We start from the raw sequence: 57,671 nt of genomic DNA, 5'->3' as shown, positions 1-57,671 counted from the left end.
AGTATTTTTTATATCTGTACCGTCTGCGGTACCATTTGCTGTTACATTTATAACAGTTGCAGCAGTTGAATTACCTCTCGAGTCTTCTAGATCGATAAAATCAGAAGCTGTTGCTGTACCGAATGTACCTGCAAGCGCGTTATTGATAGTAGCTGTTGCACCACGACGTACTTTAATCAAGTCAGAGAAATCTACACTGTTCCCAGAAGTAGCAATTGTTATATTATTTACCGTGAACACCGACTGTGTATTATCTGATGGAGAGTTACCATCAAGGTTACCATCTGCCTCGATTCCTCTTGGGTCAGAAGTTACAGCAACATAACCTGCTTCACGTACTCCGTAAAGATTAGTTAATGTACCTCTATAACCCTGAGTTACGTCAAACATATCATCCTTTGCGTTTAGTACAAAGATGTTAGAAGCATCTACAGATCCACCAAAGAATTCAATAGCATCATCATCACCATTTGCAATCCAGATGTTAGAAAGCGTAGTACCTGAGCCTACACCGTTAAGCGTAAGACCATTGTGCTCTGCATCCCCATCGATACGTGCACCTGTATATTCAATGATGACGTAATCTAAGATTCCAGAATCTTCTGTATCATTATCACCACCGAAAAGAATACCTGTGTTTACCTCTGTACCGGCTTCATTTTGTCCCTGTGGATTCTGTCCTGATATAAAAGCATTTCCGTTGATAATAACCCCACCCCAAGCGGCTGGAGTTCTTGAAGAACTTGTAAATCTAATAGGTGCAGCAGCAGTTCCATCTGCTACGATGCGTCCACCTCTTTCTACTAATAAATAAACGTCAGTACCTCCAGCTTGTGCTGTAATAGTAGTACCAGGTTCAATAGTTAAAGTTGCACCATCTTTGATAAACATAGGTCCATTAAGCACATAAGCATTACCAGATGTAAGGGTTCTGTTTTCAAGTACGTTTCCTGCAAGATTTAAAGAATCTTGGTCTCCTCCACCATTTATAACGATATCATCAGTTTCACAAGATGTAATGGCGATAGCAGCTACTGCGATTACGGATAAGATTAATTTTTTCATTTTGTCGAATTTAAATTTTTTGAGTTTGTTTGTTGACACAAAGTAACATCGTAATAATGCGATTAAGGTTATCTAAAGATTACCAAACCTTTAAAACTTATAGCTGTATCCTAGGCTAATGTCAAGTCCTCGTTTGTAATTGCTTAACACAATGTTACCGTCATTACCTTCTCTTTCTAGTCTGTATTCTGGATTCAACAGGTTTCTAGCCTTTAAGGAAAGTTTTCCGTTTTCTCCTATACCTATAGAGCTTACAAAGTCTAGTGTAGGAACCCCTATTTCTTTTATGTTTTCAAAACCACGAGTACCTACTGAATAAACACGTTCTGTAAAATAGTTGAATACCAATGCCGTGTTTACATTGCTCTTATTGATAAACGTGTTGTAGTTGATATCTAGATTTACTAACAATGGAGCAGCACCTTGAAGCGCTGTACTCGTTTCTGTAAACTGTGCTAGAGGATCATTTAATTCTTGCTTGCTGTAGATATAAGAAGCATTAAAACCTAAAGCAAATTTAGTCTCGCGGTCCATTTCTAATCCTGCTTCTGGCATTTCTTTAGAGAAGATGTCTTTACGCAATTCAAACTCTGCTCCCAATACTGTCGCCTTATCTCCTACGTTTAAGTACGTAAGTGTATTCCCTCCACTAGGAATTTCTGTACGAGCGATTGGGTTTTCAATATTCTTATAAAAACCTGTTAATGAAAAGATCTCACCTTTTGAAGGATAATATTCATATGCTAAGTCAAAATTAGTCACATTAGAAATTTGTAAATCTGGATTACCTTGAGTAGCTGTTCCACCTGGATTAGCATATCTAAAAGGAGCAATCTCCTTAAATCTAGGCATGATGTAAGTTCGACTCGCCCCTAATCTGACGATATTATCATCGTTAAGTGAATATTTCATTCCTAAACTAGGAAGGAACAGACTCTCATCGATTTTTGAAGGACCATTTGTGGCACTTCTAGCAATGTTTGTATCGTATTCCACTTCTTGACTTACGTTTTCAAAACGCATACCTACATTAAGTAAGAATTTTTCAGTAAATCCTTTTACATAATTTCCTTGTCCAGCAAATATGATTTTATCACCTATGTAATAAAATGGATTGAATGCCTGAGGGTTTAATGCGCTTCCTCTCCCTGTTTCTAATCTAAAATTTCCTGCAGTTAAAGAGGGCTGACTGTAAATAGCATCTACATCATTAATATCTACAGCGATACGAGTGTCAAAAGTGTGGTTGAAGGTGGTTGCCTGAAAAATGTGGTGTGTCCATCTTACATCTCCTCCTACTGTAAAGTAGTTAGGTCGTTCATCTTCTTCATTAGTATTAAGGTCATACTTCAACAAAGCATTTGCATTGTAATCGTTCTCTTGTACCTTACTAAAGAATCGCTGGTTATTACCTCCTGAGTCTATGTTAGGAGAATAAAAACCATCTCTAAATAAATATTCAAAATTTCTACGGTCTGGCTCACTACCTCTTAATGCATTAAAAGATCCCTTTAAGTCAAGGTCCAGTCTATCGTTTAGCTGGAAATGAGACAATAATTGACTCACGTAAAGATTGTTGTCATTCGTTTGCTGTCTTCTCACAAACACACGGTCGCCTTCTTGTTCTGGATTATTGATACCTTCATATTCTTGAAAACTCTGAGTGTTTTTATGAATGTACATCGTTAAAAACTCAATATTATTATTCCCAAAACGGTAATCTAGATTGAACTGTCCTATTTGAGAAGTTTCATACTCATATTTATCAAAATCCTGATCTAAGTAGATGCTTCCGGCACTGTTCGTGTTTTTTACATTACCGTCGATAAAACGGTACCCATTGTCAAATGTCAAAAGTCCGTAGATATTTAAATAATTGTCTCCTATATCTATACGTTTCCCTCCATTGATAGAAAGACCTAAATTCACTAAATTGTTTTCTGAACTAGGAGCTAGTTGATTGTTGAAACTGTACACATTAAGATTAGTAACAGGCAACTCTGCATCACTAAAACCGAAGAAACCTTCTCCTGCAATACCTTTAAATTCAGCACCCAAGGTTTGCATGTTTGCCCCAGTAGAGAAACCTACTCCTAATTCCTCTCTGCCTGAAAGTCCTTTCAAATCAATATTGATATTTGCACCGGCATTATCTCCTGTAATCTCAGATCCAAAAACCTTATTGATATCGACGCTTTCAATTAAATCACTGCTAAAAAAATCTAAAGAGATATTTTTATACTCAGGATCATCAGATGGTAATGGTAGACCATTTAAAGAAGTAGAGTTGTAACGATCCCCTAGACCTCTTACAAATACATTCTTTACACCAGCTTGCTTAGAAACACCACTTACTTTAGTAACCGCACCTTCAGCATCGCTCACTCCTTTTTGTGAAAGTTCTTCAGCACCTATGGATTGTTTTATAGTTATAGAATTCTTTTTTTCAAGTATCAAAGCTTCTTGACTTTCTCTGCTTTTAGTCACTACGATCTCAATCGTATCCAAAACTCCAGCTTCTGCACTCATAGATACATTAACCCTTGTAGTAGAGCCTTCTTGTACTTTTACATTTGGGATTTCAACAGTTTGCATTCCTACAAATGTTATTACCAACGTGTAGGTTCCAACTGGAGCTGTAATAGAAAAATTTCCATCCATGTCAGACTGAGCACCCAAGGTCGTGCCTTTAAGTTGAACAGAGGCAAATGCGACTGGATCATCATCAAAATCTTTATCTGTAATCAATCCTGCAACTTTACCGTTTTGCGCTGTAGCAAAGGTAGTTAGCATTAAAAATAAAGCGAAAATTAACTTCTTCATTATGTGTAAATTAGATTTTGCAAATGAACGACCTAAATGCATGTACACAGGTTATGCTATGATTAATTCATCAATTCGTATTGTTAAGAAATAGTAAAGTAAAATCAGTAAGTCTATAGCTTGGAATGATTCTTATCTTGCACAAAAAATAATCTGTAAATGAACTGGCAGCAACTACTTTCCCTTAAAAGATATGGCGACTCACAACCTAGGCTTAGATCGCAACAAGATGAATTAAGACTGGGCTTTGAAGTAGATTATGACCGTGTCATTTTCTCTCAACACTTTAGATCCCTTCAAGATAAAACACAGGTAATTCCTCTAAGCCAAAGTGGATTTGTTCATACCCGACTTACGCACAGCCTAGAAGTAAGCGTTGTAGGTCGTTCTTTAGGAAGAATGGCTGGTCAGCGTATTCTAGAAAAGCATCCTGATTTGCAGGCAGCTGGCTATAAACAACAGGATTTTGGCGCTATAGTTGCCGCAGCGGCTTTGGCCCATGATATAGGAAATCCACCTTTCGGTCATAGTGGAGAAAAGGCTATAGGCAGTTATTTTAAAACAGAACTAGGAGCTGGGTTGATAAGCACGCTTTCGCCAAAGCAGCAACAAGACCTACTTTCTTACGAGGGAAATGCTAACGGATACCGATTATTAAATCTAGATAGTCCGGGAACCTCTGGAGGGTTAAGACTCTCCTATGCTACCCTTGGGGCTTTTATCAAATATCCTAAAGAATCGCTCCCGTACCGACCTACCAAACACATTTCGCAAAAAAAATACGGCATCTTTCAAGCAGATTTAGTTCATTTTAAAGATGTAGCAACCGAACTAGGACTCGTAAACAACGATAGTACAGAGGAGACTCATTACCGACATCCACTCACTTATCTGGTAGAAGCTGCAGATGATATTTGTTACACCATCATTGATTTTGAAGACGGTATAAATTTAGGCTGGATCAGTGAAGATCACGCGCTAGAACAATTAATCAAGCTGGTTAGAGATACGATTAGAACGGAGGTTTATACCCAGTTATCAACTACTTCAGAGCGATTGTCTTATCTGAGATCACTAGCTATAAACAACCTTATAACAGACTGTATCTCTATATTTATGGAACATGAAGAGGCTATATTAGCTGGTAATTTTCCTCATGCACTCACCGATAAGTCCAAATACAAAGCGCAAATTGAAGACATTCTCAGCATTACCGTTGATAAGGTTTATACTAATGAAGAAGTCGTTCAAAAAGAAATTGCTGGGTATAAAATTCTTCAAGATATTTTAAATGCCGTTATCAAAGCCAGTATCAACGATTTTGAGGAAATGACAAGTTCCTACGATCAATTAATTCTTAAATCTTGTAAAGGTCTTAGGTTAAGCGGGACTGATAAGTATGAACGTATATTAGACGTTTGTGGTTATGTCGCTTCTCTTACAGACAGTAAGTCCATTGCTTTATTTGAAGTGATCAATGGTAAAATTTAAAATAAAACCTCTCAATTGTCTTAACTTTAAGGCATTAATACCCATCAGATGAATAAAAAACTAATTGTTTCAAGTATTCTAGTCTTTACAGTTGCTGTAATTAGCTTATTTGTTTTTAATAAAGAAGAAAAAGGAATAGAAGAGGCTAGAGCGCTCCACAGGCAACTGTTAGAAAACAGTCCTTTTAGGGAAACTATAAAACTTTCAAGAGCCGAACGTAAAGCACTTTCATTACCACCTAACGCTTATAATGAGCGTATGTGGGAACTGACCATGAATCCTACGACAGGGATACCAACTCCATATAAGGTAAAAAGCATAGCTACCGATATAGTGAAAAGTGCCCCTGGTTCTAACTCGAGAGCGTGGGAAGAAAGAGGACCTTCTAATATAGGAGGAAGAACGAGAGTGGTATTTTACGATCCTAATGACCTAGGAGCAAATAACGGAGATGGCACAGATTACAACAGAGTATTTGCCGGCGGTGTAGGTGGCGGTTTATGGGTGAATAACGACATCACTGATATTAATTCTGTATGGACTATAATTCCTGGCCTTGCAGCAAATCTAAATGTAAGCGCTTATGCGATAGACCCTAATGATTCCATGACCTTTTATATAGGAACAGGTGAACAATATACTGCGGGTGCAGCTGTAGGGAATGGCCTTTATAAAACTATTGATGGAGGAAGCACTTGGGTCAACGTACCTATTACTCCTGCTGGACCAGGAAATTTAAGTGCTCCTGCTAATTTGTTTACCGCTGGGATTTTCTTTATTACCGATGTCATCGTATGGGATAACAATGGAACTAGTGAAGTCTTTGTAGGCGTAGGCTCTACCATTTATGGATCACCCAACTTCAACATATCTAATCCAAATAATATTTTAGGAGCTCAAAATGCAGGACTTTATAGAAGCCCAGACAATGGACCGAGCTGGTCGCGAGTAGAAAACACGTCTATGGAATATTTATTTGGTGGTCAGACATTTTATGTAGCTCCAAATGATTTTGAATTAAGTGCTAATAATCAACTTTATATGGGTACGATTTCAGTGCCCGGAACAAATAGTGGCGGCGGTCGTTTGTACCAATCTACAGATGGACTCAACTGGAATCTTCAAAGTACCATTACAGGTGGTGACCGTATTGAAATTGCTGCGTCTTCAACAAATCAAAATCTATTTTATATAGCAGCACAAGTAGCTGGTGAAGGAAACTTATATCAAAGCATCGATGCCTTAATGACCACTACCCCAATCAATGAACCTAATGATGCAGATAGCTCCATCCCTCCCACCGATTTTACAAGAGGACAAGCATTTTATGATTTAGTGATAGAAGTAGATCCTAGTAATGATCAAATCATTTATGCCGGAGGAATCGATTCCTTTAGATCTACAAATGGAGGTAACACCTGGAACCAAATCTCTAAATGGGTCAATGCATTTGGACTTGAAAATTTAAACATCCCTTTTGTACATGCTGATATCCACGCATTGACTTTCCACCCAACAGACCCCAATCAAGGCGTCATAGGAAGCGATGGTGGCGTTTCTTGGGCAAACTCTTTTAGCGCTGCTGACTTATCGACCACTGCAATTCTAACTAGAAATAACGGTTATAATGTGACACAATTCTACTATGGAAGCATAGCTTCCAATATTGGTGCAGGAGATGATCTCGTAGGCGGCTCACAAGACAATGGTACTTTGGCTATAGATAATGCATCAGCTGGAATGAATAATTTTATTACGGAGCTAGGCGGAGATGGCGGGCACGTGGCAATAGATGATGCAGGTGGGTATGCCATAATTACATCACAGTACAACAACCACAGATACGTGAGCTATCCTAATTATAACTTTAGTTATTGCATCGCTACTTTTAATTGTGGAGATGGTGGTAGCAATGCTGATGGCGACTTTATCAATGTAGCAGAACTGGATAGTAATTTAGACTACTTGTACTCGAATAGCAAAAACTTTAGCGGCAATAATGCCATAGACGCCTGTCAATTATTTGCTAACGCAGCAGCTTGTAACACCATAACAAATTTTCTAATAACTTCTAACCGACCCACGGCCATGAAAGTATCTCCTTACACACTCTCCAGCACAACGCTATTAGTAGGAACTGAATTATCTACTCTGGCAGTAGTTACTAATGCAAATACTACAAATCCGCAATGGACTGCTATTACAGGGCCTAACTTTCTTGGTAGTATTTCAGACGTCGAATTTGGAACTAGTGAGCAAGAAATATATGTTACTATGCACAATTACGGTGTACAAAACATATGGTATACTGCTGATGGAGGAACGACTTGGAGTGGAAAAGAAGGCAACTTGCCAGACCTACCCGTAAAAGCCATTCTCGCAAACCCGTTGTTACCTGGCGAGGTAATTATAGGTACAGAAGCAGGTATATATGCTACGAGCGATTTTAACAGTGTCAGTCCTACATGGCAACCGCTTATCAACGGAATGACTAATGTGAAAGTAGTGGACCTGGATCTCAGAACAGCCGATAATACCATACTTGCCACAACTCATGGTCGCGGAATGTTTACAGGAACTTTTGATACCTTGAGCATCTCTGAGTTTGACACAAATGATCTAGGGATTAAAATCTACCCTACTGTTTCTAATGGAGCGATAACTATTACTTCTAGTCAAGACCTAGCTAAAACTAGTATTCAGATATTTAATCTAAGCGGTCAGCAGGTGTTTGAAACGGAAAAAAACTTAAGTTCTAATGTGACAAGCTTGCAGCTTGACATACGTTCAGGTTTATACCTAATGAAACTGACCACAAATGGTCGTTCTCAAACAGAGAAGATTATTATTGAATAAGGCTTAATTTAATTTTTTGATCAATTTCAAAATAGCCTCATAATCGATTCCTGCCATTTTATGCAAGTCGGCTGTGGGGCCGTGTTCTATAAAAGCATCTGGAATGCCTCGTTTATGAATGGTTCCTTGGTACGCTTTCGCGAAAGCGAGATCGCAAACAACACTTCCCAAACCACCTACTACCGTGCCATCTTCTATAGTAATAATGTGATCATGACCTTTAAAAATAGCTTCTAAAGCTTTAGAATCAATAGGCTTTAAAAAACGAATATCTAAGTGAGTTACCTCTAGGTTTTCTTTTTCCAACAACTCTTCTATCATCGTCCCGATAGGACCAATACTGATAACAGCTATATTTTTACCCTTTCTAAGAAGCCTAGAAGAGCCTATTTCAAGATGTTTAAAAGTTTGTTGCCACCTCACGATCTTACCACGACCACGCGGGTACCTGATTGCTATAGGCAACTCCAATCCTTGAGAAGCAGTAAACATCATGTTTCTCATTTCTACAGCATCCATAGGTGCTGCAATAATCATGTCTGGAATACAATTCAAATAAGCGAGATCAAACACACCGTGATGGGTTGCCCCATCTTGACCTACTATTCCGGCCCTATCGAGACAAAAAATGACTGGCAATTTCTGTAGTGCCACATCGTGGATCACTTGGTCGTAAGCACGCTGTAAAAAAGTAGAGTATACGTTACAAAAAGGAACCAATCCTTGAGTGGCCATTCCTGCCGCAAGGGTTACCGCATGTTGCTCTGCAATACCTACATCAAATGCACGACCTGGAATCGCTTCCATCATGATTTTCATAGAACTCCCTGTTGGCATAGCTGGTGTTATCCCTACTATTTTCTCATTCTCACGAGCCAGCTCCACTATCGTATGGCCAAATACATCTTGGAATTTAGGCGGTAATTTACTGGTATCACTAGCTGGAATTTCTCCAGTAATTTTATCAAATTTTCCTGGTGCATGATAGCGTACTTGATCGATTTCAGCTTGTTTTAAGCCTTTACCTTTTACGGTTCTCACATGTAAAAGCCGCGGTCCTTTTAGGTCTTTTTGTCTTTCTAATTCTTTGAGTAAGGTCGGTAGATCGTGACCGTCTATAGGTCCTGAATAATCAAAGTTGAGCGATTCAAAGATATTATCGCTACCCGTTTCTTTTCCAGATTTAGTCTTAGTTAAATAATCTTTTAACGCACCCACACTAGGATCAATTCCTATAGCATTATCATTGAGAATAACCAAAAGATCTGCACCGCTCACTCCTGCGTGATTTAAAGCTTCAAATGCCATACCGCTGGCGATACTCGCATCGCCTACTACCGCAATGTGTTTTCTATCTTCTTTCTTTAAGGCGCTCGCCATTGCCATTCCAAGCGCAGCACTGATAGAAGTGGAGCTATGACCGGTTCCAAAGGTGTCGTACACGCTTTCTGAACGTTTAGGGAAACCCGAGATGCCGCCTAGGTCTCTATTGGTATGAAAAACCTCCCTACGACCTGTTAGAATTTTATGTCCATAAGCTTGATGACCAACGTCCCAAACCAATTGATCTACCGGAGTATGGAATACATAATGTAAGGCAATGGTCAATTCTACCACTCCTAAGCTTGCTCCTAAATGTCCTTCTTTTGCCGCCACTATATCAATTATAAAAGCTCTCAATTCTTGAGCAATTGCAGGCAGATCGCTTTTGGGCAAGCGTCTTAAATCGGCAGGATCGTTAATGGTAGCAAGTAAATTCTTAGACATATTCAAAGGTAAGATGATTTATCAATTTGTTGAATTAATGAATTGGTAATTTGTTGATGGACTATTGCTATAATTTGATCGGTTATTATTGATCAATTCAAAAACGGGAGTTTATTACTCCTTTTCAAAAATGATAGGCAACGCATACATGACAGCTACTTTATTGTCGTCATAATCTTTTCCAGGTCTAAAATTTGGCAAAGTTCTTAAAACTCTAAACGCCTCTATTTCTAAAACTTTATATTTTGCTTTAACTTTTATATCAACGATCTGACCAGTCGTATCAATTTTAAATTGAGTAGAAATTTTATGCCTTCCTAATATAGTTGTATCAAGAACCTTCTTATTAAAATTAATTTCTACAAATTCCTGAATGTTATCGCTAAAAGATTTTCTTCTTTCTTCTCTAGTTAAAGTTTTAGGAGTATTCGGGAATTGAGGTGGATGTTGAACTATAGCAAAAGGTACTTCATTTGAATAGTGATCTTCTAAAACCATTACTCCTTCTATTGAGACAATTTCTCCTGTTGTCATAACAATAACTGGCGGCGATGGTGGCGCATTTAATCTGCCAGTAATTGGGATTTCTTCATCGATATTATGATCAAGATTATCGTTGATAGATAATGGTTTATCCTTGGAGTTTTTTGCTGTAGAATCAATAATCTCTATCGCATCGATCTTTTGCTTCGTTCCATTATCTGAAACACAACTCAACAAAGTTGTACCCATGACTATTAATAATGCTAGGGCAAAAAACCGAGTTGAAAATCGCAGCTGATAAATCGTTGTTGCTGGGATTTTTAAAATAACTTGATCTAACTGTGATGTATTGACATGACCACAAACTCCATGGTGTAAGTTTTCTTTGAGATAATTACCGATTTCCAGAGTACTCTTATTAGTAAAATCAATCACTGTCTTCTCGCAAGAAGAACAAAATCTGCCTTTTGCAGAAGGCTTCATTTGATTCCAATTCTCGTGACAAGGTTCTGGAATCTTGAAGGGATAGTATTCTTTCATGGTTGGTGTTTTAAAGTTAAAAACCTAACATATCAAAAGTCTTGCCTTTAATTTATAGCCTTAGGAGTTTATAAACTCTAACTGATTTCCGTTCCCCAACCTTAAAGGATGTGTAACTAAAAGCATTGTGATTATTTCAAAAAAAAGCTGCTATTAATAGGTGGAGCATTAGTCAAAAGCTTTTTATAGAGCATAATTTTATTTCCAAAATCTCAACAATACCCTCCAAACAGGAACTTTTAGAAACCAACATGCAAAGTATTTCTTTTGGTATGTTTGGTCAATATCTATAAAGCTAGATGTTGATCTAAAGACCTAAATCGACATCAGATTTAGACAATGCCAACACAAATAGCTGGCATGTCAAATCTCACAGGCTTTCTCATTAATAATTAACTGAACGTTATAGTCTAAAGCTTTTTGGAGCACAATTTTCGTCCAGTTGTAAACGGCATCAGTTTAAGTTTACACTATGTTTACCGAAGTACTCCAACTTACTCTGTTTCTCTTATTCATTTATATTTTCTTATTACTTTTAGCTTTATTTTTACAAACATGATCGAACCATTTGACCACGAGTATTTCATGAGAAAGGCTTTGCAAGAAGCCGAAGCGGCCTTTGAGCGTAATGAAATTCCTGTTGGCGCTGTTATCGTAGCCCAAAACCGCATCATTGCAAAAGGCCATAATCTTACAGAAACCCTAACTGATGTTACTGCTCATGCAGAGATGCAGGCTATTACAGCAGCCTCTAGTTTTATAGGTGGTAAGTATTTAAAAGATTGCACTCTTTACGTCACTTTAGAGCCTTGCCAGATGTGTGCAGGTGCGCTGTACTGGTCACAAATAGGGACCATAGTATTTGCGGCGAGTGATGAACAGCGCGGTTATCAAAAAATGGGAACACAACTACATCCTAAAACAAAAGTGGTTTCTGGAATTCTCAAACAACCTTGTGCTGATTTGATGAAGGAGTTTTTTATTAGAAAGCGCGGTTTGAATTAGAGGTTTTAGATTTTTGGAGCAAAAGTCAGTTGAATTGAATTGTCATGCTGGAAAATTTGCGTAAAAGACTTTTGAAATGAGTAAAATTTGTATCGCAAATTTATTAAGCATCCAGCAGGGCGTTCTCTATTTGTAAAATGATCACGATCCATCATGCATTTCAGATAACTTTGGAGGCTAACTTTAATTTATGAATTTTCTACCAAATTTTCTGGAAACACAAAGATATAACTAGCTATCAAACCTTGCTTTTACACGGTCGGCTATATCTTGCATCGCTTCTTTACTAAGGTCGACTTTATTGATAAAACGCATATCTTCCATATCTCGTAAGGGAATCAAATGCACATGAACATGAGGTACTTCAAGACCGATTACTGACATTCCTATACGCTCGCAAGGAACTTCTTCCCTCAACGCGAGTGCCACTTCTCTAGAAAAATCCATCAAATCAAAATAGGTCTCGCTATCAAGGTCAAAGATTTTATTCACCTCTTTTTTAGGCACACAAAGGGTATGCCCAGGAGCGTTGGGATTGATATCTAAAAATGCTATGAAGTCTTCAGTTTCAGCTACTTTAAAACTCGGTATTTCTCCTGTGATGATTTTTGTAAAAATGCTCATGATGAATTTCTTGAAATTTCTATGATTTCTAATTTGATGGTTCCTACAGGAACAACGGCCTCAGCCACATCGCCTACCACTTTACCTAACAATGCTTTACCGATGGGTGATTCAACAGAGATGTGCCCTTTAGTTACATCGGCCTCGCTTTGTGCCACCAGCTTATAGTTCATGGTCATTTTATTGCCCAGATTCTTGATCTTAACCGTACTATGAATAAGAACTTTGGAAAGATCTAGCGTGTTTTCATCTACGATACGTGCGTTAGAAACAATAGCATCGAGCTTAGAAATACGCATTTCCAGCATCCCTTGTGCTTCTTTTGCCGCATCGTATTCGGCATTTTCACTTAAATCTCCTTTATCACGCGCCTCACCAATAGCCTGCGATGCCAATGGGCGTTCCACATCTTTAAGTTGCTTCAACTCGTCCTTTAACTTCTTTAATCCTTCTTCTGTATAATATGATACGTTACTCATGTCTTTTTTATTTTAATATGATAGTTTGCCTTCCGCTTTCTTTTTCTTAGAGAATTTGAAATTTATGTTGAACTTGATTCGGTAAGTAAGCAGTATAATCACCAGCCCCATTACTCACATCATGGCTCGTGATGACAAAAAACAAAATCCCTTCATTGCTGCGGGATTATAAAACAAATATAATAAATATCAATCAGTTCGTTATACTTTTACACCTTATTGATTTATAATGAAAATACGCAAAGCTTATCTTCTCGCTATTTTATTTGTCGTTTTCGCTTGTACCAGCGATGACGGCCGTAATAACAATCCGTTTTTAGTTGATATAGGTTTTCAAATAGACCTTAACACCAACTTACCTCAATATGGAAACCTCAATTTCCCGGGGAATTCTGTCCTTGTTCCTAATGTAGGCTTACGTGGTTTTGTGATATACAACTTAGACAACTCACAGTATTTTGTTTACGAATTAAGCGATCCTAATCATTCTCCTAACGGCTGTTCTCGCATGACCGTAAGTGGCATCGAGGCCACTTGTCCTTGCACTGACGACCAGAATAAATACAATATTATTACAGGGCAGCCCATTCAAGGTGAAGGACTTTACGGCTTAAAAGCATACCGCGCTCGAAGAAACGGAGCCATTATTAGGGTGACCAATTAGTGTTAAAAAAGTAGGCAGTGATTGATAATTTATATGAAGCTATACGAATTCATACCATCGACTGCCTACTTCTGTTTTATTATTGCAATGCAAAAATAAAATAAACTTCCCTGCTACCCACTAAAATGTCAACGTCACACCTGTCAAGAAATTAATTCCTGCTTGAGGATAAAACCCAGCACCTTCTACCGTAGCAATTGTACCTGGATTTGTAAAGTCATCATCAAACGTAAAGTAGTATCCATTAGACACGTACTTCTGATTAAATATATTATTCACTAGCCCAGTAAAAACTACCGTATCAAAAATTGAATTCGGCTTTATGGTATATATGAAATTAAGATCATTTGTAAAATAACTATCAAGTTTAGAATCTTGCGCCTCGGTATTGCTCATAAATTGCTCTCCGACAAACTTACTTAGTAAGGAGATTTGAAAGTTTTTTAATGGCTGGTATACTATAGCATTTGCAGCGACTACATTAGGGGAGAAAGCAATATCTGTAGATCCTAGGTTTTGTAATTCGCCATCAAAGGATCGTACTGTTTCTCTATTTTTATTACTACTTACCGCAAGATTAGGCTGTAAAGTAAGCTGATTTGTTACTGGGATAACCGCTTCTATTTCTAGTCCCAGACGGTAGCTTTCTCCACTATTGGTTCTCAAAGGGGCTCCTACATCATTGATCTGACCGCTCAAAACCAACTGCTCGTTGTACAACATCAAATAACTGTTTACATTAAGAGTGAAATTACCTTTCTTATGACGCCATCCTAATTCAAAGTCGTTGAGTTGCTCTGGTTTTATATCTGGATTGCTTTCAAAGTCATTCCTATTAGGTTCTCTATTAGCTCTTGCATAAGATAAATAAAGGTCATTAGTTTCATTGTACTCAAAAGTAACTCCAGCTTTAGGGTTGAAGAAAGTGAAATTTTTATCCACTAAAAACAAAGAAAGATCAGAGTTGATACCCGAAGTTTTATAGTTCACATTTCTAACTTGTAGATCTCCGTACAACTTTACACGATCATTCAATTTATAAGTAGCTTTTGAAAAAGCAGAAAGATCATTTTTCCTACCATTACCGTCATAATAACGCTCTCTAATATCGCTCTGACTGGCAAAACGCGCCCAAATCACTTCACCAAAATGATCACCATCATAATGACTGATGGATGTCCCAAAGATCAAATCAATTTCATTATCCTTATAATTAGCACTTGCATTAAAAACATAGTAATCGTTATCCAACCATCTGCGACGTACAAGATCTGTTTCATCAACGATCTGACCATCAACCACTAGCGGATTTAAACCGTATGTAGAAAAGTCATCATCTTCTCTAAATTGTTCAAAGAATCCGCGACCGTAGGTATAATTCAAACCTACGTTTGTAGACCAATTGTTGCTATAACGTTCATTCCAGTGCAATTGATAATGATCCTGACGGTAATCATCTACTTCATTATCATAAAACTGTTGATTGCCATTTTCATCTTCATAGGCTCCAGCCGGGTTAAAGGTTCTGTTTTCTCTTAGCGTTGTAGCATCGATACCGAACCAAGATTGGTAGGTTACATTATTACCACCAAATGTGATCGCTTTAATAAGTGTATTATCATCCACATAAGAACCTTGTAAAAAGTAAGATTTCAAACTAGTAGAAGCGCGATCTACATAACCATCTGATTCAATGTTAGATAATCGGCCAGCTATTTCAAAATGATCATTCATCAATCCAGTAGAGAATTTTACGGTATGTTTTCTACTATTAAAACTACCAAAGGAATTAGAAATTTCACCACTCGCTTCTCTAGAAAAGGCATCGGTTAAAATATTAATACTAGCACCAAATGCACTACTACCGTTGGTACTTGTACCTACCCCACGCTGCAATTGTAAATTTTCTACAGAGGACGAAAAGTCTCCTAAATTGACCCAAAAAGTCCCAAGTGATTCTGCATCAGAATAAGGGATTCCGTTAATGGTCACATTAGTAGATTGCGAGCTTACCCCACGCACCCTTAATCCCGTGTAACCTATTCCTGCTCCTGCGTCACTTGTTGTTACTACTGACGGTAAGAAATTGAGCAGCATAGGAATGTCTTGTCCTAAATTACGTTTGGCAATTTCTTTCTTAGATAAATTACTGTGTGTGATGGGTGATTTTGCATCAACACGTACTGCTTTTACTAGAACTTCGTCTAATTTTTCAGCTTTTGTGGAGTCTTGCTCCTGTTTGTTTTGCGCTATTGCGAGACCAGTTGTTGCCAGTGCAGCTGCAATTAAAACGCGACGTAAATGTTTCATTAGAACTTTGTTTAAAGTTCAAATAAAAGGGGCATTTATTCGGTTTGGATTAAAATAAATTGTGTGAAGGATTCTCTTGAAATAAAAATGTTAGGATGCACGCTTTCGCGAAAGCGAAAATAAAACACACATCAAAACCAGTTTACATCTTTTCCCTTAGCGACATTACTCGCCCAGGTTCCTTGGGTATTATCTCAGCCATTTGAACTACATTATTCCTGCAGTTCAAAAAGCACCCCTTGAGATTGGCGGCAAATGTAATGGTAAAATCAAAACGAAAATCAAAAAAAAATAGAAATTTTGAGAAATTTGAAATTGAAAAAATGAGAATTCCTTTTCATTTCGATAGAAATAGAACTCATGGTTTCCCTGTGAGGGAAATCTGCGCAGGATAAAGAGTATTTGCGCAAGATTACATATTAATGTGTGATCATAAACATGGCAAATACCCAGTTTTTCTTTTCGCTTGAGAGAAAATGATTAGTTGAGCTCTACATTTAATTATCTCTATAGCTAGTTGTTATAGGTTTCCGTTGAGGGAAATGTCCGATAGGTCAAAGGGTGTTTGCGATGCAAGAATTACAAAATGAGCTAAGAACTACTATGGCCTCAACAACTCACAAACTCAAAGACTAAGAAACTTACTCAAAACTCTATCTCTTTCTCCACCATTTTACCATCACGATCTACAGTAACCATAGTTTTATCGCCATTATCAAAAGTTGCTAACGTACGCATGTAACTCATCATATCTACAATCGTGCTGTCTCCTAATTTTACGACTATATCACCTTTCATAAGTCCTGCTTTTTGGGCTGGTTTATCTTCGCTTATACCGTCTATGCGCATTCCTTTACCCGTAAATAAATAATCAGGAACTACTCCAAGTCCTACTTTAAAACGCGGTACTTCTTCGCTTTCATTTTTAGTTTTTCTAAAGGCTAGTCTTCCCGCTTTATCGGTCTCGCCTACTATTCTGAGAATATAGTTGGAGATTTGTTGCATTCCAGCATAGTTCAGCTTCTCTGCATCATCGCCTGGTTTGTGATAATCTTCATGCTGTCCCGTGAAGAAATGCAATACCGGAATATCATTTAAATAAAAGGAAGTATGATCACTCGGTCCAACGCCACTTTCACTAATTGCCAGCGTAAAATCTTTATTTACAGCGTTGATGATTTGTTTCCATCGAGGAGAAGTTCCTGCGCCATAGACGGCAAGAGTATTCTCATCATTCAGTCTTCCCACCATGTCCATATTGATCATATAGCTTATAGAATCTAGAGCAATCGTAGAATTCTTAGTAAAATAATTAGAGCCTAACAATCCCAACTCTTCACCAGAAAATGCCATGAATAAATAGTTATTTCCTTTTTTATCGCTCATTTTTAAGTCATAAGCCAGGTCTAGCATGACAGCAACACCACTCGCATTATCATCTGCTCCATTGTGAATGGCCTCTCCTTCACGGTATAAAGAACCTTCACCGCCCATTCCTAAATGATCATAATGTGCTCCTATAACAACGGTTTGTGCAGCCCCATTATCGATGTAACCGATGACGTTAGTTCCTGTTAAATATACATCACCTTTCTCGTCTGTAAAAGCTGCTTCTTGATGTGGACCACTAGAAGGTTTAAAAGAGAAAGTCTGGAAATAGGTTCCCGCATTTCCTTTAGGCTCTAACCCGGATTCTTTCATGCGTTTTGCAATATAATCTGCAGCAAGAAGTTCATAAGAAGTTCCAGTCTCGCGCCCTTGTAGACTATCAGAAGCCAAGTAAACCACATCTGCTTTCATGTCGCCTTTGATGGGTTGTTGGTTTTTTTGATCTGTCTTACAGGAGACTAATAAACAAAGGGCTATAAAAAGTATCGTGATTCTCATAAGTGTGTAATTATATAGAAATGTAGGTAACAAATTTAAATAAGACGGAGCGCTTTAAAGCCAATTACGGCATATTCTTTAAATCCTGTCGCCCTATAATAGTCATTATTTCAACCTTATTTTTAGTTTTATTGATGCAGTAATACATACTGTCTGAGCCACAAACACATCTTCTATACCCAGGTTTGATAAATTCAACGGCTTCAAATGAATAGGGTCTTTGCGCTATGATTTTAAAATACTCAAAAAAAGAATTGAAATAGCTATCGGCTTGTTGCATAACAAATTTGTGGACGCCATAATGATGCATCCTTATTAAATCTTCTTTTGCAGCACTGCTCAAAAGGTAATCAGCCATCAAGCCTTGATTTAGACTCTTTTAAAATCTGTTGCTGGCTATCGTACGTAAAGCGGCTTTGTTCTGCTTTTTCAAGTTTGTGATGGATCCAGTCTATCTGTTTTTGCTGATTTCTAGCTTGTCGTACTAAGTCGTTAACCAATTCACTCTTACTAGAATACTCTTTGCTCTCCACTTGATCTTTTAACCACTCATTATTTGGTTCTGTTAGTGTAATACTTTGTCGTGACATGTGGTAAGTTATTGGTGCGTAATTACATCAAGTATATGATTTTTTTACTAAAGCCATAGGCTGTAATTTAGCACGAAAATTAAAAACTCATGAAAAAGTTCTTATTCCTTATTTCCATCATCACCATTATCAGTTGTAAAGACAAGGCCACTAGTGAAGATACCGCTGCAAATGAAAACCCTCTTATTATGGAAGGTGAGAATCATTTTAAGGACATGTATCAAGTAACATTTGGCGGTGATAATGCTGAGGCGTATTGGAGTTTTGATGACAAGCAGCTCATCTTTCAAAGCAACAATGCCGATTGGGATGTAGGTTGTGATCAAATGTTTTTGATGAATAATGGAGACAGCTTTCGCGCCATGCCTGCCGGCAGGCAGGAAAGCGTGCCAAAAATGGTCTCTACTGGCAAAGGAAGAGCCACTTGTGCGTATTTCTTACCTGATAATAAACACGTAATTTATGCCAGTACACATCTTGTGATGGACGACTGTCCTGATACACCACTCAAAGAAAACGGCAAATATGTATGGCCTATTTATGACAGCTACGACATTTTTGTAGCAGATTTGGATGGGAATATCACGGCGCAACTGACTAACGAAAAAGGCTATGATGCAGAGCCTACGGTTTCTCCACAAGGGGATAAAATTGTCTTCACCAGCGACCGGAGCGGTGATTTAGAATTGTACACGATGGATATTGATGGTGGAAATGTAAAGCAAATCACCTTTGAATTGGGTTATGATGGTGGTGCCTTTTTCTCGCCAGATGGAACACAATTGATCTTCCGTTCTTCACGACCTAAAACCGAAGCAGAAATTAAAGAATACCAAGATTTACTTAAAACAGGATTGGTGCAACCTACAGAAATGGAATTGTATATCTGTAATGCAGATGGGTCTGATTTGCGTCAGTTGACCCAATTAGGAAATGCCAACTGGTCTCCCTTCTTTTTACCAGATGGGAAACGTGTCTTGTTCTCTTCTAACTTTGAAGCAGAGCGCGGTTTCCCTTTCAACCTATACATGATCAATACGGACGGAACTGGTCTGGAACGCATTACTGCTGGAGAAACTTTTGATGCTTTCCCGGTATTTTCAAACAATGGAAAATACCTGGCCTTCTCATCCAACCGCAATAACGGTGGTGGACGCGATACAAACTTGTTTATTGCAGAGTGGAAGGATTAATCCTGTATGCAGCAAAATGAGTGGGCAGTAGGCAATTTGTGTTGCCTATTTTATCATTCGTTCTTTATGTTTCACTCTCTGTTTTCTTTTAAAGAACAGAAGTTGGTAGGGAACATGATTCAGTGGAAAAATTAATTTTATAAACAGTCTCTTTCTATTTAACTGATCTAGGTATTTCAAACCTCTTTATTTATGAGGTTCGTTATCAGATTTACATAAAATCAATTCTGTATTTGGAATAGTTTTGCCGATTTATCCTGTGTACAATAAGGTAGCTTCTCGACTATTTTAATCTTACACTCGTAAGCGGCATTAGTTAAAAACGAGCACTAGCGATTGTTGATACTGGCGCCATCGGCAGGAATTATTTTTAAACTATCCCATATCAAAAGAGGGCAGAATTAGCTCCGCCCCTTTTTGATAAAATATTTAAGCAATCACCGCTCCATTCACAATAGCATCATCTGGATTTACAAACACCAATTTCCCCTCAGGATCTTCAGCGAGTAAAATCATTCCTTGAGATTCTACACCTCTTAATTTTCTTGGTGCAAGGTTGGCAAGTACGGTTACTTTGCGACCTACTAATTCTTCGGCTGTGTAATGTTGTGCGATTCCAGAAACGATGGTTCTTTTATCGATTCCCGTATCCACGGTCATGACCATTAATTTATCAGTCTTAGGCATTTTCTCTGCGGTAAGGATTTCTCCTACTCGCAGGTCCATTTTCATAAAGTCGTCGTAATTCGTTTCTTCTTTTTGAGGCATAAGAGTGCGTGTTTCTTTAGTATTAGCCACTTTTGTAGCTTCTAGTTTATCGAGTTGCGCTTGGATTTGCTCGTCTTCTATTTTAGAAAAAAGCAATTCTGATGGGTTTATTTTATGTCCTGCTGCAAGAAGTGGATCCTTACTAGCTACCCGATCCCAATTAGCAGATTCCCCATCGAGTGCGGGATAGTCCAGTATGTTTTTCAACTTAGTTGATGTATGCGGTAAAAATGGCTCACTTAAGATCGCTAATGCGGTCGTGATTTGTAAACACACGTACATGATATTTTGAACTTGCTCTGGATTTGTTTTTACGAGTTTCCAAGGTTCTAATCCTTCTTCGGCAATATACTTGTTTCCTATACTAGAAAGATTCATCAATTCTTGAAGCGCTTCTCTAAAACGGAATCTGTCCAGACTGTCACCTATAGATTTAGGAAATGTCTTGATTTGGTCCAAGACGTCTTGATCTCTAGGTGTAAGACCTGAAGTTTCTGGAACGATTCCTTCATAATATTTATTGGTCAGTACAATGACTCGGTTCACAAAGTTTCCAAGGTTGGCAACCAACTCATTGTTATTACGTGCTTGAAAATCTTTCCAAGTAAAGTTATTGTCCTTAGTTTCTGGAGCATTTGCCGTTAGTACATATCGCAACACATCTTGCTGTCCAGGAAAATCTGCTAGGTATTCATGCAACCAAACGGCCCAATTTCTAGAGGTAGATATTTTATCGTCTTCTAGGTTGAGGAATTCGTTTGCGGGTACATTTTCTGGTAAGATGTAATCACCATGTGCTTTTAACATCGCAGGGAAAATAATACAGTGAAAAACAATATTGTCCTTTCCTATAAAATGCAACAAAGAAGTATCTTCATTCTTCCAGTAATCTTCCCAATTCTTTCCTTCACGAGCTGCCCATTCTTTGGTAGCGCTTATATATCCAATAGGAGCATCAAACCATACATAAAGTACTTTACCATCGGCTCCTTCTACAGGCACAGGAATTCCCCAATCCAGATCTCGAGTTACCGCGCGTGGGTGTAATCCATCGGTGATCCAGCTTTTTACTTGACCTAATACATTTGTTTTCCAGTCTTTGGAGTGTCCTTCTACGATCCACTCATGGAGCCACTCGCTGTACTCATCTAGGGGTAAAAACCAGTGTCTGGTTTCTTTTAATTCTGGTGTATTTCCAGTAATAGCACTTTTAGGATCTATTAAATCGGTACCGTTGTGAGAGGTACCACATTTCTCACATTGATCTCCATAAGCCTCTGTATTGCCACATTTAGGACAAGTTCCCACCACAAAACGATCTGCTAGAAACTGGTCTGCTTCAGGATCGTATAATTGCTCGGTCACTTGCTCGATAAATTTACCGTCATTGTATAACTTAGTAAAAAAGGCGCTTGCCGTTTCATGATGAATAGGTGCGCTGGTACGGCTGTAATTATCAAAAGTAATCCCAAATTCCTTAAAGGAATCACCAATGATTTTATGATAGCGATTCACCAATTCTTGCGGAGTAATTCCTTCCTTTTTAGCTTTTATAGTAATAGGCACTCCATGCTCATCGCTACCGCAAATAAAAGCGACATCGCTGCCCTTCATACGCTGGTAACGCGCAAAAATATCTGCAGGAACATAGACACCAGCCAGGTGACCTATATGAACAGGTCCATTAGTATAAGGCAATGCTGCCGTAATCGTAAAACGTTTTTGATCGCTCATGAAGTTCTTTTGAAAGCTGCAAATTTACGACATTGCTCTTTCTTAAAAGATACTTTTATAGGTGGTTGTGGCTATTGTTATTCCGCTTTCGCGAAAGCGGAACATCAACCCATTTAATCGATAATAAACTGACTGCTATACTGCTTTCCAGCACTTTCAATTTTATAAATATACGGACCAGAAAACGTTCTGGACGGCAACGCCTCCTGGATATCCATCTCATGAACGCCGGGCAAGAAGTATCGATTTGCCAGCTGGCCTATTTCCTGACCCAACATATTATAAATACGTATGTCCAGTTTGCGACCGCTTTCTAGCTGTATATGCAAACTCACCTGTTGTGGTTTATGGATCACAAAATGATGGAAGTCTTTATTTGCAAAGTCATCTATTCCAGCTGTGGTGCAATTGAATCCTAGGTTTAACGTATTGAAATTACCATTGAGCATCGCCTGGTCTACAATAGACGGTGGAATGCACAACCATTCTTTCATCACCGTGGAATAGACAGCTCTAAAATCGGTGCTGTAGCTCATATTGCCGTTGGCATCCAGATTAGTCATACTAGGATGAGAGCCTATAAACCCGTTTCCATTCAGTCCGCCACCGAAAAGCATCATAGGTGCAGCGGCGCCGTGATCAGTTCCATTAGAACCATTTTCTTCTACCCTTCTACCGAATTCAGAAATCGTCATGCAAAGAACCTCATCTTGATTTCCATAAGCCGCAAGATCGTTGTAAAACGCATCGATTGATTCGGAGAGTTTTTGCATGCGATCGGCATGTGTTCCCGCCTGATTTGCATGGGTATCAAAACCGTCTAGGGTGACCATATAAACTTTTGTGCCTAGCTGGCCTTTGATCAATCTCGCCACAATAGAAAACTGCTCTGCAATAGAATGATTCCCATAAGTAGCTTGTGTAGCACTTGCCTGATAAGCGTTATTGATAACTCCTGCATATTGAAAGGTGTTGTTAGTGGTAGATCTTAAAAAACTTAATTGATCTCCATACGTACATGGCGGTACGTTTAAGGCATCGTGTTGCCAGCCGTTTTGGGCGAGGTTATAGAGTTGCTGTGGATCTGCCACAGAAAAGGCATAATTAGTCTGTGAGCCTTCAAAAGCGAGATTCCCCAAACTACCTATTTGTATCGCTGGTGGTACCGCTGGCGGACTCAATAAAAAGTTGGGAAATTCATTTTCAAAAAACCTCCCCATCCAGCCTGTTTCTTCTACTGCAGCTGGCTCTGTACTTGCCCATATATCACTGGATCTAAAATGAGATAGGTTTTGCCCTTGATAACCGACTCCATGAACGATTTTCATCTCTCCATTTCCCCATCTGGATTGTAAAGAGCTCATAAAAGAAGGCAAACCAAAATCTGGACTTAAATTATATAAAGAGTTTTGTGGTAATGCAATACTTGCTCGGTTAGCTGCATAAGTACTGTAATCGTATACTGGTACAATGGTATTCAAACCATCGTTACCTCCTTTAAGTCTTATTAAAACCAATACGCGGTCATTGTTACTTGCCGCAAGAGCTGCTGTAATAGGTGAGCTCATAGCGCTAGAAATTTGAGAGCCGCCTAGAGTAAATGCCCCAGCACCAGCTATTCCCAGTGCTTGTAAAAAAGTCCTTCTATTCCAGGATTCGTGTTCCTCCCGATGCGCTTGAGAATTTGGGTCTTGGTGTTTTTTATCAGATGTACACATAGCGCTATTATTTAAGTTGGAATTCTGGCATTCTAAAAATATGTTGTAACAGAAGTATCACCTGAAATGGAACAGAGCCCCAATTGAGATTCCATTGCATCGTGGTGTAATAATTCTCTGGGACATCTCCTTTAAAAACAGTAGTTGCTAGTGTATAATCAGAAGCTGTATAAAGACTTCGAGGGACAAACCGATCTACAATATCCCTTGAGATAACGGCAGGATCGTTTAAGGATGTAGAATTATCTAAGGCAATATTTCTAAATAATTCTTGATCTATATTCCACATGGTCCACATGATGTATTCTTGTGCCTGCCATCTACCTGTAATGGTACTGCTGTTGACCCAATCTCTATCACCTTGCCAACCAGCAACATCTATAGGGTTAAAATACCGCTGACCCAGAACAGAGGTAAAATAAAATAACGTATTCAAATTAGCTTGTGGGAAATTAAAGTTAGCTTCCTTAATAAATAGTACTAAACAGTCCAAAGGGTCTTTAATGACCGTTGCTCTTGCTTCAGGATCAAAAAAGTGCTCACTTTTAAACAGCTGTTTTACTACTGGTAGAATTTCCCAGTTGGCATTCCTAAATGTTTGCGCCAGCTGGTCTATGATGTTTTGCGTGGGTAATTCTGGACTTATAAAAGCTCTGTAAATTTTCTTTACTATAAAGTCAGAGATTTCATTAGCTCGCACAGCAAATAAATGATCTATTAAGCTATCGTGATTGTAATTTGCGGTAGCTCCAAAAATAGTTTTGGGCGTGTTGTCAAAAGTGGATCCTTGAAATGCGATAGGCGCACCTAATTCTGTAAAGTTGTTATAGCCAGTTAATGCTCTAGCGGCTTCCACTACATCTGTTTGTGCATAATTGTTATTTTCTCCTAAGGTAAAAAGTTCTAACAATTCTCTAGCATAATTTTCATTAGGACTAAATCTATTATTGAGTACACCGTTTAAGAAAACCAGCATGGACTCATTTTTACCCATTTCTTTTGTGAGGGTTTTAAAATTACCCAACGCATGAGTCTGTAGTAAGTTGTAGTATTGATACATCCAGCTAGGAGCCTGATAATCCTCTATTCTAGTTACAAAATGGTTGTGCCAGAACAAGGTCATTCTCGCTCTAAAATTTAGATTGACGGTATCATTAAAAACTTGGGTGTACCATTCTTGTATCTGAGCAGTACGCTCCGTATTCAAATTTGTATAATCACTCGCACTCCAAAAAGCCCATGATGGCGCCGGAGAAAGGGCATAATTTGCAGCGGTATTGATATAGTTTTCTATGAATACATCAGGAACTTGTGTCAAAGCCATAGCTTCTTGTGCCTGATCCAGCCCATAACCTAATCTTCTTAATAGGTGACGTACTTTTACCATATCCCATGGATTTGCAAGGGTATCCATATAAACTGTTAGTGATGCTGTATTGCAAGAAGTCAGTGTTTCCATGGTATGTTGAGTTAGAAAGGTTAGTAAGTGGGTCTTTAACAAGGCTTAACTTCTTAAAAGCAGGTATAATATATAAAATGCTAACTTAGTCTTCTGACTTTTAATATTTAAAATAGTTTAAATTGTATAAAAATAAATTTCTCATTGAATTATAAATCATCTTCTTATCTTAAAAAAGGCGATCATATTAGAATCTTGTGCACTGCAAGAAGTGCCGACGAGCGTCCACTCCAACCGGCTCAAAAACTGTTAGAATCTTGGGGCTTACAAGTGAGTTTTGGAACAACTATCGGTAAAAAAGAGCATCAATTTGGCGGTACAAAAGAAGAGCGCTTAGAAGATTTTCAGCAAGCGATTGACGATCCAGAAATTAAGGCGATATGGATTGCACGTGGCGGATATGGCAGTGTGCAATTGATCGATGCTATTGACTTTTCTGCTTTGCTACCCGCAGGTGCGCAAGGCGTAAAAATGGAATCCAAAATAATCATCGGTTACTCAGATGTGACCTTGATTCATGGCAAATTGCAATCTCAAGGATTTACCAGTGTTCATAGTTTTATGCCGCTGGAATTGATTCATAAGCCAGAAATTAGTGTGGAGAGTTTGAGACTAGCAATTTTTGGTGAAAGTCAAATCATAACTATTCCAAACAACGATCAATTACCTCAACAGGTTCTAAAAGCTCCTGTTGTAGGTGGAAACCTTTCCATAATATACAGCATGCTGGGCAGTGATACCTTTGCTGAAACAGAAGATCATATTCTTTTTATAGAAGAGATAGATGAGTACTTGTACCATATAGAACGAATGATGTACTCACTGAAAAGAGCTGGTAAACTAGACCATTTAAAAGCATTACTCGTAGGCGGTATGACCGACATGAATGATCATGAAGTCCCTTTTGGTAAGAATGCTAGAGAAATCATTTTATCTCTTACCGCCGATTATGATTATCCGGTACTTTTTGATTTTCCTGCTGGACATATTACAGATCATCGAACATTAGAGTTAGGCAAGCAAATGACTATTGAGATGACTCCTAAAACTATCAAATTCACGCAGTAATATGGCAGAGCACAATGATTTAGGAGACGAAGGAGAAGAACTAGCTGCCTTGCATTTATTGAAATCTGGTTATGATATTTTGATACGCAATTACAGCTTTCAAAAAGGAGAGATCGATATCATTGCTCGCAAGAAAGATGTAGTAATTATTGTGGAAGTAAAAACTAGATCTACCCCTGACTTCGGTGATCCACAAGACTTTTTAAAAAAAGATCAAATTCAGCGACTGGTGGCTACAGCAAATCATTATGTAGAAAATTTTGTGGAGGATGAAGTGGAGGTGCGTTTTGACATCGTTGCTATTATTAAGAATAAAGCCGGTACAAAGCTGGAGCATATTGAGGATGCTTTTTATCATTTTTGAAAATTTAAATACACATCAAAATTCTAATAATCCGCCACTTAACAAAAATTACATAACTTGATGAATTTGTTAACAAAATGTTAAGCCTTTACAAATACAATATTTATTGATAACATTTGTTATAGATTTATGAGTAACTAAAATAAAATATTATGAAAAAATCAAAATTATTAACAATTTATTCCGTGTGTGTGTAGCTATGTTACACTCATGCTCAGACAATAACGAGGTAGTCAATGAAGAACCTACCTTTAAATCAAACACCAGCATCCTATATGTGAACGATTACAGTTTAGGTAATACTTCTCAAGAACAGATGAGGAAAGCCGTATTAGAATTAACTGACTTATCTAAAATTGCTTTTAGTAATGCCGATGTCAGAAATGAAGTTTCTCAACTTATTCAAAATGACTTCTACAAAGATCATATTGTTTCTCTGGATGATTTATTAAACCCAAGTACTAGCCTTGTTTACAACTATGCAGATGTAAGTGAAAATAACAAGGGTAAATTTAAAGGTTTCTTTGATTCTTATATATCTAATAATGAAAACAAGACTATAAACTTAGTTCATGTAAAAGATTCTCGATTAGTAGGAACAGAACAGTATCTTGAGACCTTTTTTGATTATGCCCACTTAACGTTTTATCTACCATATGACGATGATTCAAATCTTGATCCTATCCCTATGGATTCTAATCCAACTTTAGTGCCAGCTGTGGTAGAAGCAGATGAAGCGAGAGGTTATGAATTTAATGGAGAGATTTACAGTGAAGTAACTGTAGATGATGGATATTCAGAGAGCCGCTTCACTATAATCATACAACCCAGTTATGACCCATGTACTAGTCTAGGATTTCCAATTGCTGCAATTGCAGCAGCTACTGAAGATTTACCTGTGGATTGTGATAGAATTTCTTCTGGTGGATCATCTTCAAACTCTGGAACTGGCGCAACCACGACCACTCCAAATCAATATACAGGAAATTGTGCTGATGTAAAACCAGCAGGAAATTATATAAGACAAGTATTTGTAGGTAGAGCAAAATTCCGCAAACAATATGACAATTATATTTCATTCACAGGAAATGGTGGAGGATCTGAAGTAAGATACTGCCGAGTAGACAGTAGAGAAGCGATTGACATAGATAGTCTTGGCAGTTATAACGTAAATCAATGGAATTTAAGAGAAAACCAATATTGGTCTAGAAAGCAGATTAGAAGAGAAAATGTTCGTGCTGTAAACATTTTATGGGATAATAACTGGGAATGTGAAGGAGAGCACGAACAATTATTTGTGATCTATGAAGAAGATAATACTGGTGACTTAATTATAGATCAAGATATTTCATTCGATTTAGCAGATGACACATATGCAGCAAATATTGACATTACAATTCAAAATCGCTCTAAAGACCAAGCTGTCATTTTACGAACTAGGGAAGAGTCTGAATTTTTTATAACAAATTTACTAGACAACGGAAGTGGTTGCTGGGATGGTGATTTTTCTTTCTCAGATCGCTGCTGGGGAATAAATGCAGGAGGAACAGACGTACCATATACCATGCACCACAGATGGGTTCCAATTCAATAATTTTAAAATGAAAAAATACATATTTATTCTATTATTATTTTTAGTAACAATAGTAGACGCTCAAGAAAGTAAAGAAGACTCTTGGCTTACTGTACAAATTTCTTACGGTCCGCAATACAACAATTTTGTTGATTATGATCAAGAAATACGTGTGGAAGACGATGCTATTATTCCTATCGAGGGGTTTCCTGGAGAAGCAACATTGTTTCAAAAAAGAGAGATCGGGACCTATTTTAATGTAACTGCTAACATAAGATTAGGTGGAAGGAATTATCTAGAAATAGGTCATTCTCGCACCATGAATCAAGGAGTCTATAATGGAATAGTAGCCTTTCCTAATGGAACAGAAGTAGTTGTAGAAGATTTTCAATTAAGACATCGCAATCATTTTTATAAACTAGGTTATAAACGTTCCTTTATAAACGATAGATTATTTGTTAGTGCTGGTTTTGCTCATACAACTTTTCAGCAATCAGAAATATCGATTAATCCAGGTGCTTCAAATGTTTTAATTTCTGAGCGAAATAATGAAAATTCTAACTTATCTGAGCTTACTTCTTACTTAGGTTTTCAGTACGATTTTTTTCGAAGCGGTCCATTTAGCTTGGGCGTTCAAAGCACGGCTTATGTAATTGTATCGGCAGGCTTTGAGTTAGAAACATTTGCTATTGCGCCTACTTTAAAATTTCAGTTTTAAAATAAATCAGCAAATAGTTTAAACTAAAAAGCACCTCAATAGAGGTGCTTTTTTATGAAATAGGTTTTGTTTGAAATCTTAATTGGTCTTATTTTTTTCTATTTCTTTAATCTCCTTTACTAAATAAACATAAACCGGAAAGTGATCGCTAAAACCACCTGTAAAACCACCGTCTGCAAAGCTGCGTAATGGGTAGCCTTTGTACCTTCCTGTTTTGCTAGTCATAAAACTTGGGTTATAAATATTTGCTTGATAGTAACGGTAACCTTCTTGATTTGCTTCATTTAATAATGGATAGGTAAACATGATCTGATCAAAAATATTTCCTGCGTCCCGGTAAGCAAGCGTATTGAATCCATCCTTTAACATTTGAATATAGGGATTGTATATCATTTGTGGCCGTACATCTTCTCTATCCTTTTGTGCATTAAGGGTTACTAAAACACTCTCGTTAATAGGATCATCATTTAAATCTCCCATGATAATGATCTTAGACATCGCATCAATACTGTGTAAAGAATCGATCACTCTTTTGTTCAAGGCAGCTGCGGCAACTCGATTAGGACGGCTTTTTTGTTCTCCGCCTCGTCTCGAAGGCCAGTGGTTTACAATAAAGCTCATCTTATCTCCGTCCAGCTCACCAGTAACTACCAATTGGTCGCGAGTATAAATGCGGTTACCGCTACTTTTATCATAAATAACCAGCTCTTTGCTCTCGCTATTCCATACTTTAAAATCACTTTTCTGATACAAAAGTCCGGTATCGATCCCGCGACGGTCTGGAGAATCATAATGCTCGATTCCGTAATCAAACTCGATAAGTAGTGGATGGTTGACCAAGTCTTCTAGCACTTTTCTGTTTTCAATCTCACAAACTCCTATTATAGAAGGAGCAGACTGTGATTTTTCAGCACCTATTTTGCGTATTACACGCGCCATAGAAGTTAGTTTCTTTTTATAAACTTCAGCCCTTACTCCTTCAGCCATTTCCATAATAGGACTGGCTTCATCATTGATGCTCTCATCGTCTTCCACATCAAAAAGGTTCTCTAAATTGTAGAAGGCAACAGTCTTCACTTTATACTGTTTTGCCTTTGTAATTGTTTGTGCTGGTACCGCTTTCGCGCCATGCCTGCCGGCAGGCAGGAAAGTGAGAACACCTAGTAAAAAAAGAAATAAACTTCTACACATCGCCTCCTATTAAAAATTATGTTACTGTAAAGTTAGCTACAAATCTCATAAAAATATATTTTAAATGACTATAATACAGTCTTTTATAGGTTTTTGGAAAAAATATCTTAATTTTAGGAATGATTCATCAACAACTTAACATACTTGTTTTGGCTGTTTTCATGTTGGCTTCTGGTCTGGGAATGGCACAAGAGCTCCTTAAAGGTCGCGTAATTGAGGACACAACAGAGGAGCCTATCCCTGGTGTGAGTATTAGTGTTTTGGGCACAAAATTCAAGGCAACTACTGGTGCCGACGGCTATTTTATAGTAACTGGAGCTATTCCTTTAGGAGATCAAAAAATAACTGTTTTAAAAAATGGGTATTATTCAAAAACAATTCCGGTGGTGATTGATACCATCAACAGAGTGAATATTGATCCTCTTTATCTGCAACTGGACAACTCTGACATCTCCCAATCGCAGGGAATTATTTCTTTAACAGAAAATGATCTGGCAGATGATGAGAACGCAGCAAACAATTTTTCTGGATTGCTCCAAGCTTCTAGAGACCAGTTTTTGAGAGCTGCAGCATACGATTTTAGTGCTACTTTTTTTAGACCAAGAGGTTTAAACAGTGAAGATGGTAAGGTTCTCATCAATGGTATCGAGATGAATAAACAGTTCTCTGGAAGACCACAATGGAGCAACTGGGGCGGAGTAAACGATCTACAACGCAACCAAAACTTTAGCATGGGACTCAGCGCCGCAGATCAAAGCTTCGGTGGTTATGCAGGTGTACAAAGCATCGATATGAGAGCCTCACAGCAACGCGCAGGAACTCAACTATCTTATGCGAGTTCTAACAGAAGTTATAGAGGTCGCTTTATGGTATCGCACCGTTCTGGATTATGGAATAACGGCTGGTCCTATGCGATCAATGCATCAAGAAGAGCTGGTGAAGAGGGTTTTGTAGAAGGCACCTTATACGATGCCAACTCTTTGGGACTTTCTGTAGAGAAAAAATTAAACGATGCGCACTCCATCAATTTTACTGGCCTCTATACCCCTAATAGACGTGGACGTCGTACAGCAATGACTCAAGAAATTAGAGATCTTAAAGGCATACAGTACAATCCATTTTGGGGAGTGCAAAATAACGTACAACGCAACAGTAGAATCAGAGAGGTCGAAGAGCCTGTTTTTATGTTGAACCACTACTGGAACATCAACGACAAGCTAAAGTTACATACAAACCTGGGATATCAATTTGGTAAAATAGGTAATACACGTATCGATAATGGTGGTACTAGAATAGATCATACTTTAGGTCAAAATGCGTATATAGGTGGCGCGAGAAATCCTAATCCTGATTACTACCAGAACTTACCTAGTTATTTCTTAAGAAATGGTCAGGACCCGATCGATTTTCAATATGCGTTCCAAGCGCAACAAGAATTCCTTAATGATGGACAGTTGGACTGGAATAGCCTATACGAGGCAAACAGAAGTTTGAGAGCAGCTGGCGGAAATTCTTTATACGCTATTCAAGAGGATCGTATAGATGACAAACAATTATCTGTAAATACCATTATAACCGCAGATATTACAGAGAATATTCTTTTTAATGGTGGTATGAGATACCGTAGTTTGAACAGTGAAAACTATGCTATGATCAATGATCTTCTAGGCGGTTCAGGCTTCCTAGATGTAGATTTCTTTGCAGAAGAAACAAGCGAGATCAACCTGGACCAAGCAGCACAATCTAACCTTAGAACGCCTAACCGTATTGCAAGGATTGGGGACCGCTACAAATACAATTACAACATCAATGCAAATGTAATTGCTGGATTTGCTCAAACTCAGTTTAAAACAAGAAAAGTAGATTTCTTTGTCGCTGTTAATATCAGTAGGACTGTTTATCAAAGAGATGGTAAGTTTGAGAATGGCAACTTCCCTGGTGCAGCGTCTTTTGGAAAAAGTAAACTCCTAGAATTTACAGATTTTGGTTTTAAGGCTGGTGCTACCTATAAAATCTCTGGTCAACAGTTTTTTGATTTTAATGCCGCCTACATCTCTCAAGCTCCAACGATTAGAAATTCTTTTAGCAATGCACGGCAAAATAATGAAACCGTAATCGGACTAGAATCTCAAAAGTCGTACAGTACAGACTTAAGCTATATCTACTCCACCCCAGTCATTAAAGCAAGATTTACCGCTTACTATACTCAGTTTATAAACGGAACAGATATTGGGTTCTACTTTACAGAAGATCTGACGGGACTCCCTCTAGATGACGGCAGTGCCTTTGTACAAGAAGTCATGACTCATATAGAAAGACGTAACGCAGGTCTTGAATTAGGTATAGAAGTGCAAGTCACTCCTACTATAAAGTTAAAAGGAGCCGCAGCTGTAGGACAGAATGTATATACCAACAACCCACATCTTTATCTCACTAGTGACGATTTTAGAGGGCCACTTTCTTTCGGTGATGGAACTACTAGTCTTAAAGATTATCACGTAGCTGGTGGGCCAGAAACGGCCTTACAAATAGGTTTTGAATACCGAGATCCAGAATACTGGAATCTAGGTATAACGGCAAACTACTTTGCAAATGCATATGCTGATATCAGTAACTTGAGAAGGTCTGCTAATTTTAGATTGGACTATGATGGGATGGAGTTTAATGACTTTGATCGTGCACTAGCCAATGAGCTTTTAAAGCAAGAGCAATTTGACAACTACTTGTTATGGAATGTGATCGGTGGTAAATCATGGAGGATATACGATAAATATGTAGGTTTCTTTGCAACTATTAATAATGTGTTTGGTCAAGAATACAAAACAGGTGGCTTTGAGCAGTCTCGTAATTCCAACTTCAGATCCACAAGAGACGATCAAAATAACCCCCAAGAAGTATTTGCACCACGCTATTTCTTTGGTAATGGAACAACCTATTACCTCAACCTATACCTAAGGTTCTAATAAACAATGATGAACCTGTTTAAAAACGCAAATATGAAAAATCTCAACAATATTTTTACAATTGCTTTCGTATCGATCATTGTTTTTTCTTGTGTCGAAGACGACGACTTTAGCATACCAGACACAGCAACCGTAGCTATAGAACCTCCTGCTAACTTAATCGATATGTCTTCGGTGATAGGACAGATAGGGCAGTCTCCAACAGGTATTGTTACTTTTGAAAACAACGAGCAATTTATAGAAGGATATGTCATCTCTAGTGATGAGGCAGGGAATTACTTTGAAGAATTAATCATTCAAGATGCCATAGAAAATCCTACTGCAGGAATAAAGGTTCTCATAGATAACAGTCCCTTATTTACCACTTATGCTATCGGTCAACGTGTTTACGTCAAACTAGATGGACTGTCTGCTGGTAAAGCTAATGGAGTGCCCGTAATTGGACTCAACGGAACAAATGGAACTATTGAAAAAATTACACCAGCCTTACAAGACACCGCTGTTTTAAGAGATAGTGAAATTTTTGAGATCATCCCCACAGCATTAACTGCTTCTACTGAATTCAGTGATCAACGTCTACTGACTCTTATTAAACTGGAAGCTGCTCAGTTTACCGATGCTGATATTTCTGCAAATAGAACTTTTGCTTCTGAAGCTACTGATCAGTTTGATGGAGTAAGAATGGTACAGACCTGTTTTGACTTTTTTGATTCTATCGTTTTAGAAACAAGTACTTTTTCTGACTTTAAAGCATTGAGATTACCAGCAGGAAGTGGTTCTATAACGGCTATCTTGAGTAGAGATTTTAGAGACACGAGATATGTAATTTCTGTCAACTTCCCAGCAGACTTTAATTTTGATTCTACCCTGAGATGTGTTTTTGATATCGTTGCCTGTGGAACTGTCACTGATGCAGGATCCCATATATTATTATCTGAAAATTTTGAAACTTTATCTAATGGAGCTGCAGCAATGCCTACCGGGTGGACGAACATTATTGAAGCCGGGTCTGAAACATGGGAGGTATATACCTCTAGTGGTCAAAACGCCTCCTTAGGCAAAAGTGTGCGTTGTAGTTCTAGAAACTCAGGAGATGCTAATACTGTTTCATGGCTTATCACGCCAGCATTTAATTTTGATGTACAAACAGGAGAGGTGTTCTCCTTTGAAACTTCCAATAGCTTTGCTAATAACTCTAACATGCAAGTCCTATTTAGTTCTGATTGGGATGGAACTAATTCGGGCGTTGCTGCGGCTAGATGGGAAGCTCTGGCAGATGCCATAATTGTTTCTGATGAGGAGTTTTTTCCTAATTGGATTTTTTCAAACCATGTCTCATTAGATTGTGTGACAGGTTTAGGACATATAGCTTTTAGATACAGTGGATTTGATGATGACAATAACGATGGCACCTACGAATTAGACAACGTTTCTCTTACGAGTAATTAATGACACTTTTGTACGGAAACGACTGCCGTATCCAACACACCATCGATTGCCGCTCTTAGCACCCGTCCTGTTTTTACAATTACACAAAGCTTCCAAAAGCTTTTGTTGGAACATAGAAAGGTGTTTTATGTTTTAAATATCTGCATAGGTTATTGGATGAGGAACCTATGGGATATAAAAAAAGCCCCTCTTTTCAGAGGGGCTTTCCTGTAATTTTAAAATGTATTTTATAACTTATTTTGCTAAGTTAATTTCTACACGTCTGTTTTGAGCTCTTCCATCACTAGTTGCATTAGATGCCACTGGATTAGTTTCACCATAACCTTTTGAACTTAAACGGAATTCATCAATTCCATTTTTCACTAAGTATCCTTTTACAGAAAGCGCGCGATCGTCAGAAAGTCGCTCATTGAATCCTGCACTACCTGTACTGTCAGTGTGACCATCAATAGAAAATTTAGCTTCTGGGTATTTGTTCAAGATAGTAGTAATGTCTGCAAGTGTTTGCTCAGACTCTACTTGAATAGAGGCTTTACCTGTATTAAATAAGATAGTTCTAGCATACTGATTTAATTGAGCTTGTACTTCAACAGGTGGAAGAACCGGTCTTGGACAACCTTCTAATTCTGCGATACCTGCTACATCTGGACATTTATCCATTGCGTCTTCGATACCATCATTATCTCTATCTTTAACAGGACAACCTTGTCTTGAAACTGGACCAGCTTCATTAGGACATTCATCATCACCATCAGCAACACCATCAGCATCAGCATCAGGACAACCCATAAGAGCTACAAGACCAAATGTGTCAGGACAGTTATCGTCTTTGTCTAATACTGTATCTCCATCTGTGTCAGGACATCCGTTAGTTTCAGCAGGACCATAAACATTAGGACAGTCATCTTTAGAATCTTCTATACCATCACTATCCGTATCAGGACATCCCATGAATTGCACTAATCCAGGAACTGTTGGACATAAATCTTTATTATCTACAACTCCGTCGCCGTCAGTATCTACAGCTCCCCAAGTAAATTTAACACCTACTGTGTGTTGCCAGTGCTTTGGAAAAGTATCTTCAAATGCGTGCTTGTATGTAGTTTGTACGTTAGCAGATAGGTTTTTAGCAAGACCGATGTCAAAACCAAAAGTACCATTAAATGTTCCGAATCCATCTTCGTCTAACCACTGGTAAGATCCACCAGCTCCTAAGTAAGGACTGAATGCAGAAGAACCATTCCACAATTCATTAAGGTTGTATCTCAAACCACCATCAATTGATAGGTAAGATAATTCCTTTATTTTAGTATCACCTACTCTATCTATTTGATTGAATGAAACCGCACCAGTAGCGACTATTCCGTCACCTACATAGTATCCTAGTTCAAAACGGCTTGGGAAAGGCATGATGTTGTAGTGATCTACATTAAAAGGTTGATCGAAGTAATCTCCTAATCCTTGATCTTTCTCTCCTACTGGATATAGATCAATTGCATTAATACCTATGCCAAAACTAAAGCGATTGCTTTCATCTTGTGCGTAACTCATGCTGGCAGAAAGTAGTAATGCTCCAGCAACTAGTAATTTAAATATATTTTTCATGTTGGGGTTTTTAATAATATACACTGCAAAATTAAACCGTTCCTTGTCTTTCGCAAGGATACGGTCAATAATTTTCTCTAAAAATGTCTCATTTACTATTTATTCATTATTATTTTTAAATAACACCTAATTTTTTTCCCACTTTTTCAAAAGCAGCGATTGCTTTTTCCAAATGATTTTGTGAATGCGCTGCGCTTAGTTGCACCCTTATCCTTGCTTTCTCTTTAGGCACGACTGGATAAAAGAATCCTATCACATAGATACCCTCTTCTAGGAGTAAATCTGCCATTTGTTGAGAGAGTTTTGCATCGTATAACATTACGGGAACAATAGCGCTTTCACCGTCCATAATATCAAATCCTAGGTCTTGCATGCTTTTTTTGAAAAAGGCGGTATTAGACTGCACTTTATCGATAAGTTCCGTGCTTTCATCTATCAGCTCTAGTGCTTTTATAGAAGCACCTACTATAGAAGGTGCCAGTGAGTTACTAAAAAGGTAAGGTCTAGAACGCTGTCTCAGTATTTCAATCACCTCTTTATTGGCACAGGTATAGCCACCCATAGCACCACCAAGTGCCTTACCTAAAGTACCAGTGATAATATCTATCCTTCCTAAAACACCTTTTGCTTCTAGAGTACCTCTACCTGTATCTCCTAAGAAACCTGCTGCGTGACATTCATCTACCATAACAAGAGCATCATACTTATCTGCCAGGTCGCATATTTTATCTAAAGGTGCTAACAGCCCGTCCATGGAGAAAACACCATCTGTAACAATAAGTTTATGGCGCGCTCCATCTTCAGTGGCTTGCTTTAATTGTTTTTCAAGATCTGCCATGTCTGCAGTGGCATAGCGGTAACGGCCAGCTTTACACAAACGCACACCATCAATAATTGAAGCGTGATTTAAAGAATCTGAAATAATGGCATCTTCTTTAGTTAGTAAAGGCTCAAAGACACCTGCATTAGCATCAAAACAAGCTGCATAAAGAATCGTGTCTTCACAACCGTAAAAATCTGCTAGTTTTTGCTCTAGTTCTTTGTGTATGTCTTGAGTTCCACAAATAAATCGAACAGAGCTCATTCCAAAACCATGAGAATCCAAGGTATCCTTTGCTGCTTTTATCACTTCTGGGTGAGAAGAAAGTCCTAAGTAATTATTAGAACAAAAGTTGAGAACTTCAGAACCATCCTCTAAAGTGATGACCGCATCTTGCGGAGAAGTAATAATACGTTCTCTTTTATATAATCCAGCATCTTTAATTTCTGCTAGTTCTTTTTGTAGGTGTTCTTTAATTGATCCGTACATTATAGATTTTTTAGTGTTTTACAAATATAACAAGCCGCAAGCCTTTAACCATTCCATTTAACGATTTCTAAACTATCTGTATAAATAAGCACTTTCTCTGAAACCTTTATATGCATAGACACCAATAAATCTTCATATTTATTAAGTTGTAATCGGTGTTTTTCTAAAACAGCACCAGTTTTATAATCGATAATAACCGCCTCATCATTTACAAACACTACTCTATCTGGTATAAGCCTTGTTCCCGATGGAAGCAAAATAGGTTGCTCGTTGAGTACATGTATACCTTTTATATAGTAAGGTGCTAGATCTGGATGGGTAATTACTGCCTCGATCATCTTTTTCATCTCTTTTTGTTCGTCTTTAGACAGGGAAAAATCTCTTTCTATCTTTTTACGCATTTTTTCAAAGTTGGAAGAATCTTTCATCAAGGAAAGGTATTCATGCAACACATTACCTTTTTGAATGGCCTCACTAGCGCCACTTGACCACAGCAAGCCTTTTCTCGTAGAAATACTCAATCTTTCAGAATCCAAGCATACTTTGTATTCCTCCAGCATCTGGCTTTCTTCTGTTTCTCTAGCTATAGATTTGCGATTCACCTCTCCTATTTGTGCCGACTCATAACCATTATGAGATTCTAGTTCAATTTCTTTTTTTTCAATAAACTCTTTTAAAAGTGAGGAGTAGTTCTTCGTATTCCCGTTGGCACTTTCTGCACTGATGTATAATTGCTCTCTTGCTCTTGTAAAAGCCACATATAACGTATTGATTTGATCCATTTGAACTTTGGCGAGGTTATTTGCATAGACCTCTGGAGCAGTACCTGGATAAAATTCGTTTTCTTTTTTTAAATTGATATAAACTTGATCAAAACCTTCGTATTCTTTTTCCTTTACAGGAACCCAGCCTGATGGATTTCTAGCCTCATCTAATTTTTTATCGCAATGAGGAACTATGACCACAGGGAATTCCAGTCCTTTAGACTTGTGAATGGTCATAATTTGTACCGCGTCAGCATCTGCTGCAGCTGGTACGCTCAGTTTTTCCTTTTTCAGTTCCCAGTGTTCTAAAAATCCAGAGAGCGATACTTCATAGCCGGTAGAATATTCAAATAGGAATTCTAGAAACGACTGTAATCTGGTGTCTTGCTCTTTAAATAACCCTATAGACTCTGCTACTTGTTCTGTCGCTTGAAATAATGCTGCTTTCGCGAAAGCGGAACCTAAATCATCATTTTCAAAAGCCATAAGACTCTTGCCTAGTTCCAATAAACTCTGATGGAGGTGCGCGGTAACAAAAGAATGAATATCCTCGATCTCAAAAACTCTGGTGTACGCCATCAGAAACTCAAAACGCGGTTGTTGTTGCTCTGGCGCCTGCACCATCTTCATCAAAGCGACTAATAACTGTACTTTATGCGAGGCATATACCAGCAGACTATCTCCAGAGACTACACGCATTTCTTGAGAAACTAGATATTTTGCGATCTCATGACCTTCTTTATTTGCTCGTACAAGAACACAAATCTCGCCTAATGCAAAACCATTTTTGTGGGCCTTTTTAATTTGTTGATATACGTGATAGGGGTACGCATTTTTAAAATCTTCTGTGTCGTAAGGAGCTTCAAAATCCTTATCTATAAAGTCTATTTGTATAAAACCACCCTCTTTTGCTCTTGTTTGTTGTTGGAGGTATTTCTTATACAAAGTCTGGTACACCTCACTGTGAAGGTGATCTCCATAATAATCAAAAAACTCGTTGTTAAATTTAATAACCTCATCGTAACTACGCCAGTTGAATTCCAGTGTTTCGGCTTTTTTAGGCAACATAAACAGATCTGGAGTAGCAAGTAATCTCAAAAACTGGTCAGCATCTCCACCACGGAATCTATAGATGGACTGCTTTGCATCACCCACGAGCATGAGGCTTCCACGCTCTTCATTCTCTCGTTGCTGCTGGAGTTCATTTTCTATAAGTGGCGCGAGGTTTTCCCATTGCATGCGGCTGGTATCCTGAAATTCGTCTATAAAATAATGACGGTAACGCTCCCCAAGTCGTTCATATATAAAAGGAGCTGGCTGGTCCTTAATTTGTTCTGCTAATAAAGCATTGAACTCATAAATAGGCACGATTTGCTCTGCGACTTTAATCTTATCTATCTCATGAAGCAATTCATTGAGCAATGATAAAGGCGTTAGACTACTGGCGATGTTCTTGTGAAAAAGAACCGTTCCCATTTGCTCCTTGTACTGCTCTGCAAATATTTTAATAACAGCAGCCATTTGGTCTATTTGATCCTTGATGTTTTGGGATTTCCCTTTGGGGTATAATTCTCCAGCGATAAGGTCTCTTATAGAAGCAGCGTCTATTTTTACAGAAAAATCTTCTTGGGCTACTTTGATAACCGTATTAAATATGCTCCTTGAACCTCCTTTAAAATCGGCTGAAGAGATGTTTAAATCTTCAGACATTTTAACTAGAGCTACTGCTTTATCACTAAGCTCTTTTTGAGCAGTGTTGATTTTTTTATACAAACTTTTACGAAAGCTTAAGAAGTCTTTTACCTCTTTACCCTTTAATTGCTTAAGAAAAGGATAATGGTTTTCATTTTGAATTAATTTGGCTATATCTTGAAGGTCGTATTCTATATCCCAGCTTTTGCCTTCTTCTATCTTTGATAAAGAAAAGTCCACTAATTGCTGAGTGAGTTTCTTATCTTTTCCTGCTCTCGCAATAAGGTTGTTAATGGCTTTTGAAATCAACCGTTTGCTATCCAGTTCTACCTCAAAATTATCGGGTAAATCGATATCCTTTGCAAAGGTTCTTAAAATACGATGGTTGAAAGAGTCAATAGTGACTATATCAAAGGCCGAGTAATCATGCAACAGCTGATTAAAAACAGCTTGGGCTTTCTTTTTGAACTGATCGCTATCTAGGCCAGTTTCGTTTTTAATGTGATTTGCTATTCCTATAACCCCCTCTTCTAACTCGTCAAAAGTAAATTTATGCAAGTAATCAAGAATACGTTCTTTCATCTCGCCTACCGCTTTATTAGTAAATGTCACCGCTAGAATACGCCGGTATCCATTAGCATACGGATTTTTAAAAAGCAGCGTGAGGTAATCTTGCGCAAGCGTATAGGTCTTTCCAGATCCTGCACTGGCGCTATAAAAAGTAGTAGGTGATTCAGACATAGTCAAAGATAAGCATAGAAAAGAAAGACACAAGACCGCTGCGCTGTAAGATTCCTTATGGATTGTAGTCCGTATGACATAGATTTATTTGATACAACTCTCCTTTATGGCAATTACAAAACGTTATTTACCTCTTACCCCTATACTGCATCTTCCATGAGTACAACGGTCTGTATTACTTGACAAGCATTAATTTAAACAAATTGCTTTCTTTTTAACTTATTTACACTTTATAATGAACCTGAACACTTTAAGGATAATATAACGTGGATAATTTTAACAGTCCCCTTTTTGTGCTTAAATTTATAATTCGATAAATAACTAATTAAAAAGAATATATAATGGCTTTTGAACTACCTCAATTAAATTATGCTAAAGACGCACTAGAACCTCATATTGATGCAAAAACTATGGAGATACACCACGGAAAGCATCATCAAGGGTATACTAATAAACTTAACGATGCTGTAAAAGGGACAGATCTAGAAGGAAAAACTATTGATAACATTCTTTTAAATCTAGACATGCACAACACTGCCCTAAGAAATAACGGTGGCGGTTTTTATAACCACAGTTTGTTCTGGGAAGTAATGAGTCCTAATGGCGGTGGTCACCCAACTGGCGAACTAGCTGATGCGATCAAGACTTCATTTGGTACATTTGAAAATTTTAAAGACACCTTTAGCACTGCTGCAAAAGGACAATTTGGTTCTGGATGGGCATGGCTTTGTGTACATGAAGGTGGAAAACTAGATGTATGTGGAACTCCCAACCAAGACAACCCATTGATGCCAGAAGTAGGATGTGGTGGAACTCCCATTCTAGGTCTTGATGTATGGGAACATGCCTACTACTTGAACTATCAAAACAGACGTCCTGATTATGTGGAAGCATTTTTTAATCTTATCAACTGGGAAGAAGTTTCTAAAAGATATGCTGAAGGGAAGTAGTTTCCAGTAAGCACTTAACCCAAATAAAAATCCTCAAATCAATCAAATGATTTGGGGATTTTTATTTGGGTTAGATTCAAATGATTTATCGTTTCACCTTTGGAAATCTCTGATATGCTTTTCAATAATCTTTCCTCAGGATTTATAGTATTGTGGACGCATTGCTATGCATTTGTAAAAAGCTGTCTATATATACATTATTTTGGTTGTGTTTTACTTTGGCTACTGCCATGAGATTACCTCTTCTCGCAATAGAAACTAATATTCTATCTGATTTTAATGCCTCATCAATTTTATTCATAACTGATGGTAATAAAACCTTTTCAGAAACAAAATAATCACCATTTAAATGAGCTGTTTTTCCTGTGAAAATGTTTTACTTCAAAATTAAAATGCCTTAAAGATAGATTCTCATTCATCCTTACAAAGAGATCATCATAATTGAGTCCCAATAATTGTTGAGGAGTAACTATACTCAACTCATCATTATGTAGATTCCCAAACTACCATTGAGATGATGATCATCGATTTTCCGATAAAATTCAAAAACAATTGCTTGTAAACATCTCCCTAAACGCGTTAGGTTTAAGAGAAAGAGAAACCTGCTATGTCGATTGGCATGCTGTGGATCAGTAGGGTTTAATTATAGAGATTTTAACGAATAATAGGATAAACTTGAATATATCATCTTAAAAATACTAGTTTTATGATGTAAAATTAAGCAAATATGTTATTATCTCCCAATCTAAATCAATTCTAGGTTTATTTAAATGTTTATCTTTTGTATTCTTATTTTTTATTTTCAGTTGTGAGTCTGATGTAATAGTAAAATCAGAAAAAATCACTGTAAATACTATTGCCTGGAATGCATTATCACAATTAGAAAGAAATTCCATAAATACAACCATTAATAATTTCAATAATTCCTAAAAAGGAAAAATTGACTAAAACTAAGAATGGTATGAAAAATTTCTTTTTTTCAATAATTATTTTGACTTCAAGTTTTGTATCAAGTCAAAGTAACAATACTGTTTATGTAATACTAAACGATAGCGAACTATTTAAATTTATTAAAAAAGACAGTTCAGCTAAATTGAAAATCCCTCTTTATAAACACAAAAACACATGGCTTGAAGAGAATAAAACTATAAAAAATGATAATGAAGTTGTTGTAGTAAATTCACAACCAAATATTTAAAAATATTTTGAATATTATTCTTTAGAAAAGCCTCTAAAATTAACAGACGTTTCTAGTCTAGATTTTTTTAAAGTAGAGGATGTTAGTAAGGAAAAAGATGGTATTTTAGAGGAACACCTATATGTGAAAATTTTCGTTGAAACGGTTAACTGTCATGAATATCAAGTATGGAAAATGGCTTTAAATATTAATGAGTAGTTGTTTATGAAATAGGAGTTGTTAACTTAGTAGGTAATACCGTACAACTAGACATAATAGTAAATGAAACAATGGGGATTAAATTTTCTGATAGCGGCTTTGCCATACCTTTAAGTGTTACATCTCAGATCCAAATAAGGGTGATTTTAAATATAACCACTGGCGAAATAGTTCGTTCTGAAAAAATTAATTAATTATGGAAAGTGTAATAAATGATTTTAGTTTAGGACTTTTAATAAGTCAAATCTTATTCATCTTGATTTTATTGCTGATTCTTTATTTAGTTTATAAAATCTTTAAAAAGATAGAGTAATGACTTTAGTAGTACAAAGACTATTTTTTAAATTTATAAGACCTCGAGACTCTATGTTCCTATGGATTCTCTAGGTTTTAATTTTTATGATCGTCATGTGGTTAGCAAGGGGTGCTCTCCATGGGAGATCGAGATGACCGTTATACTTGAGAGAGAATGATGGATATGAATGAAGGTTACTTTGAGGTAGAGGCTTCAAAATGGGCGCATCAAACACAGAAGACAGGTCCAGGCATCATATCTAATAGGCATTAAACGGATATACAATAGCCGAATTAATTGATCAATTTTTGATAAAACTATTGATAGCTTTATGACTTCAAAATAAGCAAGGAGCAAAATATCATTTTCAATGAGTAAAAAAGTTTTTTAAATCAAAATCCCCAAATCAATTACTTGATTTGGGGATTTTGATTTAAAATTTATAAGAAAATAACGTCTTAATAAGCTCGCTCATCATTTCCTTCAAAAAAGTTGATATAAGCTCGATTTACCACTCTATTACCGCCGTCTGTAGGGTAATTTCCTGTAAAGTACCAATCCCCTAAATTCTTGGGACAGGCTTTGTGTAAATTATCTACGGTTTGATAAATAATTTTTATATCAGCCTTTAAACCTTCCTCAGAAAGTAGTTCTCCTATCTTATCAGAAACTTCTTGATCTGTAAAGGGGTCGTATAGATCTTTTACGTAGTTTACCACATCTACGTCTTTCATCTCTGTCTGTAGTTTGCACTTCTTATAGATTTCTTCTACCACATCATAAGTGCCACGATCTTCATGTAAAGCTAGTGCCGCTTTAAAAGCTACCAAGCCTTCTATTCGTGCCATATCTATTCCGTAACAATCTGGATATCTAATTTGTGGTGCACTAGAAACCACTATGATTTTCTTAGGGTTCAATCGATCCATCATTTTAAGAATGGACTTCTTCAAGGTAGTGCCTCTCACTATAGAATCATCAATTATTACCAGATTGTCTTCCGGCTTTACAACACCATAAGTCACATCATACACGTGAGCTACAAGGTCGTCACGAGAAGAATCTTCCGTTATAAATGTGCGCAGTTTAGCATCTTTAATCGCTATTTTTTCTGTTCTTAGCTTTCGCGAAAGCGTAGCTTCCACTTGCTCTTCCGTCAGCTTTCCTTCTCCAGCTATAATAAAATCTTTTTTCTGCTTGTTGAGAACGGCGTGACCCTCTTCTACCATGCCGTAGAATGATGTTTCTGCTGTGTTGGGAATGTACGAGAACACCGTGTTATCAATATCGTTATCAATACTCTTCATAATCTCAGGAAACAATAGTTTTCCTAACATTTTGCGTTCCTGATAAATCTCTGCATCACTTCCACGTGAGAAGTAAATGCGTTCAAAAGAACAAGCTTTGCGCTCTAATGGTTCTGTGATTTGGTCTAGGGTAACTGTTCCATTTTTCTTAATAATAATGGCCTTCCCTGGATCGAGCTCCTTAACTTCTTCAAATGCAACATTAAAAGCCGTTTGTATTACTGGTCGCTCGCTTGCTACTACTACTACCTCATCATCTTGATAATAATAAGCCGGTCGTATTCCTGCAGGATCACGCAGTAAAAAAGCATCTCCATGTCCCATTAAACCCCCCATAGCATAACCGCCATCCCAGTCCTTAGCACTCTTACGCAGTATTTTAGCAACGTCTATTTCTTCTGCAATTTTAGGACTGGCTTCTATTTTAGAAAGACCTTTTGACTTAAACTTTTTGTATAATTTACTGACTTGTCTATCTTGGAAATGACCTACTTTCTCCATTACGGTAACTGTATCTGCCATGTCCTTAGGGTGCTGCCCTAGTTCTACGAGCTTGTTAAAAAGCTTGAATACATTGGTCATATTAAAATTACCTGCCATAATCAGGTTGCGGTGCATCCAGTTGTTCTGTCTTAAGAATGGATGTACTGATTCTATGCTGTTTTTACCAAAGGTCCCGTAACGCACATGGCCCATCAACAATTCTCCTACATAAGGAATCCGTTCTTTTTGTGCCGCTACGTCGTCTTTTATTTCAGGATTTTCAGTCAGCTCTGTATTGATGCGGTCGTTGATTTGTGCAAAAATATCTTGAATAGGCTGTGCGGCATTACTGCGCACTCTAGAAATATAACGTTGGCCTGGGTCTACATCCAGTTTGATACTGGCAAATCCAGCACCATCCTGGCCACGGTTGTGCTGTTTTTCCATCATTAAGTACATTTTATTGATACCGTAGAAAGCTGTTCCGTATTTCTCCTTATAGTATTCTAATGGTTTAAGAAGACGGATAAGTGCAATACCGCACTCGTGTTTTATCTGGTCGCTCATGATGGGATGTATAAGGGTATTAAAATAGAAAAGCCTCAAGAATTCTTGAGGCTTTTTTGATAAATATTACTAATTGTTTATTTCAAATTTTGTTAGCGCTTTAAATTGCTCTAAACGTGTGTTTATTTCATCATTGGTAATCGTTTGCATACGCTCTGTTCCAAATTTTTCTACCGCAAAGGAAGCAAAATTAGAACCATAAATAATCGCCCGTTTCATGTTTTCAAAACTGTAGTCACCACTTGCTGCGAGGAATCCTGCAAAACCTCCAGCAAATGTGTCACCAGCTCCTGTAGGATCAAACACTTCTTCTAATGGTAATGCTGGAGCAAAGAAAATATGCTCCCCATGAAACAATAAAGCGCCGTGCTCTCCTTTTTTAATCACTACATACTTAGGACCCATTGCATGGATCTTACGTGCTGCAGCAACTAGAGAATATTCTCCCGAAAGCTGTCTTGCTTCCTCGTCATTAATGGTGATCACATCTACCTTAGCAATTACTTGATGTAACAGCTCTAAAGCACTGTCCATCCAGAAATTCATAGTATCCAGCACGATTAACTTTGCTGCAGGAGTTTGCTCTATAACCCCTAATTGTACTGCTGGATGCAAGTTTCCTAACATAACTACCTCAGCATCTTTAAAAGCCTCTGGCACTACTGGATTAAAGTCTGCTAATACATTAAGCTCTGTTACTAAAGTATCACGAGTATTCATGTCATTGTGGTATTTTCCAGACCAGAAAAATGTTTTCCCCTCTTTTACGACCTCAATACCGTCGATGTTCATACCGCGGTTTTTAAGCATGTCTAGATATTCTTGAGGAAAATCGCCTCCTACAACACTTACCAAGCCTACTTCTGTATCGAAGTGAGAAGCACTAAGTCCTATAAAGGTTGCTGCTCCACCTAAAATCTTATCTGTTTTACCAAAAGGAGTTTCAATCGCATCAAATGCTACTGTTCCTACCACAACTAATTTGCTCATGTATAATTTTTTGCAAAAATACGGTTTTATTCAGTTTTCAGATAAGGTTTAACAAAGCAGTTTGATCCTGCTATCGATAATTAAACCATTAAATGAACTCCTTTATTTAACCAGACTGCCTTTGCGATGAATAACAAGCAACTCGTCCATATATTCTCTAGAGTTACTCAGCCTCGGGATTTTATGCTGGCCGCCCAGTTTACCTTTTTGCTTTAGCCAGTTGTAAAACACATCTGGATTTGCAATATTTATTTTTGGTGCCGTTAATGTGATATTGTTATAGCGCTTTGCCTCGTAATCACTATTTACTCTTTGAAGATGTAAGTCTAAAGCTTTTGCGAAAGCGGAAATATCACCAGGTTGCGTACCAAATTCAATCATCCATTCATGAGCTCCTTTTTCTTTACCTTCCATAAATATAGGCGCAACGGTATAATCTTTTATAAAACAAGGAATCTCTGCTATGGTCTTCTTAAGTGCTTCCTCAGCATTTTCTATGATCAACTCCTCACCAAATACGTTGATGTGGTGCTTGGTACGACCACTTACCTTAATACGATAAGGACTTTTACTCGTAAAACGTACCGTATCTCCTATTTTATAACGCCATAAACCAGCGTTAGTAGTGATAATAATAGCATAATTCTCCTCTAATTCTACCTCGCTAAGTGGTATGATCTTCTCGTCTGGTGTATCATAGCTTTTCATAGAAATGAACTCATAGAAAATTCCGTAATCCAACATAAGTAATAATTCATTACTGTCGTTTCTATCTTGAATCGCAAAGAAACCTTCACTCGCATTATAGGTTTCGTAGTATTTGATATGACCTGCTGGCAGTAATTTTTTATACTGGTCTACATACGGGTCAAAACTCACGCCTCCATGAAAGAACACTTCCATTTGCGGCCATACTTCAAGAATATGATCCTTACCTGTAGTTTCTAAGACATTGTTAAGGAGCACCATCATCCAGGAGGGAACACCTGCAAGACTGGTCACATCTTCTGTAATACTTTCTTGAACTATCGCTGGCATTTTAGTTTCCCAATCTGCCATTAAAGCTACCTCATTTCCAGGAGTAGAGCTGTAATCTGCCCAGAAAGGCATGTTGTCTATTAAAATACTGCTCAAATCCCCAGCAGCAGTTCCTGACTTTCTATCCAGTTGTTTACTCCCACCTAATCGCAATCCTTTTCCTTTAAAAATCTTAGAATCTGGATTGTTATTGAGGTACATACACAACAAGTCTTTAGCGGCTGCATAGTGACAGTCTTCGAGCGACTGCTGGCTTACCGGTATGTATTTGCTGCGAGAATTAGTCGTGCCGCTACTCATAGCAAACCACTTGATATCACTAGGCCAGAAAATATTTCCTTCCCCTTTTCTAGACCGTTCTATAGAGGCTTCCATTTCCGTATATCCAGAAACTGGGACTCTGTCTGCAAAATCGCGATAGGATTTTATAGAGTCAAAACCGTACTTCTTCCCTACCTCTGTATGCCTCGCATAATAAATAAGATCTTGCAAAATGTTATCCTGCAACTCCTGTGGATGCTTCATAAAGAGCTCCATATCGTGAAGGCGTTTCTTTAGAAACCACGAGACGACAGAATTGAGTAATGCGTTTGCCATATTTTACAAATCCTAATTGGTATTTTTACGGTTCCAAAGATACTTCCTTAATTTTTAAAGTTACTACCATGATCCTTACCGGAACGATTAGAAAAATGCAAACAGAACTCAAGGAAACCGTTCAGTATTACCTTGTTTTTCCAGATAACTTTTTGCACATGAACCAGCTGCTGGATAAACATATTTCTTTAAAGCACGTAGGAAATGAATGCCTTAATTGCAGCCTTGACAAAAAAATATGGCGTCAGGGCTTTTGCTATGATTGCTTTTCTCAAATCCCACAAGCCGGAGAATGGATCATGAAGCCCGAATTGAGCCGTGCACATCTGGATGAAGAAGATCGCAATCTAGAGTACGAGAAAAAAGTGCAACTTACCCCCCATATTGTTTACCTGGCTAACAGCAGTAATATAAAAGTAGGGGTTACCCGCAAAACACAAATCCCTACCCGATGGATCGATCAAGGTGCTCATGAAGCGGTTGCGATTCTAGAAGCGCCCAACCGTTACCTCGCTGGAATTACAGAAGTTGCCTTAAAAGATCACGTTGCAGATAAGACCAACTGGCGCAAGATGCTTACCAATAACGTGGAAGATGTGGATTTGTTAATCTTCCGTGAAAGCTTACTAGAATTCATACCTCGAGAAGCCCAAGAATTCATTCTCGATAATGAAAAAGAATGGGAAATTAAATTTCCTGTACTTCAATACCCCGAAAAAGTGACTAGTGTTAACCTTGCTAAAACCACTCAACATGCTGGGAAATTAAAAGGTATCAAAGGGCAATACCTCCTCTTTGAAGGCGGTACAGTAATGAATTTGCGCAGTCATGAAGGACTGGTGCTAGAGATTAAGGTGGAGTAAGTCTTTCCCCTTAGGAAGGCCGCATGTCTTAAAGCGACTATAACCCTTGAGAAAAGACGGTGATTTGCTTGATCATGAAAAGAATATAATGCACAAATTTCCGTACTTTTGCCAGCTTTAAAACACTAGTGCGATGAGTAAAAAATTCAATGAATACAAAGGATTGAACCTTCCGGAAGTTGATAAACGTATCAAATCTTTTTGGAAGGAAAACGACATTTTCAACAAGTCCATGACGACTCGTGAAGGAAATGAGCCTTTTATTTTCTTTGAAGGACCTCCATCTGCTAACGGGTTACCTGGGATTCACCATGTTATGGGACGTACGATCAAGGATTTATTCTGTCGTTTTAAAACACAACAAGGTTATCAAGTAAATCGCAAAGCCGGTTGGGATACACACGGTCTTCCTGTAGAGCTAGGCGTTGAAAAAGCACTTGGAATTACTAAAGAGGACATCGGTACAAAAATCTCTGTAGAAGCATATAATGAGGAATGTAAAAAAGCAGTTCTCAAATACACCGACGTATGGAGCAAGCTAACTGATGATATGGGTTACTGGGTAGATATGGAAGACCCATATATTACTTATAAATCTAAATACATGGAATCGGTATGGTGGTTGTTAAAAGAGATTTATTCTAAAGACTTGATTTATAAAGGCTATACCATACAACCGTATTCACCAGCTGCTGGAACTGGATTGAGCTCCCATGAGTTGAACCAACCAGGAACATATCAAGACGTAACAGACACTACTGTTACTGCTCAATTTAAAGTGGAAGACCCATCAAAATTACCTTTTCCAACTAATGGAGAGGTTTTTTTCCTTGCCTGGACCACGACGCCGTGGACATTGCCATCCAACACCGCACTTACTGTAGGTCCTAAAATAGATTACGTACTTGCTGAGACTTTTAACCAGTACACTGGTGCTCCTATGCAGGTAATCCTAGCAGAAAAGTTAGTGAGCTATCAGTTTGGTAAAAAGAATCAAGCTTTGAAAGGTGACGCTTTCGCAAAAGCGAAACAAGAATACCAACTAGGAGATAAAAAAATACCATATCAAATCTTAGGGTCTTGCAAAGGAACAGATCTGGTCAACTTAAGGTACGAGCAATTATTAGCTTATGCTACGCCTTTTGAAAACGCACAGGATGCCTATAGAGTCATATTAGGAGATTTTGTAACGACAGAAGACGGAACAGGAATCGTGCACACCGCACCTACTTTTGGAGCAGATGATGCCCTTGTTTCTAAACAAGCAAATCCACCTATCCCACCTATGTTGGTGTTGGATGAATATAACAATCCAGTGCCACTTGTCAACCTACAGGGGAAATTCCGCGAGGAGTTGCCTGAGGTAGGTGGCAAATATGTAAAGAACGAATATTTTGCTGATGGAGAAGCACCAGAACGTTCTGTAGATGTAGATATTGCGATCGCTTTAAAAGAACAAAATCGCGCTTTTAAAGTAGAAAAATACGTGCACAGTTATCCACATTGTTGGAGAACTGACAAGCCTATTTTATATTACCCGCTGGACAGCTGGTTTATAAAAGTAACCGAGTTCAAGGATAGAATGCATGAGTTGAACAAATCCATCAACTGGAAACCTAAATCTACCGGAGAAGGAAGATTTGGCAACTGGCTGGCAAATGCAAACGACTGGAATTTATCGCGTTCTCGTTTTTGGGGAATACCGCTTCCTATATGGAGAAATGAAACTGGAACAGAAGAAATGATCATCGGCTCCATAGAAGAGCTTATGGGAGAGATAGAAAAATCTATCGCAGCTGGGTTCATGACTACAAATCCGTTTGCTGGATTTAAAAATGGCGACATGAGTAAAGAAAACTACAACATCGTAGACCTTCATAAAAACGTAGTAGATCAAATTTATCTAGTAGGTAAAAGCGGAGCAAAGTTAACTCGTGAGGCAGACCTTATCGATGTTTGGTTTGATTCAGGATCCATGCCTTATTCACAATGGCATTATCCGTTTGAAAATAAAGAACAAGTAGAAAACCAGTTGAGAAAAGCAGACTTCATTGCCGAAGGTGTGGATCAAACGCGTGGATGGTTTTATACACTGCACGCTATCGCCACCATGATAAGTGATGATGTGGCTTATAAAAACGTCGTTTCTAACGGACTGGTTCTAGATAAAAAGGGACAAAAAATGTCGAAGCGTTTAGGCAATGCTGCTGACCCTTTTGAGACTTTAGGAAAATACGGTGCTGATGCGACGCGCTGGTATATGGTGAGTAATGCTAATCCTTGGGACAATCTCAAGTTTGATCTCGATGGAATTACGGAGGTGCAACGCAAGTTTTTTGGAACGCTTTACAATACCTATTCGTTCTTCAGTCTATACGCAAACGTAGATGGATTTACCTATAGTGAGAAAGACATTCCATTATCAGAACGACCAGAAATAGACCGCTGGATACTATCAGAATTAAATACTTTGATAAAAGAAAGCACAGCCTTCTATGAAGATTATGAACCTACTAAAGCGGCTCGTGCGATAACCACTTTCGTCACAGAGAACTTAAGCAACTGGTATGTGCGTTTATGTAGAAGGAGATTCTGGAAAGGAACTTATGAGCAAGATAAAATCGCTGCTTATCAAACCTTATACACTTGTTTAAAAACAATAGCACAATTGGGTGCTCCTATTGCTCCATTCTTTATGGATCAACTGTATCAAGATCTAACTGGTGTTTGTGAAAGCGATGCGAGTGAGAGTGTACACCTAGCACTTTTCCCTAAAGCTGATGAATCACTTATAGACGCAGCACTGGAGGAGAAAATGCACAAAGCACAAATCATTTCTAGTCTTACCTTATCCCTGCGTAAAAAGGAAAGTATTAAAGTGCGTCAACCGCTACAACGTATTATGATACCGGTTCTAGATGCCAGAGATAAAGCTCAGATAGAAGCTATCGCAGATCTGGTAAAGAGTGAAGTAAACGTAAAAGAAATTGAGTTAATCGATGATGCGAGTGGTATCCTTGTAAAAGAAATCAAACCAAACTTTAAAGCCTTAGGTCCGCGCTTTGGCAAGCTCATGGGGCAAGTCGCTAGTAGGATTAAAAGTTTTCAACAAGAGGATATTGCTTTGTTGGAAAAAACTGGTCAAAAAGAAGTGGAAGTAGACGGAAATGCCGTTATATTGACCCTTGAAGACGTAGAAATTACGTCTTCAGACATAGAAGGATGGTTAGTAGCAAACCAATCAGGTATTACCGTTGCACTCGATGTAACCATATCGCCAGAGCTTAAAAAAGAAGGTATTTCTAGAGAAATAGTAAATCGCATTCAAAACATAAGAAAAGACTCTGGACTCGAGGTAACCGACCGAATCAATATTGAGATTGCATCTCATAGGGAACTAGACGATGCTCTTTTGACAAACAAGCAGTATATCAAAGATGAAACGCTAGCAGATTTATTAACAATAACAACAAATGTTTATAAGGGTACGCTAATTGAATTTGACGATATTGCTACCACAATCAAAGTGACTAAAATATAATATATGAGCACCAATGAAAATGAAAAATTAAGATACAGCAATGCTGATTTGGCTTATTTCAAAGATATACTTAATGCAAAAATTAAAGAAGCAAAAGAGCAATATGAATTGATCAAGAGCGCCTATATGAATGACGCCAATAATGGTACAGATGATACTGCTCCTCAATTTAAAGCCTTTGATGAGGGAAGTGCTGTAATGAGCAAGGAAACAAGCTCACAACTAGCTATACGTCAAGAAAAGTTTATACGCGACCTTAAAAATGCATTGATAAGAATTGAAAATAAATCTTATGGCGTTTGTCGAGTGACCGGCAAGCTGATTAATAAAAAACGCTTGGAGCTTGTTCCTCATGCTACGCTCAGCATTGAAGCAAAAAACTTGCAGTAAACCAATTGCTGCGCTCCTTCAAGGAGTTTTTAAAATTTAAACCTTTGTAATATGGATAAAGATGATGCTTGTTCTAACTTACAAAGGTTTTTTTGTGTTGTAATAATTGGTATTGTTCTCGCTTTCGCGGAAGCGGATGCCCAAGAATCTACGCCTGTAAAAAACGAGACCAGTCATCTTCAAGCTCAGTTTAACGTGGTAGATATTCAAATGATTCAATACCTCGAATTAGAAATAACTACTAGCGACTCTGATAAAGTAACCTTAGTGACTTCACAGAATGGCGAATATAAAAATGCGGTGGTTTTATCTAGCGAGATCAGAAACGATTCTTTACTCATTACTGACCCTTTTAACCCTACTTTTTCCTTTCCTCAAGACAAATTAAGTGCTCATAAAGTTATCGATGGAAAAGCTACTTTATCCCTCCCTAGAAATAAACATCTGATTATTAATACACAAACAGCAGACATCACTATAACAGGAAATTACAAAAGCATTTATATAAATCAGCTTTCTGGAAGTTGTAAAATAGACCAAATCCAAGGGGATCTTACATATGTTTCTGTTTACGCAACGATCTCTATAGACCTCAAAAACTATGATATTGAAGCTGTTTCTAGGTCTGGAAATGTTTTTGTTTTTGAAAAACCCTCATTGATCAAATATTTTGCTCGATTAGAAACCATATCGGGCAGCATAAGCAATCTTAAAAAGCGCAATAAGTAGTATTTTTACAACTTTGAAAAATACGTAATGAAATTATCAAGAGCGGTACTTATTATTCTATTGGTTCTTCTAATAGATCAAGCGAGCAAAATTTATATAAAGCTTAATTATACATTAACAGGAAGCAATAGTGACGCTATTGTAGACTGGGGGAAGTTTAAACTACTTTTTTATGAAAATGCCGGTGCTGCCTGGGGAATGGAAATTCCAGGTGATTATGGTAAATTAATTTTAGTAGTGTTTAGAGTATTTGCTGTTTTTGGAATCGGTTACTGGTTGGTAAGCAGTATTAAGAAGAATGGACATCAGATTTTAATTGTGTGTATTTCATTGATCTTTGCTGGTGCATTAGGAAATATTATTGATTCTATTTTTTACGGTGTTATTTTCTCAGGCAGCTACCACGGCGCCATCGCAACCGCTTTTCCTGATATTGGTGGTTATGCGGGTTTAGGCTATGGACATGTAGTAGACATGCTTTATTTCCCTTTATTTGAAGGCGACTGGCCACAATGGATACCTGTTGTAGGTGGAGAACACTTTAAATTCTTTAACGCTATTTTTAACGTTGCAGATAGTGCGATTACTATAGGTGTGATACTTTTGATACTTTTTAGTAAAAAGGCTTTTCCAGATAATGAAAAAGCATAATCTTTAAAATTACCATAGGTTAGGGTGAAACTTCTAGAGTAAATGCCAGGACCATTGCCTCTTTATTAATGGGCTTTTTAATAAAAGCAGTGACAAAATCGTAGTTTTTTACCTTATTAACCTCAGCAGGATTGATCGTCGAACTTACTATATTGATCTTTGCCCTTAGCTGTCCAGCTAGCGGCTTAATTGCTTCAAGAAATTCCCAACCATTCATAATAGGCATATTAAGGTCTAAAAGTATGACTTCAGGTAAATGAGGCTCTTCTTTTTTAAGCTCTTCTTTAAAAAACTCAAAAGCAACCTGACCGTTTTCAAAAATGAGCAGTTCTTCTGCAAGTTTATTTTTTTTAATAAGCATCTTGACTAAACTCACATAAAGTTTATCATCATCGATGATACACGCCTTTTTAATCACTGTATCTGTCATATTAAAATTTTACCGTAAATGAACTTCCTACACCTAGAATACTTTTAACTGAAATATCACCCCCTAAGGATTCTACTTGGTTTTTAGTTAAAAATAAACCTACTCCTCTAGCATCATCATTGTCATGGAAGGTACGGTACATATTAAAAATTTTATCTCTATTCTTCTGAAGATCTATACCTATTCCGTTATCCTTAAAAACGAGAAGCTCTTTTGAACCTTTACATTTAGATTTCACGTCTATATGAAGCGGTCTTAAGACATCTCTATACTTAATGGAGTTAGATAGCAAATTAGTGAGAATACTGCGTAAAAACGACGGGACGTAATTGAGATGAGTCAGGGCTGTAAAATCATAATCTAACCTTAGGTCTATTAAACCTAACAAAGGACGATGTTCCTCTAATACTGATTCAAAAACGTCTTTAATATCTACCAGTTCCCTACCTCTTTCATGAGTATTGATGGTTACCACTTCATTAAGATGTTCAAGTGTCTGACTTAAACTAGTCGAAATATCCTTGAGATAGCTCTTAAAAACGGTTTCTTCTGAATCAGAATTTTTTGCTGCAAAAGTTTCAAGTGTAAGTTCTAAATTACTGGAGTGCGATCTTAAATTATGTGACACTATATGTGCAAAATGGATCAATCTTTCATTTTGAATATCTATGAGTTCTGCTCTTTTCTCCAATTCTTTTCCTTGCTTAATGAAACGGTCTATACTTGTAAAAACTCCTCGTATTCCTACAATTGCTCCGGTATAATCATCAACAAGCGGTTTTCCAGTAGCTCTTACCCAAAATTTCTTACCATCATAATCTATCATTTCAACATCCTGCTCGAAGCTAAATCCTTCTAGACTATTTTTAAACTTCTTAACCGTTTGTTTATAATCCACAAATAAGGTTAAGGCAGACTCAAAATTTAATTGAAAATCATTTGGAATATTAAGAACCTTTCTTCCTATCTCGTCCATAAAGCAGAAACCTGTTTTAAAGTTTCCACTATAAGAACCTGTTTGGGTCATTAGGGCTGTTTCTTTTAAGAAGTACTCTTTGTCTTGCAGCTTTTGCTGCAAGCTTTTTTTAGGGGGAATTTTCATCGTTTTAGGGGAAAACGTTTAAATAATATTGCTAGAAACTAACAAGGTTGGGGTAATATAGGTGAAAATAATTTAAGAATTACCGCTGATGGCCTTTTCACTTCATAAATAGGAAATCAAGCTTTAAATTACTTTGAGAATCTCTTGCCTATGTATAATGTAATCCATCCCAATATCATTACTATTAGTATCTATTTTAGTCTCTAATGGGGTAAAAAAAGACAATCCTATCTTCAAAACATCTGGTCTACACTTCTTTAAAAATCGGTCATAAAAGCCTTTTCCATAGCCTATGCGATTGCCAAATCTATCTGCAGCTACTAATGGAACAAATACCACATCGATGCTTTTTTCGTCTACAGCTATACCGTTTTCATCAGGCTCTGGTATCCCGTATGTATTCACTGTTAATTTAGTTTGATCTGTCAACAAATAATTAGACATAGAAAAATTCTTAAAATTCGATCTAGAGATGACCACATTTTTATCCTTGCCTTGAAGGATGTGAAGCAAGTACTCTGTATTGATTTCTTTTTGTTTTTCTATAGGAAGGAAAATATGGTAGTTGGAATGGCTCCAAATATCAATTTCTAATGCTTTATTAGCAATTTGCAGACTGTATTCTTCTACTTGATCAAGCGTTAAAGCCTGTCTACGTTGAACATATTCCTTTCTAAGTGCTAGTTTACTGTCCATGTTTTGAAATATGAAAAATGGCATCCCCTTGATATACCAGCGGACTGTGATTAACGTTAATCACGTAACCTGCATGAGGAGATTTTACTTTATACCTTAATTCTCCATAAGGATCTGTTATAATAGCTATAAATTCGTCTTTTTCTACTCGTTTTCCAGTTTTTACCTTAGGGTGTAATAATCCAGAATACTTTGCTCTGATCCACATGGAATCTGTTACAATAATGGAATCTTCTTTTCGTACTTCAACAGGAATATCAGGTCCTAACATTTTGAGATGTTCCAGCACTCTTATAGCTCCATTAACTGCTGTAGAAACTACTTCTTTATCACTGCGGTTAGACATCCCCCCTTCAAACAGCAAATACGTCTTACCTAGGTCAGAGCAAGTGGCTCTAAATGTCTTTTTAATATTGTTGCCATGCATCAAAAATGGCGCATTAAAAACCTTAGCTAAATTCCAAGAGTTTACTTCTAACTGAGAAACTCTCAAGTGCGGTGCATTGAAGCGTTGGGCTCCACCAGTATGGAAATCTAAAATGATATCAACATGTGGTAAAATTTCTGATGATACTTGATACGCAAATCTACTTGCTAGCGCTCCTGACTTTGTTCCAGGGAAAACTCTATTTAAATCTCTACCATCAGGAAACTCTCTCTTACCGCTCAAAAATCCGAAAACATTTAAAACAGGAATAGCTATTATTGTTCCTATTACTGGTTTATTGATCTTTTTGGAGATCAATTGTCTTA

The 57,671-nt window shown here is 37.6% G+C and carries 42 protein-coding genes and 1 pseudogene (2 of these 43 cut by a window edge); 19 read left to right on the top strand and 24 right to left on the bottom strand.

Annotation, left to right across the window (positions count from 1 at the left end):
* Nucleotides 1-1,065, bottom strand: the 5' portion of a protein-coding gene (locus F0365_RS06670) for a hypothetical protein (protein WP_169932988.1). It extends 81 nt beyond the left edge of the window; 1,065 of the gene's 1,146 nt are visible here — the first part of the coding sequence; it begins with the start codon at nt 1,063-1,065; its stop codon lies beyond the left edge, outside the window.
* A gap of 90 nt (nt 1,066-1,155) precedes the next feature.
* Nucleotides 1,156-3,888 carry a TonB-dependent receptor gene (locus tag F0365_RS06665; protein ID WP_169932987.1) on the bottom strand — a complete coding sequence of 911 codons (2,733 nt, stop codon included), beginning with the start codon at nt 3,886-3,888 and terminating at the stop codon, nt 1,156-1,158.
* A gap of 159 nt (nt 3,889-4,047) precedes the next feature.
* On the opposite strand from F0365_RS06665, the gene dgt reads away from it, so the two are divergent.
* Nucleotides 4,048-5,379, top strand: a complete 1,332-nt coding sequence (gene dgt / locus F0365_RS06660; RefSeq protein WP_169932986.1) for a dGTP triphosphohydrolase — start codon at nt 4,048-4,050, stop codon at nt 5,377-5,379.
* A 48-nt stretch (nt 5,380-5,427) separates the two neighbouring features.
* Nucleotides 5,428-8,235 (top strand): T9SS type A sorting domain-containing protein, encoded by a 2,808-nt coding sequence (locus F0365_RS06655; RefSeq protein ID WP_169932985.1) that lies wholly within the window; start codon nt 5,428-5,430, stop codon nt 8,233-8,235.
* 3 nt (nt 8,236-8,238) lie between these two features.
* Here F0365_RS06655 and F0365_RS06650 read toward each other — a convergent pair whose 3' ends face one another.
* Entirely contained in the window at nt 8,239-10,002 is a 1,764-nt protein-coding gene (locus tag F0365_RS06650; protein ID WP_169932984.1) for a 1-deoxy-D-xylulose-5-phosphate synthase, read from the bottom strand.
* Nucleotides 10,003-10,116: 114 nt separating this feature from the next.
* Nucleotides 10,117-11,025 (bottom strand): hypothetical protein, encoded by a 909-nt coding sequence (locus F0365_RS06645; protein WP_169932983.1) that lies wholly within the window; start codon nt 11,023-11,025, stop codon nt 10,117-10,119.
* Between the two features lie 555 nt (nt 11,026-11,580).
* On the opposite strand from F0365_RS06645, the gene F0365_RS06640 reads away from it, so the two are divergent.
* The gene (locus F0365_RS06640) at nt 11,581-12,030 is read left to right on the top strand and encodes a nucleoside deaminase (protein ID WP_169932982.1); all 450 of its coding nucleotides are present in this window, start codon (nt 11,581-11,583) and stop codon (nt 12,028-12,030) included.
* Between the two features lie 231 nt (nt 12,031-12,261).
* Here F0365_RS06640 and F0365_RS06635 read toward each other — a convergent pair whose 3' ends face one another.
* Complete coding sequence (locus F0365_RS06635) at nt 12,262-12,657, bottom strand: HIT family protein (protein ID WP_169934782.1); 396 nt, start codon at nt 12,655-12,657, stop codon at nt 12,262-12,264.
* Nucleotides 12,651-13,133, bottom strand: coding sequence for a transcription elongation factor GreA (greA, locus tag F0365_RS06630; RefSeq protein WP_169932981.1), 483 nt, complete (start codon nt 13,131-13,133; stop codon nt 12,651-12,653). The genes F0365_RS06635 and greA overlap by 7 nt, the downstream gene beginning before the upstream one ends.
* Nucleotides 13,134-13,362: 229 nt before the next feature.
* Here greA and F0365_RS06625 point away from each other — a divergent pair, with 229 nt between their 5' ends.
* A complete protein-coding gene (locus F0365_RS06625; protein ID WP_169932980.1) occupies nt 13,363-13,797 on the top strand; it encodes a Rieske (2Fe-2S) protein in 435 nt (144 codons plus the stop codon).
* A gap of 120 nt (nt 13,798-13,917) precedes the next feature.
* Here F0365_RS06625 and F0365_RS06620 read toward each other — a convergent pair whose 3' ends face one another.
* From F0365_RS06620 to F0365_RS06605, 4 genes are all read right to left on the bottom strand, one after another.
* Nucleotides 13,918-16,107 (bottom strand): TonB-dependent receptor, encoded by a 2,190-nt coding sequence (locus tag F0365_RS06620; protein WP_169932979.1) that lies wholly within the window; start codon nt 16,105-16,107, stop codon nt 13,918-13,920.
* A gap of 645 nt (nt 16,108-16,752) precedes the next feature.
* A complete protein-coding gene (locus F0365_RS06615) occupies nt 16,753-17,994 on the bottom strand; it encodes a M28 family peptidase (RefSeq protein ID WP_169932978.1) in 1,242 nt (413 codons plus the stop codon).
* Between the two features lie 64 nt (nt 17,995-18,058).
* The gene (locus F0365_RS06610) at nt 18,059-18,352 is read right to left on the bottom strand and encodes a type II toxin-antitoxin system RelE/ParE family toxin (protein ID WP_169932977.1); all 294 of its coding nucleotides are present in this window, start codon (nt 18,350-18,352) and stop codon (nt 18,059-18,061) included.
* The gene (locus F0365_RS06605; RefSeq protein ID WP_169932976.1) at nt 18,345-18,584 is read right to left on the bottom strand and encodes a type II toxin-antitoxin system ParD family antitoxin; all 240 of its coding nucleotides are present in this window, start codon (nt 18,582-18,584) and stop codon (nt 18,345-18,347) included. Before F0365_RS06605 ends, F0365_RS06610 begins: the two co-directional genes overlap by 8 nt.
* Nucleotides 18,585-18,673: 89 nt before the next feature.
* Between F0365_RS06605 and F0365_RS06600 the strand changes: the two genes are divergently transcribed.
* Nucleotides 18,674-19,777 carry a TolB family protein gene (locus tag F0365_RS06600; protein ID WP_169932975.1) on the top strand — a complete coding sequence of 368 codons (1,104 nt, stop codon included), beginning with the start codon at nt 18,674-18,676 and terminating at the stop codon, nt 19,775-19,777.
* A 429-nt stretch (nt 19,778-20,206) separates the two neighbouring features.
* Here the strand turns inward: F0365_RS06600 and metG are convergent, their stop codons facing one another.
* From metG to F0365_RS06585, 3 genes are all read right to left on the bottom strand, one after another.
* On the bottom strand, nt 20,207-22,279 hold the full coding sequence (gene metG / locus F0365_RS06595) for a methionine--tRNA ligase (protein WP_169932974.1): 2,073 nt from the start codon (nt 22,277-22,279) through the stop codon (nt 20,207-20,209).
* A gap of 113 nt (nt 22,280-22,392) precedes the next feature.
* Nucleotides 22,393-23,997 carry a DUF1501 domain-containing protein gene (locus F0365_RS06590; RefSeq protein WP_169932973.1) on the bottom strand — a complete coding sequence of 535 codons (1,605 nt, stop codon included), beginning with the start codon at nt 23,995-23,997 and terminating at the stop codon, nt 22,393-22,395.
* 7 nt (nt 23,998-24,004) lie between these two features.
* Nucleotides 24,005-25,456, bottom strand: a complete 1,452-nt coding sequence (locus F0365_RS06585) for a DUF1800 family protein (RefSeq protein ID WP_169932972.1) — start codon at nt 25,454-25,456, stop codon at nt 24,005-24,007.
* Nucleotides 25,457-25,600: 144 nt separating this feature from the next.
* Between F0365_RS06585 and F0365_RS06580 the strand changes: the two genes are divergently transcribed.
* The 4 genes from F0365_RS06580 (at nt 25,601) to F0365_RS06565 (ending at nt 29,179) form a co-directional block, all read left to right on the top strand.
* Nucleotides 25,601-26,524, top strand: coding sequence for an LD-carboxypeptidase (locus F0365_RS06580; protein WP_169932971.1), 924 nt, complete (start codon nt 25,601-25,603; stop codon nt 26,522-26,524).
* Between the two features lies 1 nt (nt 26,525).
* A complete protein-coding gene (locus F0365_RS06575; protein ID WP_169932970.1) occupies nt 26,526-26,888 on the top strand; it encodes a YraN family protein in 363 nt (120 codons plus the stop codon).
* Nucleotides 26,889-27,087: 199 nt separating this feature from the next.
* Entirely contained in the window at nt 27,088-28,482 is a 1,395-nt protein-coding gene (locus tag F0365_RS06570; RefSeq protein ID WP_169932969.1) for a hypothetical protein, read from the top strand.
* 7 nt (nt 28,483-28,489) lie between these two features.
* A complete protein-coding gene (locus tag F0365_RS06565; protein WP_169932968.1) occupies nt 28,490-29,179 on the top strand; it encodes a hypothetical protein in 690 nt (229 codons plus the stop codon).
* 78 nt (nt 29,180-29,257) lie between these two features.
* Here F0365_RS06565 and F0365_RS06560 read toward each other — a convergent pair whose 3' ends face one another.
* On the bottom strand, nt 29,258-30,370 hold the full coding sequence (locus F0365_RS06560; protein ID WP_240961930.1) for an endonuclease/exonuclease/phosphatase family protein: 1,113 nt from the start codon (nt 30,368-30,370) through the stop codon (nt 29,258-29,260).
* Nucleotides 30,371-30,489: 119 nt separating this feature from the next.
* Between F0365_RS06560 and F0365_RS06555 the strand changes: the two genes are divergently transcribed.
* Nucleotides 30,490-33,333, top strand: a complete 2,844-nt coding sequence (locus tag F0365_RS06555) for a TonB-dependent receptor (RefSeq protein ID WP_169932967.1) — start codon at nt 30,490-30,492, stop codon at nt 33,331-33,333.
* Nucleotides 33,334-33,366: 33 nt separating this feature from the next.
* Nucleotides 33,367-34,782 (top strand): DUF5689 domain-containing protein, encoded by a 1,416-nt coding sequence (locus F0365_RS06550; protein ID WP_240961929.1) that lies wholly within the window; start codon nt 33,367-33,369, stop codon nt 34,780-34,782.
* A 234-nt stretch (nt 34,783-35,016) separates the two neighbouring features.
* Here the strand turns inward: F0365_RS06550 and F0365_RS06545 are convergent, their stop codons facing one another.
* The 3 genes from F0365_RS06545 to F0365_RS06535 form a co-directional block, all read right to left on the bottom strand.
* Complete coding sequence (locus F0365_RS06545; protein WP_169932965.1) at nt 35,017-36,387, bottom strand: OmpA family protein; 1,371 nt, start codon at nt 36,385-36,387, stop codon at nt 35,017-35,019.
* A gap of 115 nt (nt 36,388-36,502) precedes the next feature.
* Entirely contained in the window at nt 36,503-37,696 is a 1,194-nt protein-coding gene (kbl, locus tag F0365_RS06540) for a glycine C-acetyltransferase (RefSeq protein WP_169932964.1), read from the bottom strand.
* Nucleotides 37,697-37,740: 44 nt separating this feature from the next.
* A complete protein-coding gene (locus F0365_RS06535) occupies nt 37,741-40,893 on the bottom strand; it encodes a UvrD-helicase domain-containing protein (protein ID WP_169932963.1) in 3,153 nt (1,050 codons plus the stop codon).
* Nucleotides 40,894-41,234: 341 nt separating this feature from the next.
* Between F0365_RS06535 and F0365_RS06530 the strand changes: the two genes are divergently transcribed.
* The 3 genes and pseudogenes from F0365_RS06530 to F0365_RS16525 all read left to right on the top strand — a co-directional run.
* Nucleotides 41,235-41,843 (top strand): superoxide dismutase, encoded by a 609-nt coding sequence (locus F0365_RS06530; protein WP_169932962.1) that lies wholly within the window; start codon nt 41,235-41,237, stop codon nt 41,841-41,843.
* 940 nt (nt 41,844-42,783) lie between these two features.
* Nucleotides 42,784-43,041: a hypothetical protein gene (locus F0365_RS06525; protein WP_206071311.1), complete on the top strand. Its 258-nt coding sequence runs from the start codon at nt 42,784-42,786 to the stop codon at nt 43,039-43,041.
* Nucleotides 43,042-43,669: 628 nt separating this feature from the next.
* Nucleotides 43,670-43,786: pseudogene (locus F0365_RS16525) on the top strand (IS1595 family transposase); the annotation flags it as partial.
* 206 nt (nt 43,787-43,992) lie between these two features.
* On the opposite strand, the gene F0365_RS06520 reads toward F0365_RS16525, so the two are convergent.
* From F0365_RS06520 to F0365_RS06510, 3 genes are all read right to left on the bottom strand, one after another.
* Nucleotides 43,993-45,891 carry an amidophosphoribosyltransferase gene (locus F0365_RS06520; RefSeq protein ID WP_169932960.1) on the bottom strand — a complete coding sequence of 633 codons (1,899 nt, stop codon included), beginning with the start codon at nt 45,889-45,891 and terminating at the stop codon, nt 43,993-43,995.
* Nucleotides 45,892-45,960: 69 nt separating this feature from the next.
* A complete protein-coding gene (locus tag F0365_RS06515; RefSeq protein ID WP_169932959.1) occupies nt 45,961-46,881 on the bottom strand; it encodes a PfkB family carbohydrate kinase in 921 nt (306 codons plus the stop codon).
* Nucleotides 46,882-46,983: 102 nt separating this feature from the next.
* Entirely contained in the window at nt 46,984-48,516 is a 1,533-nt protein-coding gene (locus F0365_RS06510) for a GH3 auxin-responsive promoter family protein (RefSeq protein ID WP_169932958.1), read from the bottom strand.
* A 68-nt stretch (nt 48,517-48,584) separates the two neighbouring features.
* Between F0365_RS06510 and F0365_RS06505 the strand changes: the two genes are divergently transcribed.
* From F0365_RS06505 to F0365_RS06485, 5 genes are all read left to right on the top strand, one after another.
* Complete coding sequence (locus F0365_RS06505; protein ID WP_169932957.1) at nt 48,585-49,379, top strand: DUF2797 domain-containing protein; 795 nt, start codon at nt 48,585-48,587, stop codon at nt 49,377-49,379.
* Nucleotides 49,380-49,512: 133 nt separating this feature from the next.
* Entirely contained in the window at nt 49,513-52,920 is a 3,408-nt protein-coding gene (gene ileS / locus F0365_RS06500) for an isoleucine--tRNA ligase (RefSeq protein WP_169932956.1), read from the top strand.
* Between the two features lie 3 nt (nt 52,921-52,923).
* Nucleotides 52,924-53,310: a TraR/DksA family transcriptional regulator gene (locus F0365_RS06495; RefSeq protein WP_169932955.1), complete on the top strand. Its 387-nt coding sequence runs from the start codon at nt 52,924-52,926 to the stop codon at nt 53,308-53,310.
* A gap of 51 nt (nt 53,311-53,361) precedes the next feature.
* Nucleotides 53,362-54,039 (top strand): hypothetical protein, encoded by a 678-nt coding sequence (locus tag F0365_RS06490; RefSeq protein ID WP_169932954.1) that lies wholly within the window; start codon nt 53,362-53,364, stop codon nt 54,037-54,039.
* Nucleotides 54,040-54,066: 27 nt separating this feature from the next.
* The gene (locus F0365_RS06485; RefSeq protein WP_169932953.1) at nt 54,067-54,690 is read left to right on the top strand and encodes a lipoprotein signal peptidase; all 624 of its coding nucleotides are present in this window, start codon (nt 54,067-54,069) and stop codon (nt 54,688-54,690) included.
* 19 nt (nt 54,691-54,709) lie between these two features.
* Here the strand turns inward: F0365_RS06485 and F0365_RS06480 are convergent, their stop codons facing one another.
* From F0365_RS06480 to F0365_RS06465, 4 genes are all read right to left on the bottom strand, one after another.
* Nucleotides 54,710-55,120, bottom strand: a complete 411-nt coding sequence (locus tag F0365_RS06480; protein WP_169932952.1) for a response regulator — start codon at nt 55,118-55,120, stop codon at nt 54,710-54,712.
* 1 nt (nt 55,121) lies between these two features.
* Nucleotides 55,122-56,222: a sensor histidine kinase gene (locus F0365_RS06475; RefSeq protein WP_169932951.1), complete on the bottom strand. Its 1,101-nt coding sequence runs from the start codon at nt 56,220-56,222 to the stop codon at nt 55,122-55,124.
* Between the two features lie 123 nt (nt 56,223-56,345).
* Nucleotides 56,346-56,918, bottom strand: a complete 573-nt coding sequence (locus F0365_RS06470) for a 5-formyltetrahydrofolate cyclo-ligase (RefSeq protein ID WP_169932950.1) — start codon at nt 56,916-56,918, stop codon at nt 56,346-56,348.
* A protein-coding gene (locus F0365_RS06465; protein ID WP_240961928.1) for a succinylglutamate desuccinylase/aspartoacylase family protein crosses the window boundary here: on the bottom strand, nt 56,908-57,671 show its 3' portion. Its footprint extends 196 nt past the window's final position; 764 of the gene's 960 nt are visible here — the last part of the coding sequence; its start codon lies beyond the right edge, outside the window; its stop codon occupies nt 56,908-56,910. The genes F0365_RS06470 and F0365_RS06465 overlap by 11 nt, the downstream gene beginning before the upstream one ends.

Source organism: Nonlabens sp. Ci31 (assembly GCF_012974865.1).
In the GTDB taxonomy this organism is placed as follows: domain Bacteria; phylum Bacteroidota; class Bacteroidia; order Flavobacteriales; family Flavobacteriaceae; genus Nonlabens.
This window is presented reverse-complemented; position numbering and strand designations above follow the sequence as displayed.

Bases quoted from the DNA above. Each gene is read 5' to 3' on its own strand.
- F0365_RS06590 (WP_169932973.1), bottom strand. From the start codon at position 23,997: ATGTGTACATCTGATAAAAAACACCAAGACCCAAATTCTCAAGCGCAT.
- F0365_RS06550 (WP_240961929.1), top strand. From the start codon at position 33,367: ATGAAAAATCTCAACAATATTTTTACAATTGCTTTCGTATCGATCATT.
- F0365_RS06545 (WP_169932965.1), bottom strand. From the start codon at position 36,387: ATGAAAAATATATTTAAATTACTAGTTGCTGGAGCATTACTACTTTCT.
- ileS (WP_169932956.1), top strand. From the start codon at position 49,513: ATGAGTAAAAAATTCAATGAATACAAAGGATTGAACCTTCCGGAAGTT.
- F0365_RS06610 (WP_169932977.1), bottom strand. From the start codon at position 18,352: ATGGCTGATTACCTTTTGAGCAGTGCTGCAAAAGAAGATTTAATAAGG.
- F0365_RS06625 (WP_169932980.1), top strand. From the start codon at position 13,363: ATGAAAATACGCAAAGCTTATCTTCTCGCTATTTTATTTGTCGTTTTC.
- F0365_RS06480 (WP_169932952.1), bottom strand. From the start codon at position 55,120: ATGACAGATACAGTGATTAAAAAGGCGTGTATCATCGATGATGATAAA.
- F0365_RS06650 (WP_169932984.1), bottom strand. From the start codon at position 10,002: ATGTCTAAGAATTTACTTGCTACCATTAACGATCCTGCCGATTTAAGA.
- F0365_RS06640 (WP_169932982.1), top strand. From the start codon at position 11,581: ATGATCGAACCATTTGACCACGAGTATTTCATGAGAAAGGCTTTGCAA.
- F0365_RS06510 (WP_169932958.1), bottom strand. From the start codon at position 48,516: ATGGCAAACGCATTACTCAATTCTGTCGTCTCGTGGTTTCTAAAGAAA.
- kbl (WP_169932964.1), bottom strand. From the start codon at position 37,696: ATGTACGGATCAATTAAAGAACACCTACAAAAAGAACTAGCAGAAATT.
- F0365_RS06615 (WP_169932978.1), bottom strand. From the start codon at position 17,994: ATGAGAATCACGATACTTTTTATAGCCCTTTGTTTATTAGTCTCCTGT.
- greA (WP_169932981.1), bottom strand. From the start codon at position 13,133: ATGAGTAACGTATCATATTATACAGAAGAAGGATTAAAGAAGTTAAAG.
- metG (WP_169932974.1), bottom strand. From the start codon at position 22,279: ATGAGCGATCAAAAACGTTTTACGATTACGGCAGCATTGCCTTATACT.
- F0365_RS06535 (WP_169932963.1), bottom strand. From the start codon at position 40,893: ATGTCTGAATCACCTACTACTTTTTATAGCGCCAGTGCAGGATCTGGA.
- F0365_RS06620 (WP_169932979.1), bottom strand. From the start codon at position 16,107: ATGAAACATTTACGTCGCGTTTTAATTGCAGCTGCACTGGCAACAACT.
- F0365_RS06575 (WP_169932970.1), top strand. From the start codon at position 26,526: ATGGCAGAGCACAATGATTTAGGAGACGAAGGAGAAGAACTAGCTGCC.
- F0365_RS06585 (WP_169932972.1), bottom strand. From the start codon at position 25,456: ATGGAAACACTGACTTCTTGCAATACAGCATCACTAACAGTTTATATG.
- F0365_RS06555 (WP_169932967.1), top strand. From the start codon at position 30,490: ATGATTCATCAACAACTTAACATACTTGTTTTGGCTGTTTTCATGTTG.
- F0365_RS06490 (WP_169932954.1), top strand. From the start codon at position 53,362: ATGGATAAAGATGATGCTTGTTCTAACTTACAAAGGTTTTTTTGTGTT.
- F0365_RS06665 (WP_169932987.1), bottom strand. From the start codon at position 3,888: ATGAAGAAGTTAATTTTCGCTTTATTTTTAATGCTAACTACCTTTGCT.
- F0365_RS06645 (WP_169932983.1), bottom strand. From the start codon at position 11,025: ATGAAAGAATACTATCCCTTCAAGATTCCAGAACCTTGTCACGAGAAT.
- F0365_RS06570 (WP_169932969.1), top strand. From the start codon at position 27,088: ATGTTACACTCATGCTCAGACAATAACGAGGTAGTCAATGAAGAACCT.
- F0365_RS06485 (WP_169932953.1), top strand. From the start codon at position 54,067: ATGAAATTATCAAGAGCGGTACTTATTATTCTATTGGTTCTTCTAATA.
- F0365_RS06520 (WP_169932960.1), bottom strand. From the start codon at position 45,891: ATGAGCGACCAGATAAAACACGAGTGCGGTATTGCACTTATCCGTCTT.
- F0365_RS06475 (WP_169932951.1), bottom strand. From the start codon at position 56,222: ATGAAAATTCCCCCTAAAAAAAGCTTGCAGCAAAAGCTGCAAGACAAA.
- F0365_RS06600 (WP_169932975.1), top strand. From the start codon at position 18,674: ATGAAAAAGTTCTTATTCCTTATTTCCATCATCACCATTATCAGTTGT.
- F0365_RS06605 (WP_169932976.1), bottom strand. From the start codon at position 18,584: ATGTCACGACAAAGTATTACACTAACAGAACCAAATAATGAGTGGTTA.
- F0365_RS06495 (WP_169932955.1), top strand. From the start codon at position 52,924: ATGAGCACCAATGAAAATGAAAAATTAAGATACAGCAATGCTGATTTG.
- F0365_RS06470 (WP_169932950.1), bottom strand. From the start codon at position 56,918: ATGGACAGTAAACTAGCACTTAGAAAGGAATATGTTCAACGTAGACAG.
- F0365_RS06560 (WP_240961930.1), bottom strand. From the start codon at position 30,370: ATGTGTAGAAGTTTATTTCTTTTTTTACTAGGTGTTCTCACTTTCCTG.
- F0365_RS06505 (WP_169932957.1), top strand. From the start codon at position 48,585: ATGATCCTTACCGGAACGATTAGAAAAATGCAAACAGAACTCAAGGAA.
- F0365_RS06565 (WP_169932968.1), top strand. From the start codon at position 28,490: ATGAAAAAATACATATTTATTCTATTATTATTTTTAGTAACAATAGTA.
- F0365_RS06530 (WP_169932962.1), top strand. From the start codon at position 41,235: ATGGCTTTTGAACTACCTCAATTAAATTATGCTAAAGACGCACTAGAA.
- dgt (WP_169932986.1), top strand. From the start codon at position 4,048: ATGAACTGGCAGCAACTACTTTCCCTTAAAAGATATGGCGACTCACAA.
- F0365_RS06515 (WP_169932959.1), bottom strand. From the start codon at position 46,881: ATGAGCAAATTAGTTGTGGTAGGAACAGTAGCATTTGATGCGATTGAA.
- F0365_RS06655 (WP_169932985.1), top strand. From the start codon at position 5,428: ATGAATAAAAAACTAATTGTTTCAAGTATTCTAGTCTTTACAGTTGCT.